The organism is Clostridium neuense, assembly GCF_045310695.1.
Classification (GTDB): domain Bacteria; phylum Bacillota; class Clostridia; order Clostridiales; family Clostridiaceae; genus Clostridium_S; species Clostridium_S neuense.
Window position 1 is genome coordinate 57672 of record NZ_JBJIAA010000010.1, and the last position, 57671, is coordinate 115342.

Consider the following 57671-nt stretch of genomic DNA (forward strand, 5'->3'; position numbering starts at 1 on the left):
CCATGTTTATTCCTCCTAAATTTTAGCTTATTCAATATATTTATTAAGCAAAAATCATGCCATACCCAATCAAATATAACGTCATAAAGTTTAAAATTTATCATTTTTTATATAATCGTACATGTATGCAATTTCTTCTGTTGTAATATTTACTCTATAGTATTTTTCTACTCTGTTAAAGGCATTCTTTACGCTTTTTATAAAAGCTAAATGTTCAGAAATAAATTTATCAATGTCTGCATAGCTTTCAACAGTTTGCTTTGTTATTAAACGCTCTATTAAACAACATATATGAACATAGAGACCTACACAGGTAGTATTATTTAATTTTATATTTAGCAGCTCTTGAAGTTTATCTAGTGCATCTGCCACCTGTTCTAAAAGCCTAGCTGGATTTAATATAGTTAAATTATTCATTATGTTAGATAAACTAAAATTTATTAATATGTTTTGTTTGAAAATATTTATTTCTTCTTTACTTAAAAAATCTTCAAAATAAAGATTCAAATAGTCCAAAGTTTCGTCTAAGATTAAATCCTCAATTGGTATAAATTTAATTTCATCTATATACGGATTTAAAGTTCCTACAATGCATATTATATTGTATTTTTCAAAAAAATCATCATTTAAGCGTTTTTCTATTAATGTGTTGTAGTTATAGGTAAGCACTTTTATTGGAGTATCCTTAGGTAAACTTTTTTCTATTATACTTCTTAGTTTTTCTGCAGTTCCAATACCGCTTGCACAGGAGCATAATATAACTTTTTCCTTAAGTCTATTTTTAATAATTTGATATTTGTATTCATTATTTCTTTTAGCAGTTTCAAGTATTTCTTCAAGCGGAAGATTGTTTTTTATTCCTTCGCCAACCTCTAGAGCAAGCTTTGTGTTTACATTGTTCATTATTGCTATATTTGAATTTGTATTAAATTGAATGCCCTTGTATATTTCTTCTAGGGAGCCCATATCAACAAGCAGTACCACTTGCTCATAACCCTCAACTTTATTTAAATAATTATTTAGCTTATTTATAATAGTTCCAGTAGTTACATCTAAAGGCATGTCAATGGAATCAAAAATATATTGATTGAGAAGCTTGTTCGCTGCGTTTGCCATGCTGCTTGCGGTGGAATATCCGTGTGCTATTATAACACCAATATTTTTATTAAGATCATATTGGTTATTTAACATTTTTATAGTTAGAGTAAATATAATGGATACCATAAGATCTGGCTTTATATCCATGTTTATATGTATATTTTGTAAGATTTCATTTGATATACAGAATTCTCTATGCATATGCTTTTCTAGATATTCGTATAATTCATTTACATTTTTTAAATTATGCTTATTCCAATCATTAAATTCATAGCTGTTTTTAGTATAGTCTTCTAGATAATTTGAAATTATTATAATATCGTTATTGTAAAATTTTATTCCATATTTATAGTAAACAATTTCAAATATAGATTGCATTATAGTACTGCTGTATAGCTCACTTGTACTAGCTTTTTTTTCGTTAAATACAATTGAATCATAATATTTGTTTAAATTAGCAAAGGAGTTTTCTAGAAATTCATCAAAAGCTATCTTTTTATCTTTTAAGGTTTCAAAGTTGTCTATTATTTTATCATTCAAATCTAAAATCTCTCTTTTGGTTTTGATAAACGATTTTAGTTCATAAATTGATATAATTTTGTTGGCACTGGAAACATTTAGTTTCCTATTTGCTTTTTCATAGCCTTCAAGAAGATTTTCTGGCAAATCGTAGGCATGTATTTCAAGTTTGTTTTTATCTTGCTGAGATTTAAAAAAGGCATTTACACAGCTTGCTTGTATACAGTTTTCAAGTGCTCCTATGTTACCCACAAAATTTGTTTTTAAAAGTACATCGTAGACTAAGCTGCTTATAAAGATAGATTTTTTTATTTTATTTTCTTCTTTCAAAAACATGTTATAAATCAATTGAAGTTTTTCATCAGAACCTCTATCTTCAAGAGAAGGTATTTTAATAATCATAGGTATTCTTCTTAAAAGAGTTTTCAGCAAAACCTCCTCTGGATTTTCTGTGGTTGCAAATATAAGGTGAACCTTTGACTTATACCAGTTTTTATTATCACCAACCATATGATATATACCCTTGTCCATAAAAAGAAATAACTTTTCCTGACACTTGGCATTTAAGCAGTGGACCTCGTCCATAAAAAGCACTCCATCTTCAGCTAGCTTTATTAACCCGGGGTTGTCTCTATCTGCACCTGTAAATGCACCTTTTTTATGACCAAATAAATTGGCTGTTAAAAGCTCGGGATTATTTGCATATTCGCTGCAATTTACTATTAAAAACTTTTTATCTTTTTCTATAAGATCATTGTTTACTGCATATTCATAAGTTAGTTGAGCCATAAAGCTTTTTCCTGTTCCTGTAGGACCATGAAGCAGCAGTGGCAGTCCATCAGGAGGGTAGGATATTGTTGCCTTGCATTGATTTACTATGGTTCTGAGGCTTTCATTATAACCTATAAGCTTTTCAAAATCCTTTGGGTTCTTTACAATGAGACTTTTTTTTAATTCTTCAACTGACTTGAATTCTCTTTGTGTAAGCTTTAAGTTGTATTGATTTTCTATGGTAGCTATGTCGTAAAATATAACTGGTCTTGTATTTATCTTAACAAATTTGCAGCTGGCATATAATTCGTTTAAGTACTGAGAAATTAAATTTCTGCTTAATTTTAATTTGTTACTAATATAAATAGAATTAGCATTCTCGTTTAGGTTGTCTCGTGTTAGATTGATTACGATATCGTTTACTTTATCCTTCAAGAAATCATCACTCCATTTTTATATATTAAGGTTCAGAAGCTTATAGTTGTTATAGATGAACAAGCTGAAAGCTTTAAATTACTAATACTAAATTTATCCCGATAAACTGGAAGTTGAATCAGTTCACAGGGCACAGTTCACAATTCACAGTGAAGGTGGATTTACTTTCCATTTTATTCAGGTAAATCTTAGAACTTAATAGTGTTCGCTGCGCCAAGCACTATATTTTAAGCGCTTTGCATGTATTAAGTTTAAGATTTTTCAAACTTTCATGTTGTCTATCTATATATCGACAATTTTTGCTATTTTGTTGCTTTGTTATATTATACATCAAATGATGCGGCTTTTGTAAAGGATTTCTCTTCCAGATATAGAATCAGAATTCTAAGTTTAAGGAATTTAATCTATTAAAGCTTAAGACATAATTTATTTTATGATACATTTGAAGTTATCGGTAGAAGTAGGGGTGTAAGTCTTTATATACTGTGAAAATAATTAATGTATAATGAAATTATGAATAAGGTAGCTAGGGGGAAATTTATGAGTAATATACTTATTGTTGAAGATAATGAAGATGTAAATTTAATGCTAAAGGAAGCCTTGATGGATGCAGGATATAAAGTGAAATCGGCGTATACTGGTATAGATGGAATGAAAGAAATTAAAAGCTTGAACTATGATTTGATTTTACTTGATATTATGCTTCCTTATAAAAGTGGAGATGATGTACTAAGAGAAATGCGTAAATTTTCAGAGACTCCTGTTATTGTTATATCTGCGAAAGATATGGTTTGTACAAAAATAGATATTTTAAAGCTTGGTGCAGATGATTATATTACAAAACCTTTTGATTTAGGTGAAGTAGCGGCGAGAGTTGAAGCTAATTTAAGGCGCTCACAAAATAAAGCTCAGGTGAGTAAAATTTTTAAATACAAGGACATGGTGCTTGATGACAGTACGAAGCGTGTTACTATAAATGGTGCTGAAATAGAACTCACTGCTAAGGAATATATGATATTGGAAATGCTAATTAAAAATAAAGGCAAGGTTTTTACGAAAGCCAACCTTTATGAATCAATATGGCAGGAGGAATACCTTGGTGATGATAATGCAGTAAAACGCATATGAGCAATATAAGAAACAAACTAAAAAAGGCAAACGAAAAGGAAAAATACATAGAAACAGTATGGGGACTTGGGTACCGGCTATATAAAGAGTAAATTATTGTTTTCTTAACACTTTTCCTTAAGAATTTAACCTTTTCTAAACTTTTGAAATGTATACTTTGAGCATAATAGATAAACAAAGAGAAAGAGTGAAATTACTAATACCAGATTCATCCGTTAAACTGGAATTTGAAAAGAAGAGTAGAGAGTAGGGAGTAGAGAGTAGAGTGAAGGATGATTTTTCTACGCTATGCTTCGAAAAATCTAAAATTTATTGGGCGCAAGGCGCTTAAAATATAGTGGTCAGCGCAGCTGACACTATTAGGTTCTAAGATTTACCTGAGAGAAGCGAAAGGTAAATCCACATTTTCTTTACTCTCTACTCTGTTTCAAATTCCAGTTTGTCGGGATAGCATTGGAATTTGTAATTTTAATATTCAAAATTGTTTATCTATGTGGAAAGGGTGAACAGAAGTGGTTAAATATGTTTTGAAAGCAGAAAATCTCACTAAAAGCTACCATGGTGTTACTGTTTTAAATAATGTATCAGTAGCGTTGGAAGCTGGTAAAATATATGGACTAATTGGACAAAATGGTGCAGGAAAATCTACATTTATGAAGCTTATTACAGGGTTAGCTTTTCCAACCAGCGGCAGCATTGAACTTTTTGGGCATACTGGTGAAAGAGCTTTGGAGGGTGAAAGAAAGAGAATTGGTTCTATGATTGAATATCCAAGTCTTGATTTAAGCATGACAGCAAAAGAAAATATTAGGCTTCATAGGATTATGAAAGGTGTTCCAGATGAAGAAATTGAGGATGAGCTATTGAAGCTTGTCAATCTTTCGGACACAGGGAAAAAGAAAGCAAAAAACTTTTCGCTTGGTATGAAGCAGCGTTTAGGAATAGCTATTGCTCTCCTTGGCAACCCAGAGCTGTTAATTTTAGACGAACCAATAAATGGGCTTGATCCAATAGGTGTGGTTGAAATTCGTAACCTATTAAAAAAATTGTGCGAAGGGAGACAAATTACAATTTTAATTTCTAGTCATAATTTGCCGGAGATGTATCAAACAGCTACGGATTATATTATCATTCACAAGGGGCAAATCAAAGAAAAATTAACCCTTGATGAACTTGGAGAACATTGCAAACACTATATTCGTATAAGTTCAACAGAGACAGAAAGATTAGTAAGTGTTTTGGAAATGAAACTAAAGACACAGAACTACAAGGTTATGCCGGATAAATCTGTTAAGCTATATGATTATATAGACGAAAAAGAGAAAATTGCAAGAGTTCTCTTCGAAAATAAACTTATAATAACAAATTTTTCAGGTGAGGGTGATACCCTTGAGGATTACTTTGTAGCTGTTGTTGGAGGCGGACAATATGTATAATTTAATTAAGGCTGATTTATTTAAGTTACGTAAATCAATTGCAATTAAGGTTATATTTTTAATTGCAATGTTAAGCTCAGTAATTATGACAGTAATGGCATATATGGTGCAACAAGGGAAACTTGGCACTGACAGTATTAACATTGGATTTATGTTTAGTGATGCAAATGTGGTGGCAATTCTTGGGGGTACTATTGCAGCTGTTTTTATATGTGGTGATTTTGATAATAGAACAATTCATGAAGCTATTGTAGATGGTAACAGTAGAGGAAAGGTTGTTATCAGCAAAGCAATTATGATTTGTCTTGGTGGCTTCATTATTTTACTTCCGTATGCGATAATAACAGGTATTGCAATCAGTACAGGCTATAAGTTTAGTATGGGGCAAGTATCAATTGGTTTTTTGAGATTAATTACAGCAGAAGGTGGTAAAGCTATTTCTTCATCACAAGCGTGGAAGATACTATTCGTTATACTTGTGCTGACCATTTCGCATATTGCACAGATTAGTGTTTGTATACCTCTTGCTATTGGTTTAAAAAAGCCAGCTATTGTTGTTCCTGTATATTATGGTAGTTCAGTCCTTTTGGGAAAAATAGGCGGATTGGAAACAAGTTCTAAGATATTTAAAAATATTTCTGAGTGTACACCATTTGCAGGTAAATATTCTTTTATGACACTTAATGCAGAAAATAGTGATATTGTAAAGGGAATTGTTTTTAGTTTGATATTTATAATTGTAATGACAGCTATTACTTGTTTTGCATTTAGAAAATCAGAGATTAAATAATTGAAAGGTTGATTATAATGTTAGTAATTGCAGTTTGTATTTTGAGTGTATTAGTTATACTGTTTAGTTCATATATTATCTTTTTGCAGCTGCAATTACACAATATTAACAAGCTGCTTACTAAAAGACTTGCAGAACATACCCGTCAGCCTATTAATTTAGCGCTATTTAATAAGGAACTTAATACCTTAGCCGCTAATATAAACAAGTGCCTTAAAGATGAAGAGAATCTTCGCATTGAGGCACTTCGTGAAGAAAAGCATTTTAAAGAGATGATTTCAAACATTTCTCATGACCTTAGAACGCCCCTTACAGCAATAAAGGGATATCAACAGCTTATGGAAAAAGGAGTATTAACAAGTGAACAGCGGTATAAGCTTCAAGTTGCAGAGAAGCACGCAGATGAATTAGGTGTGCTTATTGAGCATTTTTTTGAATATGCATATCTTTTGAATGCAGAACCAGAGCTTAAGCTTGAAAAAATTAACTTGACTAATCTTGTTACAGAATGCATTGCAGAATCCATTGCGGTTTTTGAAGAAAATAATTTAGAAGTACGTATTATTGAAGCACTACCTGTATTTGCAAAGGCTTCTAAGGAGGCAGTAATAAGAATTGTCCAGAATTTAATACGAAACTGTGTACAGCATTCGGCCGGTAACGTAGAAGTGCAGGTGTTAGCTGAAAAAAATGCTGTAATATCGTTTAAAAATTCTGTGAAGAATAGCAATGAAATAGATATAAATCATATTTTTGATCGCTTTTATACAGCGGATAAAGCCAGAAGTAAAACTACAGGGCTTGGACTCTCTATAGTAAGGCTTTTAGCAGAAGAGATGGGTGGAAGTACAAATGCATCACTTCAAGCTGGAGTACTTGACATTCGAGTGGAGCTTCCTTTACAAAATAGTTTAGCCTAAAATACGGAGAGAATTTTGATTCTTTCCGTATTTTATTTTTATAGTTTAATCCTGCAAAAGCAATTCTATTTTTACGATAAAGTATGTATAAATAATTTGATGTTTTAATACATAACTTCTAAATAATTGGGTTTATGTATAAAGGAGGGAAAGAGTTGAGGCAAAGTAAATTTTTGAGCAGAAATAGAATTAACAAAGAACTTGAAAATATATTTTATTATCCATTAACTATTGTTTCGGCAGCTATGGGCTACGGTAAAACTACATCAGTTGAAAACTATTTAATTGGATGTAAAGCAAGAACAATATGGGTATCTGTGCTTGGCAGTGATGGGTCAGAGACGGTGTTTTGGAAAAAGTTTGGAGAGGCCTTTGAAAAATTAGATAAACTTACTGGCGAAAAACTAATAAAATCTAGTTTCCCAGTAGATACACTTCAAATAGAAGAAACTATAGATATTATTAAAAAAGTGAATTATGAAAATGACATTGTTCTAGTAATAGATGATTATCACATTATTGAGGAGAATAAGCCAGTTGAAAAGCTAGTTGAAAGAATTGTACAGGCTAAAATTGAGGGTCTGCATTTAGTTTTAACCTCTCGTACTAAACCTAAATTAAATTACATAAACTTTGTCTCTAAAGGGCTGTGTTACTTTATAAGCAACGACGTTCTTCAATTCAGCAAGAAAGAAATTAAAGAATACTTTGAACTTATGAATTTTCATGTAACGTATAAGGATATTGATAAAATTTATGATTATACAAATGGATGGATATCTGGAATTTATCTTATAATGCTTGGACTTAAAAATGGGCTGCCAGTTACGGAGATTTCTGAAGTTAATAAGCTTGTTCAAGATAATCTTTATCGTAATTTTAATGATGAAACAAAGAAAGTACTTTTGGAACTTTCTATCCTTGATAATTTTACTAGGAATGAGGCTGTTGAGGTGCTGCAAAACCCGAAAGTACCTAAGATTTTAGAAAGTCTTATGGCGGAAAATGCTTTTATTCAATTTAATAAAGAAACAGGCTTTTATAAAATACATAATGTTTTGCTGGATTTTTTAAGAAAAGAATTAAAAATAAATAATATGGAGGTAAAGGAGGTTACTATAGAGCAGGTAAGTGGTTTGCAAAGCAGAATCAAATGATAGAAGCTCTTAAATATTATCATAAAGCTGGAAGAACAGAGGAACTTTTAAGTATAGCTAACACTATGGGAAATATAAGTATGGGTTATTCTGGGTTTGAGGTGTTTTACAATATATGTGAAGAACTGCCACAGGATTTATATAAAAAGTATCCCTATGTATTTTTAAAATTTGCAAGCAGCTTTATTATCAGTGGAAATAGAAACTTAGCAAAGCAAGGGGTAGAAATAGTAAATGATATGAAGGAATACTATGAAAGTCAGTCACAACTGCCTATGAGTGTTAAAAATAGAATACTAGGTGAAATTGAGGTTATATCTATATTTGTCGCTTTTAACGATGCAAAAAAAATATCTGAACATGCTAAGAAGGCATATAAATTACTTGAGGGTGGAGTTTCTAAAATTATTCTTCGCAAGGCGGAATTTTCTTTTGGAGTGCCTCATTGTTTATATCTTTATTATAGGGAACCGGGAAAGCTTAAGGAAACTGTAAATAGCATGACAGGAACGTCAACACTTGTTTTAGACGGCTCTGGAGCTGGTTCTAAATATATAGTGAGAGCGGAATATGCACTTGAAGCTTATAACTTAGAAGAAGTGGAGTTTTATGCAAAAAAGGCAATTTACGAAGCAAAAACAAAAATGCAGATAGGAATAATATTGTGTGCTAATTTTACAATTATGCGGCTATATATTATTAGAGGAGAAATTTTAAAAACAATAAGGCTTCTTAGTGAGACAAAAGATTTACTATCCGTATATAGCGAAGAAATGTCGGTTCAAAGTAGAGCGGTTTATAGTACAATTATAGCATTATGTGAAGGGTATATTTATGGATGTCTTGGGGAAAAGGATAAAATACCTAGGTGGCTTTGCACCGGAGATATGTCTTTAGGAACGTTCATGTATAATGGAATGGCTTTCCAATATATTGTTTATGGTAAGGCAGTGTTGCTTTCCCAAAATTGGCTTGAGCTTGAGGCTTTGTGTGAAAGTTTTAAGGGTAAATTTAAGGTGTTTCATAATCAGCTTGGGTTTCTTCACAATTTAATTTATGCAACTGTAGTAAAGGCGAATTTGTATGGAATTGAAGAAGGAGTAAAGGTTCTTATAAAATCACTTAAGGAAGCTGAAAAGGATAAAATTGTACTACCCTTTGCAGAAAATGCAGACTATATTCTGCCTATATTATATGAAATAAAAAATAGAAATGAAATTGATGAGATTTATTTAGAACATGTTATTGAAGCTAGTGAACATTATAGCAAGACTATTAAAAGGATGAAGAATAATCCTTCACGGCTGACTAAAAGGGAAACAGAAGTATTAAGGCTTTTAGCAGAAGGGCTAACGCGTGCTCAAATTTCAAGTGAACTTTGCATTTCTATATCTGCTGTAAAAAGATACATTGAAGCTATATACAAAAAACTAAATGTAAACAACAAAATATCTGCAGTATTAAGTGCCAGAAAATCAAATATATTGTAAAACCTGGCCATTCGACCAATGTTTTATTCCTAAAAAATTCGTTATTATTAGTGTATGAATTTTTATGAATTTAAGGGGGATTATATGAGTAAAAAATTGAAGCAAGTTTTATCCTGGGCTATAAGTTTTTTTATGATATTTTTTTTAGTTTTTAATGGATGGCCTAAAAACGTAAAGGCAGATGCTAACAGTAAATATATTGCAATAGCAGCAGGCTATTATCATATGGTTGCATTGGATAGTGATGGACATGTATGGAGTTGGGGAGATAATAGTTGTGGTGAGTTAGGAACAGGTGACACTAAAGATAGAAATGTACCAACTCAAATATCGACACTAGATAATATAGTAGAGGTATCAGGGGGAGGATATGATACAGAGGCAATAGATAAAAATGGACATGTATGGAGTTGGGGGCAGAATGACTGTGGTCAACTAGGAACAGGAGATAATATAGGTAGAAATATACCAACTGAAATATCAATATCGACTAATATAGTATCAATATCAGCAGGGTCAGAGCATACAGAAGCAATAGATGAAAATGGAAATGTATGGAGTTGGGGACAGAACTTTTATAGTCAGTTAGGAACCGGGGATAATGCGGATAGGAACACACCAACTGAAATATTAATACAAGCTAATATAGTATCAATATCAGCAAGAATATGGGATACAGAAGCATTGGATAGTAATGGACATGTATGGAGTTGGGGGATGAATCAGTATGGTCAGCTAGGAACCGGAGATAATACGGATAGGAATAAACCAACTGAAATATCAATACCGGCTCAAATATCGTCAATAACAACAGGGGATTTACATTCGCTAGCATTAGATACTAGTGGAGGGATATGGAGCTTTGGAGATAATAGTAGTGGACAATTGGGAACTGGAGATAATATGGTTAGGAATAAACCAACTCAAATATTAATACCAGGCTTAAATAGTAGTAAAATAAAAGCAATATCTACAGGCAGTGATTTTACAGCAGTATTAGATGATGAGGGAAACATATGGAGCTTTGGAAATAATAGTGATGGACAATTGGGAACTGGAGATAATGCAAATAGCAGTATACCGGTAAATGTGAACGATTCGGACAATGGATCACTAGACAAAGCTTCTCTAGAAATTGGGTACGCTTCTGGAGACAATAGTTCTAATGTAACTCAAAATATTACACTTCCTGCTAAGGGAGCTAATGGAACTAATATAAGCTGGGCATCAAGTAATGAAGCAGTAATTTCAAATACAGGAGTGGTAACTAGACCACCTATTGGAAGCATTAATGAAACTGTATCTTTAATTGCCACAATAACAAAAGGGTCATATGCAAGTACAAAGGATTTTACTGTAACAGTGCTTGAAAAACCTATTTCAATTACAAGTGTTTCATTTCCACAAGATGGAACATATAAATCAGGAGATAATTTAGATTTTGTAGTTAATTTTAATGGAAATGTAAAAGTAAATTCATCTTCTGGAACACCATATTTGCCAATAAATATTAGCAATAAACCAGTAGAAGCACACTATATAAGCGGAAGTGGCATAAGTTCTTTAATTTTTAGATATACAATAGTTAAAGGAGATGACAGCAGCGGTATAAGTGTTGGCAGCAGTTTGAATTTAAATGGAGGGAATATAAATTCAGCAGATTCAGCAGGAGTTCCTTGTGACATTACTTTTAGTGGCAGAGCTTTGCCTAATATAATAATAGATACTACGCCTCCTACTTTTGATTCTTCAAATGGAGCAGCTTTAGACAGTGATAGCAAAAAGCTTACATTAGCCTTTAGTGAAAATATAGCTAATGCATGTGCCAATTTAAATACGTTAAGAGGCAATATAACCTTTTCTAGTGATGGAATAAACTTTAATGCTTTAAGTCCAAGCGATACTGTAGCTATTGAAAATGGGAAATTAATAATAATTTTTGATAAACCTCTCATCGGACAAAATAATGAAGTGAAAATTGCAGCTAATTCAATAAAAGATGCAGAGGGTAATATAAAAACTGATGAAACTGACATAAATTCTATACAAGGCATACCAAGGTTAATTATTGATATAGCAAACCCAACAGCGGGAACAGTTAATTCACCTTACAACTTTAATTTTTTATCCTTAGGAGGTTCAGGTTCAAAAGCTTATTCTTTGGAGACAGGAAGTTTACCAAGTGGTTTAAAGCTTGCAGAAGATGGAACTCTATCTGGAACACCTACTTCAAGTGGAACTTTTAATTTTAAGGTTAAAGTAACCGATGCTTCGGGGCAATCAATTGATTATGAGTATGCAATGTTAGTGAATAATTCAACTCCCCCTATTCCGCCTACGCAGACGGGGGTTACGCTTAATTTGAAATTTACGGGACAAAATAGTCAGTCAAGTACAGTAAATGTACCAAACTTTAATTTTACCTCAAGCATAGCGTCAAATGGTTTAAAACAGTATGAATTTGATCTTCCAGAAAACAAGGTAATGGAAATAGAAGGTGCAGGGCTTCAAACAAATTCAAGTTCAGTTCAGATTATGGATGGAAATAACAATAGTATTGGAGAAGTTCAATTTCCAAGCTCCGTTATATTACAAATAAGTATTCTTAATAATGGGAATACCATGTTCCCTGTTACTATAAGTGGAAATAATAATTTTCCTACAAAAACGTATATGGCAAATTTAAATATCACAACTTTAGGAAGTAATAAACATTTTAATGTAAGCTTTACAGAGGTTTCTGCACCTAGTGTTCCAACAAATGTAAAGGCAGTTGCAGGAAACGGTTGTGCAACAGTAAGCTTTGCACCATCTGCTAGTAACGGAGGCTGTGTTGCTGTAAATTATGTAGTAACTTCAAATCCTGGTGGAATAACAGGAACAAGTACAGGTGACCCTGTAACAATAACAGGGCTTACTAATGGAACACAATATACCTTTACAGTAAAAGCAGTTAATATGATTGGAGAGAGTGCTGAGTCCTTACCTTCTAATAGTGTTACTCCATCTGAAGGATTAGTAATTAGTAATATAAATCCTTCAAATGGTACAGTAGCAACCTCATATAGCTTTAATTTTTCATCTTCAGGAGGCTTTGATCCAAAAGTTTATTCTTTGGAAAGCGGAAATTTACCAAATGGTTTAACACTTGGACCTAATGGTACTTTATCTGGAACACCTACTTCTGCTGGAACATTTAATTTTAAAGTCAAGGTAACTGATAATCTGGGGCAAACAAGCGATAGCAGCTTTGTTATGGTAGTGAAGGCTTCTGTGCCATCTGCTCCAACAAATGTAACAGCATCAGCAGGAGATGGCTGTGCATTAGTAAGCTTTGCACTACCTAGAAATAATGGTGGAAGTCCTATTACAAGTTATAAAATTATTTCAAATACTGGCATGGTAGTTGGAACTGGCACTGGAAGTCCAATAACAGTAACAGGCCTTACTAACGGGGTAACTTATAATTTTAAGGTTGTAGCGACAAATGCACAAGGAGACAGCGTGCCATCAGCAGCTTCTAATAATGTTACTCCATCGGCACCGTATACACCTCCATATATTCCACCAGTACCGCAGCCAGTTACAGAGACAAGAACAGTGCCTGTAACAGCAAAGGTTGGAAATAATGAATTTACTTTAGGCAATGTAACAGTAGTTAGAACGATAAATACAAATGGAACAATAAAGGATGAAGTTATGCTGGATGAAAGCTCAGTGTCACAAATAATAGCTAATGCCTTAAAGAATAATGCAGCTTCAGTAGATATAATCTTAAATGATTCGGTGTCAATTACGGCAGATAGTATTGAGTTTCAAGCAGATGGGAATTGCACAAAGCTGTTGCAGGAAAATAAGCTTTCTTTAAATGTTGAGGCAGCAAGGGGAAGCATAAGTTTACCATATGCAACTCTTATGCAGCTTACAGGAACGATTATCCAAGGAACTTTTAGTGAAATATCAGATTCAAGAACACCAACTATTATAAGTGAGTATGCAGCTGGAGCTAAGCAAATTGGAGATTCCTTAAAGCTTGACACTAATTTTTCTGGAGCTGCTGAGGTTACAATTCCAATAACTGCAGATGAATTACAAAAGGGGAGTGGGGATGCAAATTTCTTATCCAACTTAGCAGCAATGGTTCAGCACAGTGATGGGGAAAATGAGGTAGTAACAGGCACTATAGTTTATGATTCAAACAATAAGGCCGTTGGAATAAAGCTACATGTTAAAAAGTTCAGTATTTTTACCCTTATAGAACTTCCCAATAGTACAAGTGACGGAAATGCAAAAGTAATACCATATAAGGTTAATAGCGATAAAGCATGGACAGTTAACTTTTCAAATGATATAGACAAAACTACAGTGAATAAAGATAGTGTTTATGTAGTAGACGATGAGGGAAATAAAGTTGATATTAAACTAGAATGTATTGATAAGGCGTTAATTATTTCACCTGTAGAGAATTATAAGTCAGGGCATAAATATCATTTATATATTACTGATAAAGTTCAATCAGTAAATAAAAAGACCCTTAAAGAAGTTTTAGAATATGAATTTAATGTAATTTAGAAAAACACCGCAAGACTAGTTTGAGTTTTGCGGTGTTTTTTAGATATAATGGTTATAGTTGTTTAGTACTAGGAGATGAATAAAATGGACAAGCTTAAATATACTATTTGTTTTATTAAAAGAGAAGACGAGATACTGCTTTTAAATAGAGAAAAGCCAAGTTGGATGGGAAGCTGGAATGGAGTTGGAGGAAAATTTAAAAAGGGTGAGACTCCGCGTGATTGTATACTTAGAGAGGTATATGAGGAAACCAATATAAAGCTTCATGATATACAATTTAAAGGTATTGTTACTTGGAATTCAGATGAAGGAAAAATACAAGGGATGTATCTTTTTATGCAGGAACTTCCGTGGGATTATGAATATGAAGTCCCTATAAAGACAAGAGAAGGTATTCTAGATTGGAAAAAGATAGATTGGATTATGAATCCAGAAAATACTGGTGTAGCTCATAATTTACCTAGGTTTCTTCCAAATATGATTAATAATAAAGGAACTTTTCAATACCATTGTGTTTTTAAGAATGGAATTCTTTTAGACGTTAAAATAACAGAATTTAAGGAGGATTAAGGTAATTATGAAAGAGGATGTAGCGGTAAAAGTATTGTCAAAAAACCTAGTATTAAATGTAGACATACTTCAATGTATAAAGAGGGGCAGTGCAGAAATAATGTTTGCTTCAGATAAAGGAGTGATGATTTATGACAATATATCAGAAGCTTACATGATGAATATTGAGGATAAAGAAATAGCAAAAACAATGATAAATCAAATTCCACAAGAGGCACAAATAATTGTTACTCATCAGGAACAATACTGCGAATTACTTATTAAAAAGTTTAAATTTAAAGATAAAATGATATGCAGTAATTCTGTATATACTAAAGATGTTCCGATGGAGGTTTCAAAAGCTTCTCCAGAGATAAGGCTTTTAAATAGAGATTACATAGGCTTTGTTATGGAACATTATTCAAAAAAGGACCTTTGCAATGCAGAATATATTGGTGAAAGAATAGATGCAGGGGTTATATATGGAGCATTTATAGATGGTGAACTTGGCGGCTTTATAGGAGGTCATGAGGAAGGTTCAATTGGAATGCTTGAAGTTCTTCCAAAGTTCAGAAGAAGGAAAATAGCAACTCATCTCATCGTTAAAGCTGTTAATGAGATGTTAAAAAAAGGCTTGTATGCATATGGACAAATTGAAGAAGGAAATGAAGCCTCTACAAAGCTGCAGAAGGGGCTTGGCTTTGAAATTTCAAAGGAAAAGATTTATTGGCTATTTAAATAGGTACATATATTTTAAAGATCATTGTAAGCAACTCGTATTTTTATGTTGACTTTTTACTAAAATAACTTTAAAATTTTACTAAAGAATTATAAAAAATGATGGTTGGAGGATATAAATGGCAACAATTAAAGATATAGCAGAAAAGGCTGGAGTCTCAATTTCAACTGTTTCAAGAGTACTTAATTATGATCCAACCTTATCTACTAGCAATGAAACTAAAAAAAAGATTTTTGAAATTGCTGAGGAACTTTCTTATGATAAGCACATTAATAAAAAGAAAAGTAATAATAGAATTGCAGTTATAAATTGGTATACAGAGGAAGAAGAACTTAATGATTTATATTATTTATCAATAAGACTTGGAATAGAAAAAAAGTGCAAGCAATTTAATTATGGAGTTGTAATGTGTACCTATGATAATATAAGCGAGATAAAAAATCAAAACATACAAAACATTATAGCAGTGGGAAAGTTTAGTAAAAGTGAAATAGAAAAGCTTATGACTCAAGGATCTAACGTCGTTTTTGTTGACTATTCCCCTAACGAGAACATTTTTGACTCTGTTGTTACAAACTTTGAATTAGCAACAAAAAATGTAATTAATCACTTTACAAAAATGGGACATAAAAATATTGGATATATTGGTGGCACGGAATTTTTTAAAGACAAGAGTGATTATGTTGAGGATGTAAGAGGAAAGACTTTTGAAAGCTATCTAAAAGAATTAAATTTGTGGAATGAAAAGAATGTTTATATAGGAAACTTTTCTGTAGATGACGGATACAGCTTGATGAAAAAGGCAATTTCCGAATTAGGTGAAAAACTACCAACAGCCTTTTTCATAGCAAATGACACTATGGCAGTAGGAGCAATTAGAGCACTTGCAGAAGCAGGTATCAAGGTTCCAGATAGAGTTAGTATAATTGGAGTAAATGATGTAAGTGTAGCTCAGTATTTAAATCCACCACTGAGTTCGGTTAAAGTTTATACTGAGAGTATGGGTGAAACTGCGGTAGAATTACTAGTAGAAAGAATTAATGGAAGAACTATAGCTAAAAAAGTTAGCTTAGCAACTGAATTGATAATAAGGAATAGCGCGAAGTAACAATGCTTCGTCGCGTTAAAAGAATTCTATAAATCTAAGATTCAAAAATCATAAAATACTAAGAAATTTCAATAACTCGCTGAGAAAACGCTCAGACAATTGAAATATCTAAGCATTTTACAATTTTTGAACCGAGATTTATTAGAATTTTTTTAAATCGTTCCTTCAGCATTGTTACTTCTCTCACAAGGTGGTTCAAGGAAAAAATTCCTCCGTGCCTACGGAATTTTAGGTGGAAAGTTTTGTACATAACATGGAATTTTAAAATGATAAATTTAGATTTGGTTTAGAGTACAATTGACGGATGACAGTGAAGGTAATCATACACGAGGTTTGGACTTTGCCCATTATCCTTCTTAACCAAAATGTTATGAAATTTCTGCAATCTTCTGTTTTACTACAGAAAATTTTAAAATTAGTGCTAATGTAAATTTTTTGAAATTGACTATTTATTTCGTTCAATCAAGCTGAACATAATTAGCTATAGTTAAAAATTTACCTTAGTAAAAAAGAGAAAAAATTAGTAAATAAATATTGAAATTTTACTAAAATAATTGTATTATTATCTTATAAAATATTTATATGGGGGTATTAATTATGAATGCTTTAGATAAAATAAAAAGTGAGTTTGAAAAGGTATTCAGCAAAAATGCTGAAAGATTCTTTTTTGCACCAGGCAGAATTAATCTTATTGGGGAACATACGGATTACAATGGAGGACATGTATTTCCTTGTGCAATTACTTTAGGAACATATGCAGCAGTAAGCTTTAATAATAGCAATAAGTGTTCTCTATATTCAATGAATTTTGAAAGCTTAGGAGTTATTAATGTAGATTTAGATGACTTAGCTTACAAGAAGGAAGATAATTGGACAAACTATATTAAAGGAATGCTTCAAGAGTTAAAAACACACGGATATACAATAGATAAGGGAATGGATATATTATTTTACGGTGAAATACCAAACGGAGCAGGTCTTTCATCTTCAGCTTCTATTGAGCTCGTAAGTGGAGTTTTACTAAAAGGAATGTTTAATTTAGATGTTGAAATGATAGATTTAATAAAAATGGGTAAATCCGTAGAAAATAATTATATAGGTGTTAATAGCGGAATTATGGATCAATTTGCAATAGGCATGGGTAAAAAGGATTGTGCAATTCTACTTGATTGCAATACACTTGAATACTCATATGCACCTGTAAAGTTAGATGGTTACAACATCATAATAATGAATACTAATAAAAGGCGTGAACTTGCGGATTCAAAATATAACGAAAGAAGAGCAGAGTGTGAAAACGCTTTAGGAATTTTAAAGAAAGAGCTTAATATTAATTCTTTAGGAGAGTTAGATGCAGAAACTTTTGAAAAATATAAACATCTTATAAAGGATGAAGTCGTTTTAAAGAGGGCTAAACATGCAGTTTATGAGAATATAAGAACTGTAAAAGCATTAGAAGAATTAAATAAAGGCAACTTAGAGACATTTGGAAAACTAATAAATGAATCTCATATTTCATTAAAAAATGATTATGAAGTAACAGGAAAAGAACTAGATACTTTAGCTGAAACTGCATGGAAGCAAGAAGGAATCCTTGGAGCAAGAATGACAGGTGCTGGTTTTGGAGGATGTGCTATTGCTATTGTAAAAAAAGCTTCTACAGATAAATTTATTAAAAATGTGGGGGAAACTTATTTAAAAGAAATTGGATATAGTGCTGATTTTTATATTGCCAATATTGGCGATGGTGCTAAGGAGATAATATAGATAGACAACATGAAATATTAAAATTAGCTGAATTTTATTTTAGGACATGCTGGTTATATGAACATACATCAGTTGACAATAATTGTGAACTGTGAGTTGTGCATTGAGTTAAATTTTGTTTTTTAGAAATGAATTGGGTATTGGTAATAATTATCTATGAATATTTAAAAGAGTATACAGGAGGAATTAACATGGATTTGCAGGAGAAAATTCAAGCATTAGTTCATAAAGCTATAGAAAGCGATTTAATTGAAAAAGAGGATGAAATATATTGCACTAATCAGGTTATAGAGTTATTTGGATTAAAGGATATAGAAGAAAAAGATATTCATGATAAAGAAGAAACAATACCTGATATTTTAGAAGAATTAATGGATTTTGCTGTAGAAAGTAATATGATTGAGGATTTATCTAGTGAAAAAGATATATTAGAATCTAAGGTTATGAACTGCTTTATAAGTAAACCCTCTGAAGTTATAAAAAGCTTCTATAAAAAATATAATGAAAATCCTGCTCGCGCAACAAACTACTTTTATGAATTAAGCAAAAATAGTAACTACATTAAAACTAAAAGCATTGCTAAAAATATAAGCTATAAGGTAGGAACAGAGTATGGTGATTTAGATATAACAATTAACTTATCTAAACCGGAAAAGAATCCTAAAGATATAGCTAAAGCAAAAGAAGTTAAGAGTACAAATTATCCAAAATGTTTGTTGTGTATTGAAAATGAAGGGTATGCTGGAAGAATAAATCATCCTGCACGTTCAAACCATAGAATAATTCCTATAGACTTGTTAGATGAAAAGTGGTATTTACAGTATTCTCCTTATTCATATTATAATGAACATTGTATTGTACTATGTGAAGAGCATAGAGATATGAAAATCGATAAAGCAATGTTCAAAAGACTTTTAGAGTTCATAGAAAAATTTCCTCATTATTTTATAGGATCAAATGCAGATCTTCCTATTGTAGGTGGATCCATATTAACACATGATCACTGTCAGGGAGGAAATTATGATTTCCCAATGGCAAAAGCAGGGGAAGATTATGCTTTTAGAGTAGCAGGCTTTAATGATATTAAGTTTTCAGTAGTAAAGTGGCCTATGTCTGTAATAAGATTAAGAGGAGAAAATGCTAATTCAATTGTTGAGGCTTCAAACTATATACTAGATAAATGGAGAGGATATTCCGATGAGGCTAGTGAAGTACTTGCGTTCACCGATAATACTCCTCATAATACAATAACGCCTATTGCAAGAAAAAGAAATAATGCTTATGAAATGGATTTGGTATTACGTAATAATAGAACAAGTAAAGAGCATCCGTTAGGCATTTTTCATCCACATGAGGATGTGCAGCATATAAAGAAAGAAAATATAGGTTTAATTGAGGTTATGGGACTTGCCGTTTTACCTGCTAGACTTAAAATAGAATTAAAAGAAGTTGAGAAATATATTCTAGATGAAGAAAATTCAATAGCGGAATATCATGTTAAGTGGGCTGATGAATTAAAAGAAAAATACGCAAAAGAAATAACAGCAAAAACTGTTTCTGATATTGTAAAAAAAGAGACAGGTTATATATTTTTAAGAGTTTTAGAGGATGCTGGAGTATTTAAGAGAAATGAAGCTGGAAAAGCGGGCTTTGAAAAATTTATAAATTATCTTTAGATAATAATGAGATAAGCGGGGATATTTTCTCGCTTATTTTTTTATTGCTTAAATAATCTGAAAAAGTTTACACAAAAATATTGACTAGGAGTGTAAAGAAAAGTACAATAAACTTAATAAAACTAGTTTAAAAAGTTTTTGATATTAAATTTATATGAAAGGGAGTAGTAAAAAGTATGGTTATTAAAAGCGTTAATGATAAAGAGTTTAAGAAATATGGACGAGTATTAAAAAATTATGATTGTGCAGAAATAATTGAAAAGATGAAAAGCACTCCTCTACCAAGTGATGTAATATATGAGCCATCAATTAAAGAACTTGAAGCTCTTAAAATTGCTAAAGAATTAGAGGAAAGAGAATATGGCGGACTTCCAATACAAGTAGGTTATTGTAATGGTAATAATTATTTGCTTAATGCAGTTGAATATCACCGTTCATCTGAAATAAACATAGCAGTAACTGATTTTATACTTCTTTTAGGTTGGCAGCAGGATATTAATGACGATTACACATATGAAACATCTAAAATTGAAGCTTTCAAGGTTCCAGCAGGAACTGCAATTGAAGTTTATGCAACAACTCTTCACTATGCACCTTGCAATGTAGAAGAAGGTGGATTTAGATGTGTTGTAGTTTTACCAAAGGATACAAATTTAGAGTTAGAAGCTAAAACAGAAAAAGTAGGAGAAGATGCGTTACTTTTTGCTAGAAACAAGTGGTTAATAGGACATAAGGACACTGATTTAGGTGAACAAGGAGCATTTATAGGCTTAGTTGGAGAAAATATTTCAGTAAAATAAATGCGAAATAACAATGCTTTGTCGCATAAACATGCGGGGGGTTTGGGCGTAAGCCCATTATCCTTCTAGAATAAGATAAAAGTGCTTTCCATAATAAATTCTATAAATCTAAAGCAAAAAAATAATAAAATACTAAGGTATTTCAATAACTCGCTATCGCTGAGATAATTGAAATATATTAGTATTTTATTATTTTGCCTTTCAAATTCCTATTTGTCAGGATAAATTTAGTATTATCAATTTCATTATTTCGGCTTACCTATATGAATTTATTATATCATTTCTTATATGTTGAAACTATCTCAATTAAAAATTGTACATATACCAAAATACCTTGAATATTGGTATCTTGATATATGTATAATTTAAGTTTCGCAGTAGTTTCACTATAGATACTATTAATCAAAAATATTATAATGATGGTAGAATCTAATCTAAGGAGAAATCATGAAGCCGTATAGTATATTGAACAATCTAGTGTTTTTAAATATAGAAACAGCAAATGACAGCAAGCTTATAAATATCGATGCTGTTAAAATAAAGGATAAAGTGGTTACTAAATTTAATAAAGATGCGGAACCTAGTGAAGTTAAGGAGGAGCTTAAAAACTTCTCTGAAGGTCTTCCTTTAGTTTGTCATGCTTCAAAAAGCGATTTTAATATCGAAGGTGAATTTTTAGATTTATTAGAGCTTGTGGCAATACTTTTTCCAGAGCTTCCAGAGTTTAATCTTCAGTATTTAAAAAATAGATTTGTTCCACAAGGTGAATATCGTAGTGTTTCAGAAGAAATGGTAGAAGTGATTAATTATGTTATAAGCAGTTTTTATTATGAAAATGGCTATGCTATTCCTATGAGTATATTGGAACTTGAGCAGTGGAACTGGTATAAGTATATTTCAAGTGTGAACATGGATGATGTTAAGTGTTTTGCTAATAACAAACCTGCAGCGTTAGAAAATAAAGAAAAAGAGCCATATCCCGTTTTTGCACTTAAGGATTATGAAAGGCTTTTTGAAAATGAAGCTATATGGAAACGTGGGGGAAGAAGCTATACTTTAAGACCACAGCAGAGGGATGCGGCGAAGGTTATAAGAGAAGGCTTAGAAAAAGGAAAAATAACAATAATGGAAGCACCAACGGGACTTGGAAAAAGTATGGCGTATTTGCTTCCTTCTATTATTTATACACATCTTAAACAAGAAAAAGTGATTTTATCCACAAACACTAAGGGGTTACAAGGGCAACTTGTGGATAAAGATATACCAAATATTTTAGAAGCACTTGATTTAAAAAGAGATGTTAATTACACTTTGATAAAGGGAAAGAGCAATTATCTATGTTTTAACAGTTTTGAAGACATAGAATATCCAACCGATATGAAAACTCTCCTTGGTTATGTGTATTTAAAAAGGTTGTTAACGGAAAAACAATTTGGGGATATTGAAGAAATAAGTGAAGATATAAAAGAAAAATTTAATTTAAATAAGTTACTAGAGCAGTGTTTTTGTGATTCGGAGCTTTGCGATGTGGATAGCTGCAGATATAAAGAAAGATGCTATTATGCCTTAAAGGTTGAAGCTTTAAAAGAAGCCCAATTAGTTGTAGTAAATCATTCACTTTTATTAAAGTGGCCTTATCAAAGTGTTGCACCGCTTCAAAATATTGTTGTGGACGAAGCACATAATTTAACTAAAGAAGCTTATGATACCTTTGAAAGAAATTTGATTTCTTATGAGTTTGAGAAATTTCTAGATGATATATACGATAGCAAAGGAAAAAATGGATATTTATATTATTTATCAAAGAGAACTAAAAAGGAAAACCTGCCTTTAAGCCAAATAGAGAGTGGCATAGGAGCTTGTAAAAATCAAATTATAAGAATTAAAGCTTCTTTTGAAAATTATATATCTACCAGTGGAATAAGCAGGGAGTACAACATTAAGGAACATTTTAATAAGCTTAATCCAAAGATAGCAGATATAATGGAACAGTTAGATTATCTTAAAGATGATATATCTAGCTTTAACATGGATTTAGAAAAGACAATTAATGCTTTAAAAAATATATCTACTTTAGAAAAGGATAAAAGGCTTAAAATACTAGGGGAAAAGGTAGAAAACATGAATGATTACCTTATGCTTTTAGAGGAAGTACATAGTCAAGTGGAAGAGGATTATTGCTTTTATTTTGAAGTAGATAGAAATTTTAATTGGTGGAAAATATCAAGCATACCTTTAGATGTATCAGGTGCTTTCTATGAAAAGGTGCTAAAGGGAGTTAACAGCTGCTTGTTTTTATCAGCTACTTTAAGCACGGATAAGGGCTACAATAATTTGAGAAATATCTTGGGAATTAACATTTCCAGTTCGGAAAATAAGGAAATAGTAGAAGTGCCACCTATAAAGCCGATTTTTAAATATAAAGAGAAAAGTGCAGTTTATGTAGTGCAGGGCATGGACCCAAATGATGCAGATGCTTTTTCAGAGGAAATGGAAGAGTTTATTTTAGAACTTTTAAACAATGTAGAGGGCAATATTATTATACTTTTTACAAGCATAAAAAGGCTTAAGCTATTTAAAGAAAAGGCCGCAGAAAAGCTCAAGTCTATAGGCATTGATATTGTTGAGAGCAAAAAAGATATAGAAAAATTGAAATTAAGAGAAGGGAGATATATTTTACTCGGCTCAAAGGGATTTTTTGAAGGCATAGATATACCAGGCGATACTATGGCAACTGTAGTTTTAGATAAGCTTCCTAATATAAATGGCAAGGAACCTTTTTATAAATCCTTAATAGATAGAAATATTGAAAAGGGTAAAAACTATTGGAATGCCTATGCAGCAGTAAATTTCCCAATAGTATCTATAGATTTAAAGCAAATTTATGGAAGAATTATAAGAACGGAATATGACTATGGAGCTTTATTTATCCTAAGCAAATTTGAGAGTAACAATTCTACTGTAAGAAGACTTGAAAAACAGCTTTATGGAGTACCTATTATAAGAAAAAATAAGTTCCAAATTTTTAAGGATTTAAATTATAGGCGGGTAAGGTGGAAACAAATAAATCTTTATAAAATAATGAAAGAGGTTAAAGTTTCCTTAAATAAATCTATTTTAGAAAAAAAGCCTAAAGATATAGAGAAATTTATAAATGAATTTATGGCTTTAGAATATAGCAAAAGGCATCTAAAATACGATGTGGATATTCAGCTAGAAGGCAAACTGGAAATTTATATTTGTGGAGAAAAAGTAAACTTAGGTGTAAGTAGAAAAAATATAGAAGAGTACTTTAGAGACATTTATTATAAAAGATAAGAGTACAGATTACAAAGCACAGTGAAGGGTGAATTTACTTTGTTTTAATACGTAAATTCTTAAAATATAAGATTTTTTATAGCGTTAGTGGAGAAAAATCACCAATAACTGTACTCTGGTTTAAGGGAGGGAGTAGAGTGAAAGCCGAGATATATGATAAATTAACTGCATTAACAGATGAAGAGATAAGGATTTTAAATGGGGAGCAAGAAGTTAATAGGAGCTTGTATACGGATGAGGCAAAGTTCATTATAGATAGTAATAAGCTTTTACCTAAAGGCCAATTAATTAATATTAGAAAGCATACGAGATTTGTTCATTTTCCAGAGCACAATCATAATTATATTGAGGTTAGCTATGTATATAGGGGAACTCTAACGCAAATAATAGGTGGAAGAAAAATAAAGCTTGAAAAAGGTGAGATTATATTTTTAAATCAATATATTACTCATGAGATAGAGGCTTCAGGTAAAGATGATATAATAATAAATTTTATAATAAGGCCGGAATTTTTTGACTATATACTTACGCTTTTAGATGATGAAAATGTAATAAGTAAGTTTTTAATAACCACACTATACAAAGATTATGAGTCAGGAGAATACTTATATTTTAAGGTTTTGGAGAAAAGGGAAATTCAAAGATTACTTGAGAGAATAATTACAGAATTATATGAACCGTCTATAATGAGTGATGCGGCAATAAAGCTTTTGGTTGGGCTTTTGCTTGTTGAGCTTTCAAGAAATTCCGAGAACATAGAAGTTTATTCTACAAATAATTATGAAAAGATGATAATAATAAGCATTTTTAAATACATAGATGAAAGTTATCCTAAGGCTACTTTAGGTGAACTTTCTGAAAAATTAAAGCAGCCAAACTATAAATTAAGTAAATTAATAAAAAAGCATACGGGAATGACATTTAAGGAACTACTTCAGGAAAAAAGACTCAGTAAGGCTGCAGTGTTATTAAAAATGAGCAGCTATTCTATAACGGAAATAATTGAGCTTGTTGGTTATGAAAATCCAACGTATTTTTATAAGATATTTGAAGAAAAATACGGGGTTACACCAAGAAAATATGATAAATAATATCATTTGTTTTTTTCTCGAAATTCATTCATCTTATGCCTGTAAGCTAAAATTATATTACATCAAATAATCATAAATGATATAATTTAGTTAAATATGTAGATAATACAAAATTGGGGTGGGATAATAATGAATTATAAGAAGCTGAAAAGCTTTCCAAAAGACTTTTTATGGGGAGCATCAACTTCTGCATATCAAGTAGAAGGAGCATGGGACGAAGATGGAAAAGGTCTTTCTGTTCAAGATGTATCAAAACATCCGGAAGGTACTTCCGACTTCAAAGTTACTAGTGATTTTTACCATCATTACAAAGAAGATGTTAAATTGTTTGCAGAAATGGGATTTAAAGCGTTTAGGTTTTCTATAGCATGGACAAGAATTTTGCCAAATGGAACAGGTGAGGTTAATCCAAAGGGAATAGAATTCTACAATAATTTAATAGATGAATTATTATCGTATAATATAGAACCAATTGTTACAATGTATCATTTTGATTTGCCATATGCACTTGAGAAAAAAGGTGGTTGGTCAAACAGAGCTACTATAGATGCTTTCGAAAATTATTCTAAAGTATTGTTTGAAAACTTTGGCGATAAGGTTAAGTACTGGCTTACAATTAATGAGCAGAATATGATGATTTTATTTGGAGCAGTACTTGGAACAGTAGGTGAGGATGGAGAAAATCCCGCTAAGAAGCTATATCAGCAAAATCACCACATGCTTCTTGCACAGGCAAAGGCAATGAAATTATGTCATGCTATGTGTCCTAAAGCTAAGATAGGCCCAGCGCCTAATATTTCTTCTGTTTATCCAGCAACTTCAAAACCAGAAGATGTTCTTGCAGCTTCAAACTTCTCGTCAATAAGAAACTGGTTATACTTAGATGCAGCGGTTTTGGGAAGATATAACAGTGTTGCTTGGAGTTATATGGAGAGAAAAGATTGTGCACCAGTAATTGAAGGTGGAGATATGGACATATTAAAGGGTGCAAATCCTGATTTTATAGCCTTTAATTATTATTCAACAATGACGGTTGCCGACAATGATGAATATGCTTCACATGATAAGTCTAAGGCAGATCAGCAGCGAGCTTTTGCAGAGGCTGGAGTATTTAAAGGAGCACAAAATAATAATCTAGAAAAGACTGAATTTGGATGGGAGATAGATCCTGTAGGTTTTAGAAATACACTTCGTGAAATAAATGAAAGATATAACTTACCATTAATAGTTACAGAAAATGGCTTAGGTGCGTACGATAAGCTTGAAGAAGGAGATGTCATTAATGATGATTATCGTATTGATTTTCTTCGTAAGCATATAGAGCAGGCAAAACTTGCAATTACAGATGGCGTAAAGCTTTTTGGATATTGCCCATGGTCTGCAATTGATCTTGTAAGTACACATGAAGGCTGCAGGAAACGTTATGGTTTTGTATATGTTAACCGTGACGAGTTTGATTTGAAGGATTTAAGAAGAATTAAAAAGAAAAGCTTTTACTGGTATAAAGACGTAATAAGTAGTAATGGAGAAAAGCTGAAATAAAAAGTGCGAAATAACAATGCTTCGTCGCGTTAAAAAAATTATATAAATCTAAAGTAAAAAAATCATAAAATACTAAGATATCTCAATAACTCGCTGGGAGAATGCTCAGACAATTGAAATATCTAAGCATTTTATGATTTTTTTGCTAAGATTTATTAGAATTTTTTTAAATCGCTCCTTCAGCATTGTTATTTTGCTCTCACGGTGGTACAAGGAAAAAATTCCTCCGTGCCTACGGAATTTTAGGCATGAAGCTTTGCAAATAAGGATAAAAAATTTAATTTGTTTAGATATTAAAAATGCCAGCAGCATGAAATATAATTTAGTTATATTAGGGAAACAAGTTCAATTACAAACTATTTATGCACCATAATGCCCAGAAGATGGCATTTCGGTACAAATAAATTTTAAGTTTCAGACGGTTTATCTTTAGATATACTATTTCAACTACTAAAATCAATTGGTATATCTTTGGTAAACGATTAGACAAAGAGGTGAGATTATAATGAAATACCATTTAGCCATTGATATAGGAGCTTCAAGTGGAAGACATATACTTGGATATATGGAAAATGGAAAGCTGAAAATAGAGGAAATATACAGATTTGAAAATAGCATAAATAAAATAGGTGATGAGTATTGTTGGGACATTAAAGGACTATTTAATGAAGTGAAAAGCGGTATAAAAAGGTGCAAGGAAATTGGAAAGATACCAACGAGTATAGGAATTGACACCTGGGGAGTAGACTTTGTTCTATTAGACGATAAGGATGAGATGCTTGGCAATGCGGTAGCATACAGAGATGATAGAACAGAAGGAATGATGGAAGAAGCCCTTAAAAAAATTCCTAAGGATATGCTTTATTTGTATACAGGTATTCAGTTCCAAAGGTTTAATACATTGTATCAACTTTTGGCAATAAAGAATAAAAATAAAGAAATTTTAGATAAGGCAAAAACCTTTTTAATGATACCGGATTACTTAAATTTCTTACTCACAGGGAGGAAGGTAAATGAGTATACAAATGCATCAACTACACAATTAGTTAATTCTTTTGATAGAACTTGGGATGAAAAGATACTAAAAGAATACGGTATAAATAAGGACATTTTCCAAGAAATAAAGTTGCCTAAGACTAATATAGGTGGATTAAGAAAAGAATTAGTAGAGGAATTTGGATTTGATATGAAAGTAATACTTCCAGCAACTCATGATACAGGCTCAGCATTTATAGCATCAGTTTGCAATGATAATGACAGCATTTATTTAAGCTCTGGAACCTGGTCTTTAATAGGAGTTGAAAATCGTTTTCCAATATGTGTTCCACAGGCAATGGACTATAACTTCACTAATGAAGGTGGAATAGATTATAGATACAGATTTTTAAAGAACATTATGGGGCTTTGGGTAATTCAAGAAGTCAGAAGAAATTTAAATAGCAAATATTCTTTTGCTGAATTAGTTGATTTAGCAAGGCAGCATATGGATTTTTCATCTATTGTTGACGTTGATGATGATAGATTTTTAAAACCAGATAACATGATAGAAGAAATTAAGGACTACTGCAGAGAAACTAATCAAAAAGTTCCTGAAGAAGCTGGCGAAATAGCAGTTTGTGTATATAACAGTTTAGCACACTATTATAAAAAAGCGGTGGCTTCATTAGAAGAAATATTTGAAAAGAAATTTAAGAGAATAAATATTTTTGGTGGTGGCTGCAAAAATGATCTTTTAAATGAGATAGTTTCAAAGGTAACAGGAAAGGAAATACTTGCAGGTCCATCTGAGGCAACAGCTATAGGAAATATTGCAGCTCAGCTCATAAGCTTGGGCACTTTTAAAGATTTAAGTGAAGCAAGACAAGTTATAAAAGAATCATTTAATATAAAAAAATTCAGTCCAAATAAATAGGAGGTTTCAACTATGGATTTAAAAGAAAGATATGAAGCAGCTAAAAGTGAATATGCAAAATGGGGAATAGATGTAGATAAAGTACTAGAAGAACTTAAAAAAGTTAAAATATCTGTGCACTGCTGGCAGGGAGATGATGTTACAGGATTTGAGGCAAGTAAGCAGGCACTTTCAGGCGGTATTGCAGCAACAGGAAACTATCCAGGAAAGGCAAGAACTCCAGAAGAATTAAGATCAGATTTAGATAAAGCGCTTAGCTTGATTCCAGGAAAGCATAAGGTGAATTTACATGCTATCTATGCTGAAACTAATGGAGAGGCTGTTGAAAGAGATGAATTAAAACCAGAACATTTTAAAAACTGGGTAGAATGGGCAAAGAAAAGAGGACTTGGACTCGATTTTAATCCAACAATATTCTCACATCCAAAGGCAGCAGATGGTTTAACGCTTTCACATCCAAATAAAGAAATTAGAGATTTTTGGATAAGACACTGCATAGCTTCAAGAAAAATAGGTGAGTATTTTGGAAGAGAACTTGGTCAGACATGTCTTACAAATTTATGGATTCCAGATGGCTATAAAGACATACCAAGTGATAGATTAGGACCAAGGAAAAGGCTTAAAGAAGCACTAGAAGAAATATACAAGGAAAAAATAGATCCTAAATATAATTTAGATTCTGTAGAATCAAAGGTATTTGGAATAGGAGCAGAGGCTTATACTGTAGGGTCAAGCGAATTTTATATAAACTTTGCAGCTAAAAATGCAGTGCTACCTTTAATGGATACAGGACATTATCATCCAACAGAAGTGGTTTCAGATAAACTAGCTTCTATGCTTTTATTCTTTGACAAGGTTGCGCTTCATGTTAGCAGACCAGTACGCTGGGATAGTGACCACGTTATAGTTTTTGATGATGAACTTAAAGAAATTGCCAAGGAAATAGTAAGAAATGATGCAATAGACAGAGTGATAATAGGACTTGATTTCTTTGATGCAAGCATTAACAGAATAGCAGCATGGACTATAGGTACAAGAAACATGATAAAAGCATTATTATTTGCTATGTTAATGCCAAATGAAAAGTTAAAAGATTTACAGGATGAAGGAAACTTCACAGAAAGATTAGCATTAATGGAAGAATTCAAAACCTATCCAATGGGTGATGTATGGAATTATTACTGTGCAATAAACAATGTACCAGTTAAAGAAGACTGGCTCTCTGAAGTAAAAAAATATGAAGAGGAAGTATTATCAAAAAGAAAGTAGGTATTAAATATGAAGATTGAAGAATTAGGTTTTGTGAAAAATTATATTAGAATTACTCAGGATGCATGGCTTAAGGGGTGGCACGAACGTAATGGTGGAAACTTCTCATATAGAATAGCTGAGGATGAGGTAAAAGAGTTAAAGGGTTTAATTAATGAATCAGGAGAATTTACCCCAATTGGAGTATCTGTTCCAAATCTTGCTAACGAGTATTTTTTAGTTACAGGGAGCGGCAAATTTTTAAGAAATGTAATTCTAGATCCAGAAGCAAACATTGGTATAGTTAAAATAGATGAAAAGGGTGAAAACTACAAGATTGTTTGGGGACTTATAAATGGTGCAAGACCAACAAGTGAATTCCCATCACATCTTATGAGTCATTCGGTTAAAAAAGAAGTGAGTAATGGAAAAAACAGGGTTATTCTTCACTCACATACTACAAATCTTATTGCACTGACTTTTGTTTTGCCATTAGATAGCAAGGTATTTACAAGAGAATTGTGGGAAATGGCTACAGAGTGTCCAGTTGTATTCCCAAGTGGAGTTGGAGTTGTGCCTTGGATGGTGCCAGGGGGAGCTGCAATAGCTAAAGCAACAAGTGATTTAATGAAGAAGTTTGATGTGGTAATTTGGGCTCATCATGGAACTTTTGTTTGTGGTGAAAGTTTAGATTTAGCCTTTGGGCTTATGGATACAGCAGAAAAATCAGCTGAAATCTTAGTAAAAGTATTATCTATGGGTGGAAAGAGACAGACAATAACAGCTAGTGATTTTAGACAGCTTGCTAAAGATTTCAAAGTTACTTTGCCAGAAGAATTTTTATATGAAAAGTAGGGAGGGTGTTGTAAATGATAAACCGTATAGTACTTAATGAAACTTCATATTTTGGAAAAGGAGCTATTAGTGTTATTCCAGATGAAGTTAAAAACAGACAATTTAAAAAAGCATTTGTAGTTACAGATAAAGACTTAATTAAATTTAATGTTGCTCAGAAGGTAACAAAAATATTAGAGGATACAGGAATACCATATGAAATCTACGATAATGTAAAACCAAATCCTACAACAGAAAATGTTTTGACAGGAGTTAAAGCTTATGCAGCTTCAGGAGCAGATTTTCTTTTAGCTATCGGCGGAGGTTCTTCGATGGACACTGCAAAAGGCATAGGTATAATAACAAACAATCCTGAATTTTCAGATGTTGTATCGCTTGAAGGAGTAGCTGCAACTAAAAATAAATCTGTGCCAATAATAGCAGTTCCAACAACAGCAGGAACAGCAGCAGAGGTTACAATAAACTATGTAATAACAGATGAAAAGGCTATAAAGAAAATGGTATGTGTTGATCCTAAAGATATTCCAGTACTTGCAATAATAGATCCTGAAATGATGGCTTCTATGCCAAAGGGACTTACGGCTGCAACAGGTATGGATGCATTAACTCATGCAATAGAAGGATATATAACAAAAGGCGCATGGGTACTTACAGATACTTTTGAATTAAAGGCAATAGAGCTTATTGCAAAGAATTTAGAAAAAGCAGTATTCGAACCTACTAATATGAAAGCAAGAGAAAACATGGGTGTAGCTGAGTATATGGCTGGAATGGGTTTCTCAAATGTTGGCCTTGGAATAGTTCACTCAATGGCTCATTCATTAGGTGCTGTATATGATACTCCACATGGGGTAGCTAATGCATTGTTACTTCCTTATGTAATGGAATATAATGCTCCAGCAACAGGAGAAAAATATAGAGAAGTGGCTCGTCAAATGGGTGTAGAGAATGTTGACAGCATGAGCACTGATGAATTCAGAAAAGCAGCGGTTGATGCAGTAGTAGCTTTATCTAAGAAAATAGGAATTCCTCAAAAGCTTTCTGAAATAGGAGCAAAAGAAGGAGACTTGGAAAAACTTTCTAAAATTGCATTTAACGATGTATGTACTCCAGGAAATCCAAGAGATACTTCTGTAGAAGAAATTTTTGCAATATACAAAAAGGCATTTAAATAAAAAAGTGCTAAGCACTACCGTGGGAGCGAAGTAACAATGCTTTTTTAACGTGATGAAGCATTGTTACTTCGCATTTTGTTGCATGTTTTTCTATAAAGTTGTATCCGGGATAATATGGATAATTAAATAAAGAATACAAGATTTTTTAGGTATTTTTGTCGTTAAGTTGTGTTAAAATATAAAGTAATATATAGATAAAGTTTAAAAGGAGTGCTATGAAAATGAAGAAAATAGTATTTGCTGGAGGATGCTTTTGGGGTGTCGAGGCGTATTTTAATACAATTGATGGAGTTATAGGTACAAAAGTAGGGTATGCAAATGGAAATACAGAAAATCCAACTTACAAAAAGGTTTGCGAAAATACGACTGGATACGCTGAGGCTTGTTACATTGAGTATGATGAAAATATAGTTAAGCTTGAAAAGCTTTTAGAAGCATATTGGAAAGTAGTAGATCCAACTATAAAGGATAGGCAGGGTCATGATGTAGGAACCCAATATCGTACTGGTATATATTATATAGATGAAAATGATTTAGAGGTTATATTAAAATCTAAAGATGAAGAGCAGAAAAAGTATGAAAATTCTATTGTAACTGAGATATTACCTTTAAAGAATTTTTATAATGCAGAAGAATATCATCAAAAGTATTTAGAAAAAAATCCTAATGGGTACTGTCATATTCCAAAAGAATTGTTAAAAAAACATTAAGGATTTCATAAAAACTCCACAGAAATCTCGATAATTTTGTATTAAATGGGATAGTTTGTATTTTAATCAAATCCCTTAGGCGAATTTGTAGTAATGTAACTGATTTGTAATAAAAAAAGCTATTTTTCTATAACAAACTATGACAAATTAGGTGTAATATTATAGTATAGTTATTATAAATTTATAAGGGGTAATTATAATATGAAAAATGTGGTCGCAAAAAGAAGGTTAAATAAAAGAAAAGTATTTTTTACGCGTGTGAGCTTGATTGTTTTAGTGATTTTACTTGTAATGACTGTAAAAGTTTCTTTTCAACAAAGAAAAATTAAGACAAGTTCTTATCTAGGCAATAAGGTAGCAAGCAGCTCTAAAAAACATAAGGCAAGTAGTGTAAAAAAGAATACTGTGGTTTTGAAAAATCAAATATCAAATGATGGAACGAATGCTGAAGATGCGCTCAAGGAAGACGGCAAGAAAACTGTTTATTTGACATTCGATGATGGTCCTTCTACGACTGTAACACCTAAAATATTAGATATATTAAAAGCAAATGGGGTACATGCCACTTTCTTTTTAGTGGGACATGCAATAGAGGGGAGCAGCAAAGCAGCTGATTTAGTTCGTAGAGCTTATAATGAAGGAAATGCTATTGGAGATCACACATATAGTCATGACATGAAAAAGTTATATCGTTACAATGGTAGAAATGTTGTTGATGTTGATGCTTTTATGAATGAAGTTGATAGAACTCAAAGCATAATAAAAAATATTTTAGGACCAACCTTTTTTACTAGAATTGTAAGAATGCCTGGGGGTCATATGTCTAGAGTATATTATAAGGATCCTAATTTACCTCAACTTGATAGTGTATTTAGACAGAGAAATCTAGTGAGTGTAGATTGGAATGCATATGATCATGATGCGGAAGGAAGAAAGGAATATTCTGGGGAGTTATTTAATCATGTTAAGAATGAAGTTGGTAATCATGAAAAAGCAATAATTCTCATGCATGATACTTATGGCAAAGAAGAGACAGCAAAAGCACTTCCTAATATAATACAGTATTTAAAAGCTCAAGGATATGAATTTGGCACGTTGAAATAAGACAAGGCAATTTTATTTTAGCATGTTAAATAAATTTAAAAGGAATAGTATTTATATTTTTGAATATTATTATGGTGAAAGCTTGTTGTGGAAATGATTTAGTTGGAAGCTAATTTAATACTTGTAATAATTCTTGCCATATCAATACTAGGAAAAGCAAATTCAGTAGCTGTTGGTGTGGCAATTCTTTTAGTGTTAAAATTACTTAACCTTGATAAGTATGTTTTCCCAGTGCTAAATGATAAAGGTGTTTTTTGGGCACTTGTAGTACTTATAGCAACTATACTTATTCCTATTGCAAATGGACAAATAACATTAAATAGCATTGGTGGCAATTTGTTATCATGGGTTGGTGTAGTAGCACTTATTCTTTCATTTCTTACTACTTATTTAAGTGGACTTGGGCTTCAATATTTGACGGTAAAGGGTAACGGTGATGTTATGCCTGCACTTATTATTGGCTCTGTTGCTGCAGCAGCATTTCTTAAGGGAGTACCTGTTGGACCTTTGATTACATCTGGAATGCTCGCGGTGATTGTAAAGATAGTTCACAAATAAATGTGAAGGGACAATGCTTCGTCCCGTTAAAGAAAGCCTAATAAATCTAAGATTTATTAGGCTTTCTTTTTGTTTCTTCAGCATTGTTATTTCGCTTCTACAGAATTTTGGCGCGAATGTTTATGCACTTCACTAAATTCCAGTTTATTTATAAAAATATTTTAATATATCCAGTTCTAAGTAAAGGTTTACTCCGCATATAAATTATATTAAGTGATAAAAGGAGTAAATTTTATGCTTATAAAAAAGTTAAATGATAATTGGAAAATGAGGACCATGAGTAGTAAGGAATACATGAATGCTTATGTACCTGGTTCGGTTTATAACGATCTTTTAAAAAATCATAAGATGGAAGATCCATATTATCGTGACAATGAACTCAAGGCATTAAAACTAATGGATGAGGATTATGAATATATAAAAAGTTTTGATGTATCAAAGCATATGTTAGAGTGTGAAGAAATTATGCTTCATTTCGATGGATTAGATACGCTTGCAGACATTTATTTAAATAGTTATCATATTGCATTTGTTAATAATATGCATAGAACATTTGAGTTTGAAGTTAAAAAATATCTTAAAGAGAAAGGGAACGAGTTAAAAATAAACTTTCATTCTCCAACAAAATTTATTAGGGAAGCTGATAAAAATAAGCATATAGGTGGATCAGAAGATGCCATGAAAGGTTTTCAGCAGCTTAGAAAGGCTCATTGTATGTTTGGATGGGATTGGGGCCCGAGGCTTCCGGATATGGGGATTTGGAGGAAGGTTTTACTTTTAGGAATAGACAAGGCGAGAATAAGCAGCGTATATATAAGCCAAGAACATAAAGCAGAAGAAGTAACTCTTAATTTTGATGTATATATTAAAAAGACCTTTAGTAAACGAGATATAAAATTTAATGGTGAGGATAATGAGGATGATGTAAGTGGATTATCATATGAGGTTATTGTGACAAGTCCTAATGGAAAAAAGAAAACTTATAAAAATTCTCCTGCAAGAATAACTATTAATGATCCAAAACTTTGGTGGCCTAATGGATATGGAGAACAGCCGTTGTATGACATAAAGGTAGTACTTAAGGAAAATTTACAGGGATTAGACGTGTTTGAAAAGCGAATTGGACTTCGAACTATAAAGACTATTATTGAAAAAGATGAATATGGAGAAAGCTTTGTTCATGAAGTAAATAATGTAAAAATATTTGCCATGGGTGCTGATTATATACCAGAAGATAATATATTAAGTAGAGTGACACCGGAAAGAACCTATAATCTTTTAAAACAGTGCAAAGCCGCTCACTTTAATATGATACGCGTATGGGGTGGAGGTCATTATCCATATGATGCATTTTGGGATGCCTGTGATGAATTAGGTCTTATGGTATGGCAGGATTTTATGTTTGCCTGCACAAGCTATGATTTAACAGAAGAATTTGAAGAAAATATAAAAAAAGAATTAATAGATAATATTAGAAGAATAAGAAGTCATCCTGCCCTTGCACTATGGTGCGGAAATAATGAAATAGAAATGTTTGCAGCATATGGAGGGTTTGAAATTACATCAAAACTTAAGAGTGATTATATAAAATTATATGAATACATTATTCCTAAGTTAGTAAAAGAAAATGACCCTAATACTTTTTATTGGCCTGCAAGTCCGTCTTCAGGTGGAGGGTTTGATAATCCAAATGATGAAAATAGAGGAGATGCACACTATTGGGATGTATGGCATGGAGGTAAGCCGTTTACCGAATATAGAAAATTTTATTTCAGGTATCTTTCTGAATTTGGCTTTCAGTCTTTTCCTAGATTAAAGACTGTAGAGACTTTTACTAAGCCAGAAGATAGAAATATATTTTCATATGTCATGGAAAAACACCAGAGAAATAAAGGTGCTAATAGTAAGATAATGTCCTATATGGGTGCTACGTATTTATATCCTAATGATTTTGATAAATTACTTTATGCCTCACAACTACTGCAAGCAGAAGCCATAAGGTATGGAGTAGAACATTTCAGAAGAAATAGAGGACGCTGCATGGGAACTATTTATTGGCAGCTAAATGATTGCTGGCCAGTTGCATCTTGGTCGTCCATAGATTACTGCCAAAGGTGGAAGGCCGTGCATTATTATGCTAAGAGATTTTTTGCACCTCTCATGTTGTCATGCCAGGAAGAGGGGGTACTAACTCAAGACCCAAATGTAAATGCTGAGCCTTATGAATTAGTAAAATCTATTAAGCTGTGTGTAGCAAATGAAACTTTAAATAATGAAAAGGTTAATGTAAGATGGGCACTTCGCAATAATAAATCAGAGATCAAGAAAGAGAAAGCTTATGAGGTTGAGGTACAGAAATTGTCAAGCAAATGGCTAGAAACCGTAATGCTTAAGGAAGCATCTCTTTATGAGGATTATGTAAGCTATGAAATGCTAAAGAATGGTGAAATAATATCATCTGGAACTGTTATATTTTGTGCACCTAAGCACTTTAAGTTTATTGATCCAAAATTAGATTATAAAATCATTAAAAATGAAATAGTAATTTCTGCTAAAAACTATGCAAAAAGTGTAGAGGTAATGAATGAAGATGATGATATGCTTCTTGAAGACAATTACTTTGATATGAATGCCAATGAAGAAAGAAGAATTAGGATACTCAGTGGCAAACCAGAAGGTATAAAGCTTAGAAGCGTTTATGATATAAGATAAGAAGGTGCAGTAAAATGCTTTTAAAAGAGAGCCCCAAAATTGTTAAGGCTAATGCTAGAGAACTTAGCTATAGCGGTAGAATTGATTTCACTGATCCGTTAGCACCAATATTTATATTTCCTGCTAGCTCAGTAACAATGATATTTAAAGGTTCTAAACTTAAAGCATTAGTAAAAAATAGGCAGAGCAATTATAGCACTTATATAGGATATGTCTTAGATGGAGTAGAGGAAAAAGTAATTCTTCCAAGCAATAAAGAGGTGCAGAAAATAACCCTTGCGGAAAACTTAAATAGTGATAAGCAGCATGAAATAGTATTTTTTAAAAGACAGGATGCTAGATGTGAATTCACCTTTTATGGATTTATCGTAGATACGGAAAGTAAAATAAGTATGCCTAGAAAAAAGTATAGAAAATGTATGGAGTTTTATGGAGAGTCTGCGGCTTGTGGAAAATCACTTGAGGATATACATTGCACCAATGCAGTAGACTTAAGCAATTCTTATAAATATTCAAATGCGTGGAATTCTTATGCCATGATGACTGCTAGAAATTTGAAAGCTGAAGTTAACATAATAGCACAAGAAGGTATAGCTCTTCTTGATAATACAGGTTATTTTAATGCACCTCAAAGTATTGGAATGGAAAGCATTTATGATAAACTTCACTTTGATTTTAATACTGGTGAAATTGTTAATTGGGATTTTAATAGATATATACCTCAAGTAGTGGTAATTGATATTGGACAAAATGATTCTATACCTGAAAATTATATGAAAGAGGATTTAGATAGTTATAAATCTATAAATTGGAGAAATCATTATAAAGAGTTTGTTTTAAATATACGTAGGAGATACAAAAATGCTTTTATAGTACTTACTACAACCATCATAAAGCATGATTCTTCATGGGATCGTGCTATAGGCTTAGTGTGTGAGGAGATAAATGATAAAAAGATTGTTCACTTTCTTTATTCTTGTAATGGATTTGGTGGAGATTTTCACAATAGTAAATGGTGTGCTGAAGAAATGTCATTGGAACTTAGCTTATTTCTAAAAGGGCTTGGAGCTGAAATTTGGGAAAAATGAAGTCTTATAATGCATTTGAAAACGTTAACAAATATATAGATATATATTTTTGTTATAAAAAACAAATATCATGAAGGGGGATTTTAAATGAATAGGCATGTAAGAAAAGTTTTTGCACTTGTAACAGCGACAATAATGACAGCAGCATTGTTTTCTGGTTGTAGTAGTAGTAATAATAAAACAACTAGTAATCAGGGAAAGTCAAGTAAGACGGCAGCTAACGATAAAAACTCAACACCTAGAAATGAAACACTATATTTTAATGGTCAACAGTGGGGTGCTATTAATGATTGGAATCCTTTGTCAAGCAATTCAAACAATGCACTTGGTCAGAGTCAAAAGGATTCATCTAGAACACTAGTATATGAAACACTTTATATGTATAACATGCTTGATGGTAAAATGTATCCATTGTTGGCATCTGGAGATCCAGTTTGGAATGCTAACAGAACTGAACTTACTGTTAAGCTTAACAGCGATGCAAAGTGGAGCGATGGAACAAAGGTGACTGCAGACGATGTGGTTTATACCTTTGATACAAATGTTAAATATCAGAGTTCAGCTGGTTCAGATTATTCCACATATATACAAAGCGTGAAAGCAGTGGATCCTTCAACAGTTTTATTCACAGCAAAATTGAATAGTTCAGGTCAAGCAGCAAATCCATTAAAGGTTATGGAATACCTTCCAAAACAGTTTGTAATGCAGAAAGCATATGTTAAGAAAGTAGAAGCAAGAAATAATAATGATGCTGCTAAAATGAAAACAGATAAGATGGAGGATTTAGTTGCATCAGGACCATATAAACCTTATATAGCAAATGATCAAAAAATTGTTTTAAAGAGAGACGACAATTATTGGGGAAAAGCAGCGTCAATGTGGGGTAAACTTCCAGTTCCTAAATATATAGCTCACAATATATTCAAAGATAATGCCGCTAGTGATACAGCCTTTAAGAATGGCGAAGTTGATGTTTCTCAGAACTTTATAAGTAATGTACAAAATATGATGCAGGGTGGAAAAGTATCAACTTATTTGCCAGAGGCTCCATATTATTTAGCAGCTACAATGCCAAGCGCTTGGTTTAACGTAAATAGACCAGGACTTGATCAGGTGGCAGTTCGTAAGGCAATTGCTATGGCTGTTGATTATGATCAAATTATAAAAACAGCTATGTGCGGATATTCACCTTCCTTTAAAGATGTACCTAGAAGCTTAATGAATCCAACATCTACAGAGCAGGGTTTGGTAGATCAAAGTCAACTAAAAGATGTGCAATGGGACGGAAATGATGTTGAGGGTGCTAAGAAGCTTTTAGATGCAGCAGGTATAAAAGATACAGATGGTGATGGATTCCGTGAATATAAAGGAAAGAAACTTTCATTTAAAGCTGAATGTCCTCAAGGATGGTCTGATTGGAATGCTTCTCTTGAAATTGTAGCAGCAGCTGGAAAGAAGATTGGTATAGATATTCAGACGTATTTCCCAGATGCTAATACCTTCTATAATGATATAGCAAGTAAGAATTTTGATATACTCATGCAAAGCCCAACAGGAGCAGGTATTTCTAATCCATGGACACGTTGCTACAATATTCTATCAAGTTCATATAATTCAATGAAAAATGAATCAATAGGAAATTTTGGAGGATATGCTAATAAGAGAGTTGATGAACTTTTAGCTTTAATTCCTCACGAAACAGACCAAGCAAAACTTAAAGCATATTATACAGAGTTATCTAAAATTTACTTAACAGATGTACCATCTTTTGCATTAATGTATAGACCAGAATTATTCTATACAGTTAATGAGAGCGTATGGACAAATTACCCACAAAAGGGTTCTAAATTCAAGGGTATTGAAATACCTCCATATGATTTAACCGATGGCTATGGCATTGCTGGATTATACACAATTAAATTAGTAAAAGGAAAATAAAAAATAGTATAGACGACATTGAAATTGGTAATATCAACATTCTCTGTCGTCTATCCATAGTAAACAGAGGGAGATGATATGTTTGAAGGGTTATAAGAAGTATTATTTTAATAAAACAATGTGGGCACTAGTAACACTTGTTATTGCAGTAATTTTAAATTTTATTTTGCCGCGTTTGATGCCAGGAGATCCAGTATCAGCTATTGCATCAAGAGCAGCAAAAGGTATGACAGATCAGACAGCAATACAAAAAGTTTATGAAGATTATGTGAGAACTTTTGGAATAAATAAACCGCTATATGTACAGTTTTTTCACTTTGTAGCAAATTTATTTAAGGGCAATCTAGGAGTATCCTTTGTTTATTATCCTAGAACTGTACTCGATATATTATCCAAATCAGTATGGTGGACAATATGCTTGCAGTTGCCGGCAATTATAGTTGGATGGCTTTTAGGTAATATTTTAGGTGCTATAGCAGCATATATAAAAGGAGCTTGGGATAAAGCAGTACTTCCAGCTTTTTTGTTTTTAAGCAATATGCCAGCCTTTGGAATGGCCATTTTATTGCAATTTTTCCTTGGAGTACAGTTTAAGCTATTTCCAACCTCATTAGGATATGGCTATGATCTGAATCCTAACATGAGTCTACATTTTATTGGCTCGGTTATTTATCATTACCAGCTTCCATTTTGGTCAATTGTACTTATTACTATTGGAGGGCAGGCTATTGGAATGCGTTCAATGTCAATTTATGAACTCAATGCAGACTATGTTAAATACAGCCGTTTTCTTGGCATAAAGGATAGAAAAATTGTACGATATGTTTTTAGAAATGCAATGCTTCCTCAAATTACAGGACTTGCATTATCCTTAGGAACTATGGTTGGTGGTGCACTAGTGGCTGAAATGATATTTAGTTATCCAGGTCTTGGTACTACCTTATTAACGGCGATAACTGGAAGAGATTATCCACTTATTTCGGGATGTACATTGATTATTACGATAATGGTACTTATTGCAAACTTCCTTGTAGAAATAGTCTATGGCCTTATTGATCCAAGGGTTAAGGCAGCACAACAGGAATAGTCAATATGCACACGCAATGGAATTATGCGAAAAGGAGTGATATTATGAAAAACATTGTAAGGCAAGTATTCCACTCTACAAGATTTGTTATAGGGTTTATAATTTTTGTGGTAATGCTGCTTATGATTATATTCTATCCATTATTAGTAAGAGAAGATCCTTTGAACATGGTAGGAGGATTGTTTTATAAACCAGGAACATATGTATCTGTAAAAGATGTAGTAGAAACAGACCCATATACCTTAAAGATGAACGTGGTTTCTGGGGAGTTAAGAGCCCTAACTGATCAAGAGAAAAATAGTATGGCTGATTGGCTCACTAAATACGGTAATGTAAAAAAATCCGAAATTAATATAAAAAATACTGCACAGCTTGTAAGTTTGTGGAATAAAAATTATAATCCTGATGCCGATCAAGAAGGTCTACTTGCAGCTGAAAAACAACAATATATGAGGCTTAACAGTAAAATAGCTAAGTTAGCTAATAATAAAGATGTTTATGTAACTGATAAAGATGGTAAGGAAAAGACGAAAATAGATCCTCAAGCCTTTGCAAATGTTAAAAGTATTTCAAATCAAAAGACATTTATTTTGGGAACTGATAATTTTGGACGGGATGTGCTAACAGAGCTTGTATCAGCTGCAGGTGTATCTCTAAAGATTGGTCTGGTTTCAGGTGTTATAGCTACACTTATTGGATTAATATTAGGCTTACTAGCTGGATACGTAGGAGGAACTTTAGATGACTTCGTTATGTTTATTACAAATATATTTACAGTGGTGCCATCTTTCATTTTGTTAGTCTTGATATCCTTTAGTGTTGGGCAAAATGCAAGGGGAGTCATGTTAACAGCATTGATTATAGGCATAACCTCCTGGCCATGGACAACAAGATCTGTTCGCTCACAAGTCATTTCTTTAAGAAATCGTGATCATGTTAATTTATCAAAGCTGTCGGGTCATGGACTTGTAAGAATTATTTTTACAGATATACTTCCATATGTAGCTTCATATGTTGTTATGGCATTGATACTTCAAATATCTTCCGGAATTCTTTCAGAGGCACAGCTTTCTATGTTGGGGCTTGGACCTGCTACAACTAAAGTTTCAACCTTAGGGCTTATGATGAATTGGGCTATGGCATATAAAGCAATTATTACTGGAGCATGGTGGGCATTTATACCAGTTATTTTAACAATTACCCTGATATCGTTTTCTCTTAATTTAATGAATACAGGGCTTGATCAAGTATTTAACCCACAATTAAGGGAGTAAGGAGAAGGCTATGGGAAAAATAATGTTAGAAGTAAATAAATTAAATACAAAATATATAACCAGGCAAAAAGAAGATGTTTTTGCAGTTAATGATGTTTCTTTAAAGATAGAGGAAGGAAAATCTTTAGGTATAGCAGGTGAATCTGGATGCGGTAAATCAACATTAGCGCTCAGTTTAATGGGATATTATTTTTCACCACTTCATTATATAAGCGGTGACATTATTGTAGATGGAAGAAACATATCAAATATGAAGCCAGATGACGTACGAAAGCAGATTTTAGGAAATGAAATTGCATATATTCCGCAGGCAGCTATGAATGCACTAAATCCAACTCAAAAGATAATAGAATTAATTCAGGATGTTGTTCATGCTCATGATCCTAAAAAACCTAAACAAGATGTATATGAGCTTGCTAGGGAGAGATTCGAGTTTTTGGGTTTACCGGCGAGTGTGCTTGAAAAACATGCAGTGGAATTATCAGGAGGAATGAAGCAGCGTACTGTTATTGCAATTTCAACAATACTTTCGCCTAAAGTACTTATTGCAGATGAACCATCATCAGCCTTAGATGTTACTTCGCAAAAAGTAGTTATTAAGATGTTAAGAAACCTCATGGAAGAAGGTCTTATAAAATCTATGATTTTTATTACACATGAACTTCCTCTTCTATATAATGTAACTGATGATATTATGGTTATGTATGCAGGTCAGATTGTAGAAAAGGGGAATGCTAAAGAGATGATATTTGACTCTATGCATCCATATTCCAGAGGTCTTATGGGTTCAATTATTGTTCCAGAAGCAGGGACTAAAAATAACAAATTAACAGTTATCTCGGGTACTCCTCCAAACTTAAAGAATCCACCACAAGGCTGTAGATTTAGAGAACGATGTAAATATGCAAAGCCAGAGTGCGGATTTTATAATATTCCTGAAAAAGAATTCGGTAATGGAAGAATGTATCGTTGCATATATTCATTAGATAAGCTTAAGGAGGTCTACGCAAATGAGTGATGAGAAAGCACTTCCTTGTTTAAGTGGAAAAAAGCTTGTTAAAGTATTTGGAAATAATAAAACTAAAACTGTGGCTGTAGATCATGTGGATTTTGAATTTCATAAAGGTGAAGTTATATCTATTGTAGGGGAAAGTGGAAGCGGCAAAACTACATTATCTAAAATGCTATTAGGACTATCTAGTGTGACAGAAGGAGAAATTTATTTTGATGGAAAGCTAAGAGATATATCATCAAGTAAAAAAAGGAGGGAATACTGGAAAGGCATACAAGCTGTATTTCAAGATCCATTTGCATCTTATAATATATTTTATAAGATTGATTCTGTACTTTTAGATTGTATAAACATGAGAGGAAAAAAGCATCTTTCAAAGGAAGAAAAGAATGAACTTATGACAGAAGCATGTAGCTTTGTGAATTTAAAGTTTGAAGAGCTTACGAATAAGTATCCATTTGAATTATCAGGTGGACAAATGCAGAGACTTATGATTGCTAGGGTTTTTCTTTTAAAACCACAAATCTTAATTGCAGATGAACCAACCTCTATGGTAGATGCCTGTTCAAGAGCAACTATACTTGATATGTTATTAAAATTGCGTAACGAAAATAATATGACAATTATATTTATTACCCATGATATTGGGCTTGCATATTATATATCTGATGTTGTGTATATAATGGAACATGGAAAATTTGTAGAACATGGTGCCACCGATGAAGTTATATTACATCCTAAAGAGGCCTACACAAAAAGACTCTTAAGTGATGTGCCTAGGATTTCGAAGAAGTGGGAATTTTAATTATGCTATTTTGTCTGACCCAAATTAATGAAAAATTTTCTCTGATTCTCCACAGAAAATGCATTATAAATATGGTTAGACAATACAATTTAATTGAATACAAAGATTTACGCCTAAAATTCCGTAGGTACGGAGGAATTTTTTCCTTGAACCACCGTGGGAGCAAAGTAACAATGCTGAAGGAACAGTTTAAAAAAGTTATAATAAATCTTGGTAGAAAAATCTTAAAATACTTAGATATTTCAATCTGTTTTGTACTATAAGTGTAGATACTTAATCTCATTTGATTAAGTAATCTGCACTTATTTTTATTATAATAAGGAATGGGCTGATGATTCAATTTGTTGGAATTTTACTTCCGTAGCTCAAACTATTACCCATTGCTTATTATGGATATTCGATTAAGCAGGTTGGAACTATAATTAGCTTCCGCGTAACGAACAAAAATGAGTAGTAATAAGTGGATGGACAAAATTTTTAACAAAGGAGTTGTCATTATGATTAGTATTGGTATAGACGTTTCAAAAGGCAAAAGTACAGTTTGTATTAGTAAATTACATCGTGAAATTTTGAATAAACCTTTTGAAGTTAAACACACTTTAGAAGAGCTAAAAAAGTTAGCTGACAAAATTATAAGTTTTGATGAAGAAAGCAAGGTGATTCTGGAAGCAACAGGGCATTATCATATTCCAGTGGTATCTTATCTACAAGAAAGAGGGATTTTTGTTTGCGTTGTTAATCCTATGCTTATGAAAAAGTACGCAAGTATATCTATTAGAAAAGGTAAAACAGATAAGTTAGACTCAAAAACGATCTCAAAATTTGGCTTAGATAATTGGTATGAACTAAGCAATTATAAAATAGAAGAAGATACATATTATGAACTTAAAACTCTTTCAAGACAATATTTTCAGTTTATGTCTTTAAGAATAAAACTTAAAGTGATGCTTTCAAATCTTTTAGACGAAACAATGCCAGGCATTGCAGGACTCCTAGCTTCAAATTCAACTAGCTTTGCAAAAGACAAGTTATCAGACTTTGTTCAAAAATACTGGCATTATGATAATATTATTAAATTAAGCGAAAAAAAATTTACTGAAAGCTATAAGAAATGGGCAAAAAAAGAAGGATACCAATTTAGTGAAAATAAAGCTCATGAAATATATATTCTCGCTAAAAATAGTATCACAACTATGTCATCTAAGATGTCAAGCACAAAAATAATCATCTCAGAAACTATAAAAGGCATCCATTCCACTGGAATATCCTTAAATCTAATATTATCAAGAATGAAGGAACTTGCCAAGCTATTACCCGAATACGATGTTGTTCTAAATATGAATGGTGTAGGAGAAAGATTAGCACCAAGAATTATTGCTGAAGTAGGTGATGTAAGAAAGTATTACAGTGCAAAGGCTCTTGTAGCTTATTCAGGAATAGATGCTCCACCTTATCAATCGGGAAATTTTAATGGAAACAACCGAAAAATATCAAAGCGAGGATCTCGATATCTGAGAAAGACAGGTTATGAGATAATGAAAAGCATAAAATGCAGAGTTCCTACTAAGGATACAGCGGTGTATGACTATATAATAAAGAAAGAATCAGAGGGTAAGGCAAAGAAACAAGCTAAAATTGCAGGACTAAATAAATTTTTGAGAATATATTATGCTAGAGTTTCAGAAGTTTTAAAAAACTAAAAAACATAAAAATAGGGTACTTTAAAAAATCTTCTATAAGAAGGTCTTATTAAAGTTACCCTATTTTCTTAAAAAATTTCTCTAAAATTTTTTAAGAAAAACGCTTGACTTTGCTTAGCAGGTTTGAGCATCTTCTCAGCGAGTTATTGAAATATATTAGGATTTTAAGATTTTTCTACCTTAGATTTATAGAGCTTTTTTAATGTGACGAAGCATTGTTACTTTGCATATGCTTATGGTATAATTAATTGTAAATAAGTATGTTTAATAGGATAACTGTAAAAGCATAAGATAAGTTTTTGCAAAATTCTCACAAATTAGGCATAAGAAATGGAGTGATGAACTTTGTCAAAAAAACATACCGATGTTTATAATTATATTGGAAGACTTTTTTTTATAATGTTAGGAGTGGTTTTAGCATCTATTGGGTTAGAGATATTTTTAATACCTAACAATATAATTGATGGTGGAGTTGTGGGCATATCTATTATGACAAGTTACTTAACCGGTGTACCTCTTGGAGTATTTACTTTTGTATTTAATGTGCCATTCTTTATATTAGGATATAAACAAATAGGAAAGACGTTTACTATACTGTCGCTTTTATCTGTTACAGCTTTATCAGTTGGAGTGTCCCTTTTAAAGCCAGTTGAAAGTTTAACTCATGATATACTTCTTGCGTCTGTTTTTGGAGCAGTTATACTTGGTGTTGGCGTGGGACTTATAATAAGAAATGGTGGATCTCTTGATGGTACGGAGATGGTTGCTATAATTCTTGATAAAAGAATAAGTTTCTCTATAGGAGAAATTGTTATGTTCTTTAATGTTTTTATATTAAGCAGTGCTGGATTTGTTTACGGCTGGGACAGGGCAATGTATTCACTTATAACTTATTTTATTGAATTTAAGGTTATAGATATTATTGTTGAAGGTGTAGATGAATCAAAGTCAGTTATGATAATTTCTGATAAACATAAAGATATACTTTCTGCCATACATGATAGACTTGGGAGAGGAGTAACTATTCTTGATGGTAAAGGCGGATATAAGGGGATTTCAACCAATGTTTTATATACAGTTGTATCTAGACTCGAAGTTTCTAAATTAAAAAGAATTGTTCATGATTTTGATGAGAATGCACTTGTGACCATAGGAAGTGTTGAGGTGTCTGGAAAGAAGTACAAGAAAAAAGCAATACACTAGCGAAGGAACAATGCTTCGTCGCGTTAAAAAAAGCCTATAAATCTTGGTGGCTATTTTAAAATAGTGCTTGCTTTGAGTTCAAGAAGGATAATGGGCAAAGCCCAAACCCCGCGTATGTTTATACTCGCTGAAAGGATGCTCAGACAATTGAAATATCTAAGTATTTTATCATTTTTGAACCAAGATTTATTAGGCTTTTTTTAAATCGCTCCTTCAGCATTGTTCTTTCGCTGCCACGGTGGTGCAAGGAAAAAATTCCTCCGTACCTACGGAATTTTGGCTTGAACTTTTATAGTACAATTTATCACTACTTTTATTGAGAAAATCTTGTTAACAGTGTATTTTTCGTAGAGAATTGGAGAAAAATAGTCCTTGCTTTTTGGGCTTAGTGAAGCAATGTTGATTGGGGATAGTTTAAATAAAGCTTTATAAATCTTAGATGACAAATCGTAAAAGTCTTAGAACTTTCAATCTGTTTGAGCCAAAGGCGAGTTATTGAAAGTTCTTAGAATTTTAGGATTTATCATCTTAGATTTATTAGCTTTATTTAATATCCCAAATCAATATTACTTCACGCTATTCTTCTAATTCCTTATATTTTAAATAATCAAAATCTGCATATTTTCTTTGACCAGATAAATCTTGGCAGCAGATACCAATAAATGCACCGGTAAATCTATATTCATCAATTTTTGTATAATAATCATCTGACAGAACTGTGGCATCCAAAATTGGACCTATGTTTTTAAAATTCTTTCCGTCTAAGGAGTAAGAAAATTGAGCTTCTTCTGCGCTGCAAGTAAGCTTTAGATAAATTTGTGTTGCTTTATCTATAGATACTCCACGTCCAATTGGGCAAGAGACCTTTCCTAAAACTGACGAAAGCAGATTTAAAGTTTTTCCTGTTTCTTCATCATAAGAGATATACAAATAGTAGTAGCTTACATTATCATAATAATAGATTAATCCAGCCATTTGCTGAAAAGAATTTGGATTAAATTCTATTAATGTATCTGCGGTAAAATGAAAATGTTGCTGCCTGTGAGCAAGTAAGCTTTGATGATGGCAAGAGGACATAGATTCACCACCGTATAAGCGAAAATATCCTGGCCTTTCTGTTAATGATGCAGATGAACCTAGTGGTACTCTTAGGGACTGGAGGTGAATACTCCATTTGTCTTTATTAAAGTCTTCTACAAAATCTATAAGTTCTCCTCCATCATGAGAAGCAGATGGTATATTCACTTTTTCTTGTGGTGTATTATCTGTGTGCTTCATTCTAAGCCATCCATCACGCCATTCAACTGCCTGTATACAGGTTTCTCTGCCAAGAATGCACATCTTTTCTTTGTTAACTGGACGTCCGCAAAGATGAACCATATACCAATCTCCCTCAGGAGTTTCTACAATACTAGCATGTCCTGATTTTTGAATTGGAAGTTTTTCATTATAGCGTGATGTGATAATTGGCGTCTTAGGATCTATTTCATAAGGTCCATCAATGTTTTTGGATCGAGCCATGGATTCTGCATGTTCATAACTAGTTCCACCTTCTGCGACAAGTAAATAATAGTATCCATTATGCTTATATAGATGAGGCCCTTCTGTGCATCCAATATGTGTTCCTTTAAAAACAAGTTTGGCTTCACCAATCAACTTTTGCTCTTTGTCTGAATATTCCTGAAGAACAATTCCACCAAAATCATTGTTCCAGGGACGATAATCCATAAGCATGTTGACTAGCCATTTCCTACCGTCACTGTCATGGAATAGCGATGGATCGAATCCGCTTGAATTTAGATAAATAGGATCAGACCAAGGACCCATTATATCCTTTGCTGTTACTAAATAATTATGGGTATCCTTAAACATTCCAAACACTGTTTTTACGTCAGTGAAAATCAAATAATATGTACCGTCACAATATGAAAGACATGGTGCCCAAACTCCTCCAGAACTTGGATTACCTATCATATTTAATTGCGATAAACGGTCTAATGGATGACATATTAATTCCCAATGGACAAGATCTTTAGAATGATGAATTTGAACCCCGGGAAACCACTCAAATGTAGATGTTGCAATGTAATAATCTTCTCCAACCCTAAGAATAGAAGGGTCTGGATTAAATCCCCTTAAAATTGGATTAATTGCATATGCCATAATAAATAAAATCCTCCTTGTTTTCTCATGTATATGTTTTCATTGGCTATAATATAATTTTACTTTAAAAACTAAAAAAATGATATATATATAAAAAGAAACATGCTATTTTATTTTTATTAGCATGTTTCTTTTGAAATTTTATTTATATAAATATGGTTAAAGGGGTTGCGAAACTAGGAGTATCAATAAATGCATCTTACTCAAGGCCTAATTTTTTTCTTCTATCAATTATGATCTTTTCAAGCTCATCGGCAGCCTTAATGACATCATCTTCAATTATTAATCTTCCGCCAGTTATTCCTTCAAGGTCTTCAGTTAGAAGTTTTGAAACAACAGGACTTCCATCTATAAATGGGGATATTGCAAGATGAAGAGGTAATCCAAGTGAAAGACCGAAAGCTCCATCTGCAAGTGCTTGCTCTTCAAGCCATTGTGGTGCTGAGAGTACAAGAGGAAGCTGTGGTATATCTATACCAAGATACTCAGCAAGTTCAGTTGCTACTATTTCAAGTCGTCCAATTGCAAGACAAGGTCCAAAGTTAAGTACAGGAGGAATTCCGAGGGATTTACATACTTCTTTCAAACTGTCACCAGCAAGTTCAGCAGCAGAAGGGGACATTAAACCTACATTTTCAAGACCGCCGCTTGAACATCCAGCAGATAATACTACTATATTCCTTTTTATAAGTTCTTTTGTAAGTTCTACTGTAAATACATCATGTCCTTTTGCAGTTAGATTTGAGCAGCCAACAACACCAGCTACACCTTTAATTTTGCCGGAAGCAATTAAATCAACGAGAGGTTTCCAAGTTCCACCAAGAAAATCTTTTAGGGATTTTTCACTAACTCCGGTTACAACATCGTCATATCCATGATCTTTTGGTATGTTGATGGTTACATCTTTTCTTCTTTTTGTGTAATTTTTTAATGCCTCATCAATTACTGTATTTGATATATTTTCACGCTCTTCAAAAGAATAATTTATAAAATCTGCATTTGCTTTTTTAGCTACATCATCAATGCATATCATTTTAACTTCAAATTCATCTGCAATTGGTTCTATTCCAGGAAGAGTACAGTTAAATTCAGATAAAATAAGGTCTATTCCTCCAGTTGCAATTAATGCTTCACTTGTAAAGTTATTTCCAGCATGACCTGAGAAAACCTCTTTGTAGTGTTCTCCTCTAAGCTGTAAATCTTGGCCAACGCAAGTGCAGCCAACTATTTTGAAGCCTTTTGCTCCTGCTTTTTTTGCCATTTCAGTTACATCCTTATCTATAAGACGCTCTTGAAGGTGAGATATCATTGAATGTTGATGTCCTGTTATCATGATATTTATATAATCTGGATCTACAACCTTGAAACCAACCTTTGCTTGACGTATAACAGGTTCGCCTAAGATAACGTCATTTAATAAATTAGTTAAGGTAAGTCCATATAATCCTGTTGAGATTCCAAGTTTTAAGCAGTTTACAGTCATATCCACAGGGTCACTATTTAAGTTTGTTGAAGTTTTTACTATAGCGTCAAATACTTCGGATTTTGCTCCACCAGGAAGTATATTAAGCTCGGTCCATTTTTTAAATCTTGGAGCATAAGCCATTTTTTCTATAAGCTCTGTTTTTTCAAAGGTTGGTTTATAAAGGTCAGCTAAAACCTTATCGGCTATGAGTACAGCTTTTTTGTGGGGATCTTCTTCTTTAATTTTAAATATGTCTGCTAATTTATTTAGGGTGTACATTCCTTTAATTTCTTTTTTGTTTTCTCCAATTGCCTTTAAGTTCCTTGCAGTGGTTTCAACAACATGAACATAGCAGCCTGTTCCAGCAGCAACAGCTCTTAAAAAGTTTCTTGCAACTATTGTGTTAGCGTCTGCACCGCAGATACCTTTTGGAGATTTGGGGGTAATCCTACAAGGTCCATTAGCGCATAATTTACAGCATACACCTTCCTTACCAAACTTACATTTAGCTTTTTGACTTTCAACTCTATGTTCAGAGGTTTCTACATTTAAACTACATATAAAATTATGAAGATTTGAATCTGCATCAGCACAGACATTATAGTTTTCACATTGACTCATTATTGTTATTCCTCCTCAAAATAATACCTTTTTGGTATAGTTTTTGCTTTATATAAAACCAAGCTTAGTGGGTGCTTGGTTAAAGATAAATTTTATGAAACTTAAAATTCATCCTAATGGGCGATTTTGCCAGATTTTAAGTCTTCGAAGTTTACTTTTTTAAGGTTTTCTATTAAAGATATTTGAATAGAAGATAAAGCATTATGTATTTCACATTTACCAGCTCTTTTGGCACTACAATATAAAGGGTCAGCAAGACATCTATTTACTAGAATAGGACCATCTATAGCTTCAATCACATCTTTAAGTGTAATGTCCTTTGGTAATTTATTTAATGAATAACCACCTTTAACGCCTCTATAGGATTTAACTATTCCACTTTTAATAAGTTTTCGCAGTAGCTTTAATAAAAAACGCAGTGGAAGATGTTCATGCTCTGCAATAGTAGCAGCATCAACTCTTTCATTAACTCCAATTCTGGAAAGGTGAAGTACAACTCTGAGACTATAATCTGCTTCTTGTGTTATTCTCATGGTTCTCTCCTTTAAAGTATACTTTAATGGTATAGATTTAATATATAACTTTTACAATAATTTGTCAACTAAAAAATTGTGAAGCAATATTGCTTCACAATTTTTATAAACTGCGTAAATTTAATAAATATAGTATAATATATATAAACTGCAAGGAAGATTGAAATTACTAATAATAACTTTATCATTGTGAATTGAGTTGGATTTTAGTTTGCATTTAAATTATTAACAAGGAGATATTTTATGATATTTTTTGGACATTTAGGACCTACTGTAGCGGCTGTTAGAATAGGTGAAAAAATTTTAAGTAAGGGAAATAAAAAAGAACTAAATATAGATTATAGGTTTGTGCTTGTCGGAGCAGTATTACCGGATATTATAGATAAACCTATAGGTATGTTTCTTCTGAGAAATGTTTTTCATAATAGTAGATTGTTTGCTCACTCACTTATATTCGCTATACTATTAATAAGTATTGGGTTTTACAGAAATTATAAGTACAAGAAGAATGGAATTTTGTTATTGGGAATAGGAAGCTTAGCACATCAAGTATTGGATAGTATGTGGGAGTTTCCAAAGATAGCTTTGTGGCCATTTTTAGGGATAAAGTTTCCACCAAGAGCAGAAGGTAGCTGGGTCTCTGATGATTTTACTAGATTAATTTCAGATCCTATATGTTATGGTCCTGAGTTAATAGGATTTATCATCATATTATATTTTTTTGTGAAGCTTATTAGAAATAAAGGCATTAAGGAATTCTTAAAGACGGGGAGAATTCAGTGAAGTAACAATACTTTGGCACGTTAAAAAAATTCTATAAATCTAAGGTCCAAAAATCATAAAATACTAAGATATTTCAATAACTCGCTGAAGAAATGCTCAGACAGATTGAAATATCTAAGTATTTTACAATTTTCAACCAAGATTTATTAGAATTTTTTTAAATCGTTCCTGCAGCATTGTTACTTCACTCCCACGGTAGTGCAAGGAAAAAATTCCTCCGTACCTATGGAATTTTACGTGAGAATCGTTTGCAGAGGAACTTACTTGAAAATTGAATGTTTATATCGATAAACTGGAATTTGAAAAGCAGAGTACAAAGTACAATGAAGGATGATTTTTCTCCGCTACGCTTTGAAAGATCTTAAACTTAATGCGCGCAAAGCGCTTAAACATAGCGTTCAGCGAAGGTGACACTATCAAGTTCTAAGATTTACCTGAGCAAAGCGAAAGGTAAATCATCCTTAATTGTGCATTGTGAACTGAGTTGTCAGTATGAATTTGATATTAGCCTTTTCTATCTTACAGGTTATTTATAGCAAAGTTTAAAGGAGAAATTATGGAAAATAAATTTCTTGATTTAGCAATTAAAGAAGCAGAAATTGCAGCTTCGGAGGGTGAAGTACCAGTTGGGGCTGTGATTGTAAAAGATAATGCGGTTATAGCAGCGGCTCACAATATGAAGGAGAGCTTAACAGATGTAACAGCTCATGCAGAAGTTCTTGCAATAAAAAAGGCTAGTAAAAGACTTAATAATTGGAGACTTAAAGGCTGTGAAATGTATGTGACGCTTGAGCCATGTGCTATGTGTGCAGCGGCTATTTCCCAGAGTAGAATTAGTAAAATATATATAGGAACCTTTGATCCTGAAGCTGGTGCTTGTGGTTCTGTAATTAATTTAGTTCAAAATGATAGTTTAGGCTACAATGTAAATGTGAAATGGTTGTATTCAAAGGAATGCAGTGATTTATTAAGTGATTTTTTTAAGTGCAGAAGGATTAAAAATACGATGGGGGATAAAAAATTGGAAGTAAGATGGTTTAAAGGGAGCAAGAATTTAAAAGATGGATTGGAACTTAGAAAAAAAGTTTTTGTAGGAGAACAAGATGTTCCAGAGGATATGGAAATTGACGAATTTGATAAAGACTGTGATCATATTGTTATCTATAGGGATAAGGCTGTAGTTGCAGTTGGAAGAATAATATTTGATAATAGCAAGTGCTTTTTTGGCAGAATTGCTGTGGCAAAAGAATATAGAGGCACTGGACTTGGGAAGATTTTAGTTACAGAAATGCTTAAAAAGGCGGTTGAAGATGGAGTAAGGGAAGTCTTTATACATGCACAGGCATATGCACAAAAGTTCTATGAGAAGTTAGGGTTTGAGGCATATGGAGAAAAGTTTGATGAGGCAGGTATAGAACATGTGTCTATGTCCATACGTATTTGATTTTTTAATATCAATTTAGTATAATAATTTAGTATGAAAAGTGGAGAAGTATCGAAGTGGTCGTAACGAGCCGCACTCGAAATGCGGTTGTCCTTTTGGGCACGTGGGTTCAAATCCCACCTTCTCCGCCATATATAAAGGCATTTAAAGGTCATTTGACATCCTTTTTGACATCCGGTTTTTTTACAATACTATCAAGTATATCAGCTGTTTTGGTTTTCATATTTCCTAGTATATGCTGATATTTTTTTGTCATATTTATATCCGAGTGCCCAAGACGTGCAGCAGCTTCCTTGTCTGATATACCATGACTTAACATCATAGTTGCATTGAAATGTCTTAAATCATGAAAACGTGTATGGGGCAGTCCTGCTTTTTTTAGCATCCGACGAAATCTATTACCATAATTACCAGCGTTTTCAGCAGAACCATTCTCTTTAGGATAGACATATCCTACACTTTTATACAAAGATAACCTTTCTATTACATACGAGGGCGCTACTATTTCTCTATAGGATGTTCTAGTCTTTGTACTTTTTTCTATTACTGCACTATTTACATTTACATTAGCTCTCCTAATATTTATTACATGTGTGTCAAAATCAATATCATTCCATGTTAATCCCATGATTTCAGAAACTCTTAAGCCACACAGAGCCGCCAACAGTATAGGAATCTCTTCTTTACTCCCTGTAACAAATTCGAGCAATTTATTAAATTCAGTTTCATTGTAAATATAATATTGATATTTAGTTGTGTCCTGAGGAATTTTAATCCCATCACATGGATTGACTTTAAGCGACTTATTTAAAATTGCATATTTAAAAACACCATGTATAACTCCGACAAAGTTCTCACACGATTTTTCAGAATGTGATTTTGAATAATCGTTAATAACTTTTTGAATATGTATTGGCAATATTTTAATCATCATTGCCTCACCAATATATTTATTTATATAAGATATATATTTTTTATAGCCATTTATGGTGGTAGGAGATAGGTTTATACAATAAGTATCTAACCAAATTTGAGCAAATTCTTTAAATGTTGATTTATCTGGGTTTAAAACGCCATTGTTTTCTATTTCTTCTATTAAAGCATTTACTTTTCTTCTACATTCGGCTCTAGTAGAAGCGTATACATATTTTCTGGTTCTCTTTTTAGTTAAAGTTGGAATATCTACAACACCTTGCCACCGACCATCTTTTCGTTTAGTAACAGAACCTTCCATAAAGCATCACTCCTTTTCTTTTTCATACAGATATGTCATATATTTAATTGCATCCTTTTTGGATTCATCAGACAAATTAGAAAAAAGCCTTATTATATTTTCTTTATCAGGGTTAATATCTTCACCGCATAGATACTCAATGGTAACACCAAAATATTCGGCAATGTTATGCACAACCATTAAATCCGGATCACGTTTTCCAGTTTCATATCTAGAAATAGTCGCATTACTAGTCCCAACTATTTCGCCTAATGCTCGTGTGCTTAATCCATGCTCTTCTCTTAATTTTCTTAACCTCTGCGCAAAAATTTCTAAACTTACCTGTTTCATATTTGATTACCCTCCTCGAATTGCTACGTGTAAATTATATTATAAGCGTTACCAAAATGCAATACAATTATTCAAAAAAACTATAAAAATCTTTCGGAAATGTGTTGACTTCATGCAAAATTGGTTTTATACTGATACCATAAGGTAACAAAAGGAGGTCAAAAAAGATGAAAAACGATTTGAGTCATGCAAATAAAAACATAAAGTTATTACTTAAATATAAGAACTGGACTCAAGCAACTTTATGTAAGAAAACAGGTATAACAGACATAACTATGCAACGAAGGCTTAACAGTAGAGTACCTAAATGGTCAATGTTGGAGGCAGTGAGTATCGCGAACGCTTTTGGATTATCAGTCAATGATATTTTTTTTACCCGTATGATACCAAAATGTAACACTACTCCTAATGCTAAAAGTGAAGAGGCATGTTAACAATGAAAGTCTCTTCAATAATATTTAGGAAGACGACTTTCGCGAATGCATAAATAAATCAAAGGAGAGTGTATAAAATGCTTAAATTAAAGCACATATTTTCAATAATTAAAGGTGACAGCGTTGTCGTATACAGCAAGGACTTAACAACTAAGAGGTATTACAGATGCACAAATATTTTAGTAGGGAAGGACATTACAGAAGAGATCCAAGAAATATCAAAACTCGAATTTAGACAAAAACTTGCAGAGCAGATTTATAAAAAATCTAAAGAGCTGCCTAGTATGGGAATGGCTACAGCTTACATTATAGATTTTCAACCAAATAATGAAATCAACTTTGAAATAGAAAAGCAAGAAAAAGATACCCCACATGAGAAGCTTATAAAGGACGCTCAAAAGTCACTTGGATATTCTTACGAAGATGCTGAATTTTACGCTAGAAAGCTTGAAGAAATTGCTTTAAATGAATATAAAAAGTGTTTCAAAGGAGGCAACTCTAAATGAAGAATATTAGTACTATGCGAGGCATAAAGGAAGGACGTAAATACATCCTAGAAAACTATGGCTTTGATATAAAGTGGATAATTAAAAGACTTGCTTCATGTTGTCCTGTATTTGTTCTTAGTATTGTAAAACTTGGAACTCTAAATTTATACAAGGTTCAGTTTAAAGACAAAATCAATTGTTATGAAATGCTGTACTGCACAGAAGACGACAAGATAGTTTATTTAGTTGAATTTTAAAGGAGGCGTTTTAATGAATAATCAATTACCAGTAGCGGAAAAAATTAAGGGATTTAACAAATTACCCTTAGAAGCTCAAAAGATTTTTACAGGATTTCTTAAGAACTTTTATGCAGCATTTGAATTTCCTGCGGATCATGAAATTGTTAAGGTTGCTATCGCAAAGGAAGGCCGAGGAAAGCATATGTCAAAGTTCATAAAAGCTACTTGTGAAAATGATGAATGGTTTCATGTGTCATCAGTGCATAGTTGGTATTAATCAAGAGGTGAAAAACTATGGAAGGAGAGAAAATCGAGTATGACTGCCACGGATTAATGAAATATAATCCAAACTTTCATGATAGGCAAAACAAACCATGGAGTTCTGACGAAATTGATTATCTATTACATTGGTATAACAAAATTGATGGCGAGGAAATGAGCCTAGCACTTGGCAGAACTGTCAATGTTGTCAGGCAAAAGGTAAATATGCTTAGAAAACAAGGAGTTATGCCAAAAGCTACATGTCACATTCGAAAGAAGGTGAATAAGCAATGAGTGAACTTGTTAAGGCTTTAAGCCAGCGTATAGATGAATTACAAAATGAAAATCATGATTTAAAGAATAGGAATGAAGCATTAAAAGCAGAAAAT

General features: G+C 32.4%; 45 protein-coding genes, 1 tRNA gene and 3 pseudogenes (2 of these 49 cut by a window edge). 42 read left to right on the plus strand and 7 right to left on the minus strand.

All coding sequences use genetic code 11. From position 1 onward, the window contains the following. Both ACJDT4_RS12945 and ACJDT4_RS12950 read right to left on the minus strand, forming a co-directional pair. Positions 1–4: the 5' end (the start) of an SIS domain-containing protein gene (locus ACJDT4_RS12945; protein WP_406787994.1), read on the minus strand. 1076 nt of this gene lie to the left of the window's left edge; only the first 4 of its 1080 coding nucleotides appear in the window; the start codon lies at positions 2–4; its stop codon lies beyond the left edge, outside the window. 86 nt (positions 5–90) lie between these two features. Beyond that, complete coding sequence (locus ACJDT4_RS12950; protein ID WP_406787995.1) at positions 91–2823, minus strand: sigma 54-interacting transcriptional regulator; 2733 nt, start codon at positions 2821–2823, stop codon at positions 91–93. Between the two features lie 540 nt (positions 2824–3363). On the opposite strand from ACJDT4_RS12950, the pseudogene ACJDT4_RS12955 reads away from it, so the two are divergent. The 32 genes and pseudogenes from ACJDT4_RS12955 to ACJDT4_RS13110 all read left to right on the plus strand — a co-directional run bounded on the left by ACJDT4_RS12955 (position 3364) and on the right by ACJDT4_RS13110 (position 47287). Beyond that, a pseudogene (locus ACJDT4_RS12955) lies at positions 3364–4043 on the plus strand (response regulator transcription factor). Positions 4044–4463: 420 nt separating this feature from the next. Further along, positions 4464–5387, plus strand: coding sequence for an ABC transporter ATP-binding protein (locus ACJDT4_RS12960; protein ID WP_406787996.1), 924 nt, complete (start codon positions 4464–4466; stop codon positions 5385–5387). Beyond that, the gene (locus ACJDT4_RS12965; protein ID WP_406787997.1) at positions 5380–6177 is read left to right on the plus strand and encodes an ABC transporter permease; all 798 of its coding nucleotides are present in this window, start codon (positions 5380–5382) and stop codon (positions 6175–6177) included. Before ACJDT4_RS12960 ends, ACJDT4_RS12965 begins: the two co-directional genes overlap by 8 nt. Positions 6178–6218: 41 nt before the next feature. Next, the gene (locus ACJDT4_RS12970) at positions 6219–7097 is read left to right on the plus strand and encodes a sensor histidine kinase (RefSeq protein ID WP_406787998.1); all 879 of its coding nucleotides are present in this window, start codon (positions 6219–6221) and stop codon (positions 7095–7097) included. Between the two features lie 155 nt (positions 7098–7252). Next, the gene (locus tag ACJDT4_RS12975) at positions 7253–8254 is read left to right on the plus strand and encodes a winged helix-turn-helix domain-containing protein (RefSeq protein WP_406787999.1); all 1002 of its coding nucleotides are present in this window, start codon (positions 7253–7255) and stop codon (positions 8252–8254) included. Further along, positions 8251–9744 (plus strand): response regulator transcription factor, encoded by a 1494-nt coding sequence (locus tag ACJDT4_RS12980; RefSeq protein ID WP_406788000.1) that lies wholly within the window; start codon positions 8251–8253, stop codon positions 9742–9744. The genes ACJDT4_RS12975 and ACJDT4_RS12980 overlap by 4 nt, the downstream gene beginning before the upstream one ends. Before the next feature lie 84 nt (positions 9745–9828). Beyond that, positions 9829–14316: an immunoglobulin-like domain-containing protein gene (locus tag ACJDT4_RS12985; protein ID WP_406788001.1), complete on the plus strand. Its 4488-nt coding sequence runs from the start codon at positions 9829–9831 to the stop codon at positions 14314–14316. An 84-nt stretch (positions 14317–14400) separates the two neighbouring features. Further along, positions 14401–14886, plus strand: coding sequence for an NUDIX hydrolase (locus ACJDT4_RS12990; protein ID WP_406788002.1), 486 nt, complete (start codon positions 14401–14403; stop codon positions 14884–14886). A gap of 7 nt (positions 14887–14893) precedes the next feature. Beyond that, positions 14894–15607: a GNAT family N-acetyltransferase gene (locus tag ACJDT4_RS12995; protein ID WP_406788003.1), complete on the plus strand. Its 714-nt coding sequence runs from the start codon at positions 14894–14896 to the stop codon at positions 15605–15607. Between the two features lie 115 nt (positions 15608–15722). Beyond that, positions 15723–16712 carry a LacI family DNA-binding transcriptional regulator gene (locus tag ACJDT4_RS13000; RefSeq protein WP_406788004.1) on the plus strand — a complete coding sequence of 330 codons (990 nt, stop codon included), beginning with the start codon at positions 15723–15725 and terminating at the stop codon, positions 16710–16712. Positions 16713–17309: 597 nt separating this feature from the next. After that, on the plus strand, positions 17310–18479 hold the full coding sequence (locus ACJDT4_RS13005; protein ID WP_406788005.1) for a galactokinase: 1170 nt from the start codon (positions 17310–17312) through the stop codon (positions 18477–18479). 191 nt (positions 18480–18670) lie between these two features. Next, positions 18671–20155: a UDP-glucose--hexose-1-phosphate uridylyltransferase gene (galT, locus tag ACJDT4_RS13010; RefSeq protein ID WP_406788006.1), complete on the plus strand. Its 1485-nt coding sequence runs from the start codon at positions 18671–18673 to the stop codon at positions 20153–20155. 176 nt (positions 20156–20331) lie between these two features. Next, a complete protein-coding gene (locus ACJDT4_RS13015; protein WP_406788007.1) occupies positions 20332–20955 on the plus strand; it encodes a DUF4867 family protein in 624 nt (207 codons plus the stop codon). A 447-nt stretch (positions 20956–21402) separates the two neighbouring features. Next, positions 21403–24273 carry an ATP-dependent DNA helicase gene (locus tag ACJDT4_RS13020; protein WP_406788008.1) on the plus strand — a complete coding sequence of 957 codons (2871 nt, stop codon included), beginning with the start codon at positions 21403–21405 and terminating at the stop codon, positions 24271–24273. Between the two features lie 137 nt (positions 24274–24410). Next, on the plus strand, positions 24411–25364 hold the full coding sequence (locus ACJDT4_RS13025) for an AraC family transcriptional regulator (RefSeq protein WP_406788009.1): 954 nt from the start codon (positions 24411–24413) through the stop codon (positions 25362–25364). A 129-nt stretch (positions 25365–25493) separates the two neighbouring features. Further along, entirely contained in the window at positions 25494–26906 is a 1413-nt protein-coding gene (locus tag ACJDT4_RS13030; RefSeq protein ID WP_406788010.1) for a glycoside hydrolase family 1 protein, read from the plus strand. Positions 26907–27411: 505 nt separating this feature from the next. Then, positions 27412–28818 carry a rhamnulokinase gene (rhaB, locus tag ACJDT4_RS13035; protein ID WP_406788011.1) on the plus strand — a complete coding sequence of 469 codons (1407 nt, stop codon included), beginning with the start codon at positions 27412–27414 and terminating at the stop codon, positions 28816–28818. 12 nt (positions 28819–28830) lie between these two features. Next, positions 28831–30087, plus strand: coding sequence for an L-rhamnose isomerase (gene rhaA / locus ACJDT4_RS13040; RefSeq protein WP_406788012.1), 1257 nt, complete (start codon positions 28831–28833; stop codon positions 30085–30087). 9 nt (positions 30088–30096) lie between these two features. Further along, entirely contained in the window at positions 30097–30921 is an 825-nt protein-coding gene (rhaD, locus tag ACJDT4_RS13045) for a rhamnulose-1-phosphate aldolase (protein ID WP_406788013.1), read from the plus strand. A 14-nt stretch (positions 30922–30935) separates the two neighbouring features. Next, positions 30936–32096 carry a lactaldehyde reductase gene (gene fucO, locus ACJDT4_RS13050; protein ID WP_406788014.1) on the plus strand — a complete coding sequence of 387 codons (1161 nt, stop codon included), beginning with the start codon at positions 30936–30938 and terminating at the stop codon, positions 32094–32096. A 221-nt stretch (positions 32097–32317) separates the two neighbouring features. Next, entirely contained in the window at positions 32318–32806 is a 489-nt protein-coding gene (msrA, locus tag ACJDT4_RS13055; RefSeq protein WP_406788015.1) for a peptide-methionine (S)-S-oxide reductase MsrA, read from the plus strand. Between the two features lie 201 nt (positions 32807–33007). Next, positions 33008–33910 (plus strand): polysaccharide deacetylase family protein, encoded by a 903-nt coding sequence (locus ACJDT4_RS13060; protein ID WP_406788016.1) that lies wholly within the window; start codon positions 33008–33010, stop codon positions 33908–33910. Between the two features lie 102 nt (positions 33911–34012). Further along, a complete protein-coding gene (locus ACJDT4_RS13065) occupies positions 34013–34468 on the plus strand; it encodes a DUF441 domain-containing protein (protein ID WP_406788017.1) in 456 nt (151 codons plus the stop codon). Positions 34469–34702: 234 nt separating this feature from the next. Beyond that, positions 34703–37180 (plus strand): beta-mannosidase, encoded by a 2478-nt coding sequence (locus ACJDT4_RS13070; RefSeq protein ID WP_406788018.1) that lies wholly within the window; start codon positions 34703–34705, stop codon positions 37178–37180. A gap of 14 nt (positions 37181–37194) precedes the next feature. Beyond that, positions 37195–38268, plus strand: a complete 1074-nt coding sequence (locus ACJDT4_RS13075; protein WP_406788019.1) for an SGNH/GDSL hydrolase family protein — start codon at positions 37195–37197, stop codon at positions 38266–38268. 87 nt (positions 38269–38355) lie between these two features. Then, the gene (locus tag ACJDT4_RS13080; protein WP_406788020.1) at positions 38356–40206 is read left to right on the plus strand and encodes an ABC transporter substrate-binding protein; all 1851 of its coding nucleotides are present in this window, start codon (positions 38356–38358) and stop codon (positions 40204–40206) included. A gap of 82 nt (positions 40207–40288) precedes the next feature. Continuing rightward, complete coding sequence (locus tag ACJDT4_RS13085) at positions 40289–41293, plus strand: ABC transporter permease (protein WP_406788021.1); 1005 nt, start codon at positions 40289–40291, stop codon at positions 41291–41293. A 44-nt stretch (positions 41294–41337) separates the two neighbouring features. Next, positions 41338–42567, plus strand: coding sequence for an ABC transporter permease (locus ACJDT4_RS13090; RefSeq protein ID WP_406788022.1), 1230 nt, complete (start codon positions 41338–41340; stop codon positions 42565–42567). A gap of 10 nt (positions 42568–42577) precedes the next feature. After that, positions 42578–43585 (plus strand): ABC transporter ATP-binding protein, encoded by a 1008-nt coding sequence (locus ACJDT4_RS13095; protein WP_406788023.1) that lies wholly within the window; start codon positions 42578–42580, stop codon positions 43583–43585. Then, on the plus strand, positions 43578–44384 hold the full coding sequence (locus ACJDT4_RS13100) for an ABC transporter ATP-binding protein (RefSeq protein WP_406788024.1): 807 nt from the start codon (positions 43578–43580) through the stop codon (positions 44382–44384). The genes ACJDT4_RS13095 and ACJDT4_RS13100 overlap by 8 nt, the downstream gene beginning before the upstream one ends. 497 nt (positions 44385–44881) lie before the next feature. Beyond that, on the plus strand, positions 44882–46084 hold the full coding sequence (locus ACJDT4_RS13105) for an IS110 family RNA-guided transposase (RefSeq protein WP_406788025.1): 1203 nt from the start codon (positions 44882–44884) through the stop codon (positions 46082–46084). A gap of 399 nt (positions 46085–46483) precedes the next feature. After that, complete coding sequence (locus tag ACJDT4_RS13110; RefSeq protein WP_406788130.1) at positions 46484–47287, plus strand: YitT family protein; 804 nt, start codon at positions 46484–46486, stop codon at positions 47285–47287. A gap of 576 nt (positions 47288–47863) precedes the next feature. Here the strand turns inward: ACJDT4_RS13110 and ACJDT4_RS13115 are convergent. From ACJDT4_RS13115 to ACJDT4_RS13125, 3 genes are all read right to left on the minus strand, one after another. Further along, positions 47864–49450, minus strand: coding sequence for a glycoside hydrolase family 43 protein (locus ACJDT4_RS13115; protein WP_406788026.1), 1587 nt, complete (start codon positions 49448–49450; stop codon positions 47864–47866). 199 nt (positions 49451–49649) lie between these two features. Continuing rightward, the gene (gene cooS, locus ACJDT4_RS13120) at positions 49650–51536 is read right to left on the minus strand and encodes an anaerobic carbon-monoxide dehydrogenase catalytic subunit (protein WP_406788027.1); all 1887 of its coding nucleotides are present in this window, start codon (positions 51534–51536) and stop codon (positions 49650–49652) included. A gap of 113 nt (positions 51537–51649) precedes the next feature. Next, the gene (locus tag ACJDT4_RS13125; protein WP_406788028.1) at positions 51650–52069 is read right to left on the minus strand and encodes an RrF2 family transcriptional regulator; all 420 of its coding nucleotides are present in this window, start codon (positions 52067–52069) and stop codon (positions 51650–51652) included. Positions 52070–52312: 243 nt separating this feature from the next. On the opposite strand from ACJDT4_RS13125, the gene ACJDT4_RS13130 reads away from it, so the two are divergent. The 4 genes and pseudogenes from ACJDT4_RS13130 (at position 52313) to ACJDT4_RS13145 (ending at position 54427) form a co-directional block, all read left to right on the plus strand. Then, positions 52313–52852: a metal-dependent hydrolase gene (locus ACJDT4_RS13130; RefSeq protein WP_406788029.1), complete on the plus strand. Its 540-nt coding sequence runs from the start codon at positions 52313–52315 to the stop codon at positions 52850–52852. Between the two features lie 556 nt (positions 52853–53408). Continuing rightward, positions 53409–53846 (plus strand): annotated as a pseudogene (locus tag ACJDT4_RS13135) (nucleoside deaminase); the annotation flags it as partial. Between the two features lie 90 nt (positions 53847–53936). Beyond that, positions 53937–54296, plus strand: a pseudogene (locus ACJDT4_RS13140) (GNAT family N-acetyltransferase); the annotation flags it as partial. Positions 54297–54338: 42 nt separating this feature from the next. Beyond that, positions 54339–54427, plus strand: a tRNA-Ser gene (locus ACJDT4_RS13145). A 20-nt stretch (positions 54428–54447) separates the two neighbouring features. On the opposite strand, the gene ACJDT4_RS13150 is transcribed toward ACJDT4_RS13145, so the two are convergent. After that, positions 54448–55530 (minus strand): tyrosine-type recombinase/integrase, encoded by a 1083-nt coding sequence (locus ACJDT4_RS13150; RefSeq protein WP_406788030.1) that lies wholly within the window; start codon positions 55528–55530, stop codon positions 54448–54450. Positions 55531–55536: 6 nt separating this feature from the next. Beyond that, positions 55537–55860 carry a helix-turn-helix domain-containing protein gene (locus tag ACJDT4_RS13155; protein WP_406788031.1) on the minus strand — a complete coding sequence of 108 codons (324 nt, stop codon included), beginning with the start codon at positions 55858–55860 and terminating at the stop codon, positions 55537–55539. A gap of 167 nt (positions 55861–56027) precedes the next feature. Here ACJDT4_RS13155 and ACJDT4_RS13160 point away from each other — a divergent pair, with 167 nt between their 5' ends. From ACJDT4_RS13160 to ACJDT4_RS13185, 6 genes are all read left to right on the plus strand, one after another. Next, positions 56028–56294 carry a helix-turn-helix domain-containing protein gene (locus ACJDT4_RS13160; protein WP_406788032.1) on the plus strand — a complete coding sequence of 89 codons (267 nt, stop codon included), beginning with the start codon at positions 56028–56030 and terminating at the stop codon, positions 56292–56294. Positions 56295–56371: 77 nt separating this feature from the next. Further along, positions 56372–56800, plus strand: a complete 429-nt coding sequence (locus ACJDT4_RS13165; protein WP_406788033.1) for a hypothetical protein — start codon at positions 56372–56374, stop codon at positions 56798–56800. Then, positions 56797–57039 (plus strand): hypothetical protein, encoded by a 243-nt coding sequence (locus ACJDT4_RS13170; RefSeq protein ID WP_406788034.1) that lies wholly within the window; start codon positions 56797–56799, stop codon positions 57037–57039. The genes ACJDT4_RS13165 and ACJDT4_RS13170 overlap by 4 nt, the downstream gene beginning before the upstream one ends. A 13-nt stretch (positions 57040–57052) precedes the next feature. After that, positions 57053–57298, plus strand: coding sequence for a hypothetical protein (locus ACJDT4_RS13175; RefSeq protein WP_406788035.1), 246 nt, complete (start codon positions 57053–57055; stop codon positions 57296–57298). Between the two features lie 17 nt (positions 57299–57315). Next, positions 57316–57576, plus strand: coding sequence for a hypothetical protein (locus tag ACJDT4_RS13180; RefSeq protein ID WP_406788036.1), 261 nt, complete (start codon positions 57316–57318; stop codon positions 57574–57576). Further along, positions 57573–57671, plus strand: the 5' portion of a protein-coding gene (locus tag ACJDT4_RS13185) for a hypothetical protein (RefSeq protein ID WP_231015578.1). It continues 45 nt past the right edge of the window; the window shows 99 of its 144 coding nt (coding positions 1–99); the start codon lies at positions 57573–57575; its stop codon lies beyond the right edge, outside the window. The genes ACJDT4_RS13180 and ACJDT4_RS13185 overlap by 4 nt, the downstream gene beginning before the upstream one ends.

Excerpts from the sequence above, each read along its gene's own strand:
- ACJDT4_RS12965 (WP_406787997.1), top strand. The coding sequence starts at position 5,380 with ATGTATAATTTAATTAAGGCTGATTTATTTAAGTTACGTAAATCAATT.
- ACJDT4_RS12980 (WP_406788000.1), top strand. The coding sequence starts at position 8,251 with ATGATAGAAGCTCTTAAATATTATCATAAAGCTGGAAGAACAGAGGAA.
- ACJDT4_RS12985 (WP_406788001.1), top strand. The coding sequence starts at position 9,829 with ATGAGTAAAAAATTGAAGCAAGTTTTATCCTGGGCTATAAGTTTTTTT.
- ACJDT4_RS12990 (WP_406788002.1), top strand. The coding sequence starts at position 14,401 with ATGGACAAGCTTAAATATACTATTTGTTTTATTAAAAGAGAAGACGAG.
- ACJDT4_RS12995 (WP_406788003.1), top strand. The coding sequence starts at position 14,894 with ATGAAAGAGGATGTAGCGGTAAAAGTATTGTCAAAAAACCTAGTATTA.
- ACJDT4_RS13000 (WP_406788004.1), top strand. The coding sequence starts at position 15,723 with ATGGCAACAATTAAAGATATAGCAGAAAAGGCTGGAGTCTCAATTTCA.
- ACJDT4_RS13005 (WP_406788005.1), top strand. The coding sequence starts at position 17,310 with ATGAATGCTTTAGATAAAATAAAAAGTGAGTTTGAAAAGGTATTCAGC.
- galT (WP_406788006.1), top strand. The coding sequence starts at position 18,671 with ATGGATTTGCAGGAGAAAATTCAAGCATTAGTTCATAAAGCTATAGAA.
- ACJDT4_RS13015 (WP_406788007.1), top strand. The coding sequence starts at position 20,332 with ATGGTTATTAAAAGCGTTAATGATAAAGAGTTTAAGAAATATGGACGA.
- ACJDT4_RS13020 (WP_406788008.1), top strand. The coding sequence starts at position 21,403 with ATGAAGCCGTATAGTATATTGAACAATCTAGTGTTTTTAAATATAGAA.
- ACJDT4_RS13030 (WP_406788010.1), top strand. The coding sequence starts at position 25,494 with ATGAATTATAAGAAGCTGAAAAGCTTTCCAAAAGACTTTTTATGGGGA.
- rhaB (WP_406788011.1), top strand. The coding sequence starts at position 27,412 with ATGAAATACCATTTAGCCATTGATATAGGAGCTTCAAGTGGAAGACAT.
- rhaA (WP_406788012.1), top strand. The coding sequence starts at position 28,831 with ATGGATTTAAAAGAAAGATATGAAGCAGCTAAAAGTGAATATGCAAAA.
- rhaD (WP_406788013.1), top strand. The coding sequence starts at position 30,097 with ATGAAGATTGAAGAATTAGGTTTTGTGAAAAATTATATTAGAATTACT.
- fucO (WP_406788014.1), top strand. The coding sequence starts at position 30,936 with ATGATAAACCGTATAGTACTTAATGAAACTTCATATTTTGGAAAAGGA.
- msrA (WP_406788015.1), top strand. The coding sequence starts at position 32,318 with ATGAAGAAAATAGTATTTGCTGGAGGATGCTTTTGGGGTGTCGAGGCG.
- ACJDT4_RS13060 (WP_406788016.1), top strand. The coding sequence starts at position 33,008 with ATGAAAAATGTGGTCGCAAAAAGAAGGTTAAATAAAAGAAAAGTATTT.
- ACJDT4_RS13070 (WP_406788018.1), top strand. The coding sequence starts at position 34,703 with ATGCTTATAAAAAAGTTAAATGATAATTGGAAAATGAGGACCATGAGT.
- ACJDT4_RS13075 (WP_406788019.1), top strand. The coding sequence starts at position 37,195 with ATGCTTTTAAAAGAGAGCCCCAAAATTGTTAAGGCTAATGCTAGAGAA.
- ACJDT4_RS13080 (WP_406788020.1), top strand. The coding sequence starts at position 38,356 with ATGAATAGGCATGTAAGAAAAGTTTTTGCACTTGTAACAGCGACAATA.
- ACJDT4_RS13090 (WP_406788022.1), top strand. The coding sequence starts at position 41,338 with ATGAAAAACATTGTAAGGCAAGTATTCCACTCTACAAGATTTGTTATA.
- ACJDT4_RS13095 (WP_406788023.1), top strand. The coding sequence starts at position 42,578 with ATGGGAAAAATAATGTTAGAAGTAAATAAATTAAATACAAAATATATA.
- ACJDT4_RS13100 (WP_406788024.1), top strand. The coding sequence starts at position 43,578 with ATGAGTGATGAGAAAGCACTTCCTTGTTTAAGTGGAAAAAAGCTTGTT.
- ACJDT4_RS13105 (WP_406788025.1), top strand. The coding sequence starts at position 44,882 with ATGATTAGTATTGGTATAGACGTTTCAAAAGGCAAAAGTACAGTTTGT.
- ACJDT4_RS13110 (WP_406788130.1), top strand. The coding sequence starts at position 46,484 with ATGTTAGGAGTGGTTTTAGCATCTATTGGGTTAGAGATATTTTTAATA.
- ACJDT4_RS13115 (WP_406788026.1), bottom strand. The coding sequence starts at position 49,450 with ATGGCATATGCAATTAATCCAATTTTAAGGGGATTTAATCCAGACCCT.
- cooS (WP_406788027.1), bottom strand. The coding sequence starts at position 51,536 with ATGAGTCAATGTGAAAACTATAATGTCTGTGCTGATGCAGATTCAAAT.
- ACJDT4_RS13125 (WP_406788028.1), bottom strand. The coding sequence starts at position 52,069 with ATGAGAATAACACAAGAAGCAGATTATAGTCTCAGAGTTGTACTTCAC.
- ACJDT4_RS13130 (WP_406788029.1), top strand. The coding sequence starts at position 52,313 with ATGATATTTTTTGGACATTTAGGACCTACTGTAGCGGCTGTTAGAATA.
- ACJDT4_RS13150 (WP_406788030.1), bottom strand. The coding sequence starts at position 55,530 with ATGGAAGGTTCTGTTACTAAACGAAAAGATGGTCGGTGGCAAGGTGTT.
- ACJDT4_RS13155 (WP_406788031.1), bottom strand. The coding sequence starts at position 55,860 with ATGAAACAGGTAAGTTTAGAAATTTTTGCGCAGAGGTTAAGAAAATTA.
- ACJDT4_RS13160 (WP_406788032.1), top strand. The coding sequence starts at position 56,028 with ATGAAAAACGATTTGAGTCATGCAAATAAAAACATAAAGTTATTACTT.
- ACJDT4_RS13165 (WP_406788033.1), top strand. The coding sequence starts at position 56,372 with ATGCTTAAATTAAAGCACATATTTTCAATAATTAAAGGTGACAGCGTT.
- ACJDT4_RS13170 (WP_406788034.1), top strand. The coding sequence starts at position 56,797 with ATGAAGAATATTAGTACTATGCGAGGCATAAAGGAAGGACGTAAATAC.
- ACJDT4_RS13175 (WP_406788035.1), top strand. The coding sequence starts at position 57,053 with ATGAATAATCAATTACCAGTAGCGGAAAAAATTAAGGGATTTAACAAA.
- ACJDT4_RS13180 (WP_406788036.1), top strand. The coding sequence starts at position 57,316 with ATGGAAGGAGAGAAAATCGAGTATGACTGCCACGGATTAATGAAATAT.